This window comes from Streptomyces afghaniensis, from assembly GCF_044327915.1.
Classification (GTDB): domain Bacteria; phylum Actinomycetota; class Actinomycetes; order Streptomycetales; family Streptomycetaceae; genus Streptomyces; species Streptomyces afghaniensis.
Genome location: NZ_JBIRGJ010000005.1, coordinates 478,100 through 535,770, shown reverse-complemented (window position 1 = coordinate 535,770; position 57,671 = coordinate 478,100). Strand labels below are relative to the sequence as shown.

47 protein-coding genes (1 of these 47 cut by a window edge) are annotated in these 57,671 nt (G+C 71.7%); 22 read left to right on the top strand and 25 right to left on the bottom strand.

The window, feature by feature from the left end:
- On the top strand, positions 1-2,824 hold the 3' portion of the coding sequence (locus tag ACH4G3_RS21080) for an aKG-HExxH-type peptide beta-hydroxylase (protein WP_397625928.1). It extends 1,163 nt beyond the left edge of the window; the window shows 2,824 of its 3,987 coding nt (coding positions 1,164-3,987); the start codon falls outside the window, past its left edge; the stop codon is at positions 2,822-2,824.
- A gap of 87 nt (positions 2,825-2,911) precedes the next feature.
- Here the strand turns inward: ACH4G3_RS21080 and ACH4G3_RS21075 are convergent, their stop codons facing one another.
- Complete coding sequence (locus tag ACH4G3_RS21075; protein WP_397625927.1) at positions 2,912-3,871, bottom strand: hypothetical protein; 960 nt, start codon at positions 3,869-3,871, stop codon at positions 2,912-2,914.
- Between the two features lie 194 nt (positions 3,872-4,065).
- On the opposite strand from ACH4G3_RS21075, the gene ACH4G3_RS21070 reads away from it, so the two are divergent.
- Both ACH4G3_RS21070 and ACH4G3_RS21065 read left to right on the top strand, forming a co-directional pair.
- Positions 4,066-4,278, top strand: a complete 213-nt coding sequence (locus ACH4G3_RS21070; protein WP_020276662.1) for a heavy-metal-associated domain-containing protein — start codon at positions 4,066-4,068, stop codon at positions 4,276-4,278.
- A 3-nt stretch (positions 4,279-4,281) separates the two neighbouring features.
- On the top strand, positions 4,282-6,540 hold the full coding sequence (locus ACH4G3_RS21065) for a heavy metal translocating P-type ATPase (RefSeq protein ID WP_397625926.1): 2,259 nt from the start codon (positions 4,282-4,284) through the stop codon (positions 6,538-6,540).
- Positions 6,541-6,552: 12 nt separating this feature from the next.
- On the opposite strand, the gene ACH4G3_RS21060 is transcribed toward ACH4G3_RS21065, so the two are convergent.
- Positions 6,553-7,209 (bottom strand): class I SAM-dependent methyltransferase, encoded by a 657-nt coding sequence (locus tag ACH4G3_RS21060; protein ID WP_397625925.1) that lies wholly within the window; start codon positions 7,207-7,209, stop codon positions 6,553-6,555.
- A 131-nt stretch (positions 7,210-7,340) separates the two neighbouring features.
- Between ACH4G3_RS21060 and ACH4G3_RS21055 the strand changes: the two genes are divergently transcribed.
- On the top strand, positions 7,341-8,048 hold the full coding sequence (locus tag ACH4G3_RS21055) for a phosphatase PAP2 family protein (protein ID WP_397625924.1): 708 nt from the start codon (positions 7,341-7,343) through the stop codon (positions 8,046-8,048).
- Positions 8,049-8,259: 211 nt separating this feature from the next.
- Here ACH4G3_RS21055 and ACH4G3_RS21050 read toward each other — a convergent pair whose 3' ends face one another.
- From ACH4G3_RS21050 to ACH4G3_RS21020, 7 genes are read right to left on the bottom strand one after another with little or no spacing between them, the layout of a single operon-like run.
- Positions 8,260-8,874, bottom strand: a complete 615-nt coding sequence (locus tag ACH4G3_RS21050) for a hypothetical protein (RefSeq protein ID WP_397625923.1) — start codon at positions 8,872-8,874, stop codon at positions 8,260-8,262.
- Positions 8,875-8,879: 5 nt separating this feature from the next.
- Entirely contained in the window at positions 8,880-9,740 is an 861-nt protein-coding gene (locus ACH4G3_RS21045; protein ID WP_397625922.1) for a carbohydrate ABC transporter permease, read from the bottom strand.
- Entirely contained in the window at positions 9,737-10,675 is a 939-nt protein-coding gene (locus ACH4G3_RS21040; RefSeq protein ID WP_397625921.1) for a carbohydrate ABC transporter permease, read from the bottom strand. The genes ACH4G3_RS21045 and ACH4G3_RS21040 overlap by 4 nt, the downstream gene beginning before the upstream one ends.
- The gene (locus ACH4G3_RS21035) at positions 10,672-11,955 is read right to left on the bottom strand and encodes an ABC transporter substrate-binding protein (RefSeq protein ID WP_397625920.1); all 1,284 of its coding nucleotides are present in this window, start codon (positions 11,953-11,955) and stop codon (positions 10,672-10,674) included. The genes ACH4G3_RS21040 and ACH4G3_RS21035 overlap by 4 nt, the downstream gene beginning before the upstream one ends.
- A gap of 60 nt (positions 11,956-12,015) precedes the next feature.
- Positions 12,016-12,777: a cupin domain-containing protein gene (locus ACH4G3_RS21030; protein WP_397625919.1), complete on the bottom strand. Its 762-nt coding sequence runs from the start codon at positions 12,775-12,777 to the stop codon at positions 12,016-12,018.
- The gene (locus ACH4G3_RS21025) at positions 12,771-13,697 is read right to left on the bottom strand and encodes a DUF6807 domain-containing protein (protein WP_397625918.1); all 927 of its coding nucleotides are present in this window, start codon (positions 13,695-13,697) and stop codon (positions 12,771-12,773) included. Before ACH4G3_RS21025 ends, ACH4G3_RS21030 begins: the two co-directional genes overlap by 7 nt.
- Entirely contained in the window at positions 13,694-14,809 is a 1,116-nt protein-coding gene (locus ACH4G3_RS21020) for a Gfo/Idh/MocA family protein (protein WP_397625917.1), read from the bottom strand. Before ACH4G3_RS21020 ends, ACH4G3_RS21025 begins: the two co-directional genes overlap by 4 nt.
- Before the next feature lie 353 nt (positions 14,810-15,162).
- On the opposite strand from ACH4G3_RS21020, the gene ACH4G3_RS21015 reads away from it, so the two are divergent.
- The 6 genes from ACH4G3_RS21015 to ACH4G3_RS20990 all read left to right on the top strand — a co-directional run bounded on the left by ACH4G3_RS21015 (position 15,163) and on the right by ACH4G3_RS20990 (position 23,872).
- Complete coding sequence (locus tag ACH4G3_RS21015; RefSeq protein ID WP_397625916.1) at positions 15,163-16,725, top strand: alpha/beta hydrolase; 1,563 nt, start codon at positions 15,163-15,165, stop codon at positions 16,723-16,725.
- A gap of 133 nt (positions 16,726-16,858) precedes the next feature.
- The gene (locus ACH4G3_RS21010) at positions 16,859-17,392 is read left to right on the top strand and encodes a hypothetical protein (protein WP_397625915.1); all 534 of its coding nucleotides are present in this window, start codon (positions 16,859-16,861) and stop codon (positions 17,390-17,392) included.
- Positions 17,389-20,703, top strand: a complete 3,315-nt coding sequence (locus ACH4G3_RS21005) for a M48 family metalloprotease (RefSeq protein WP_397625914.1) — start codon at positions 17,389-17,391, stop codon at positions 20,701-20,703. The genes ACH4G3_RS21010 and ACH4G3_RS21005 overlap by 4 nt, the downstream gene beginning before the upstream one ends.
- A gap of 154 nt (positions 20,704-20,857) precedes the next feature.
- A complete protein-coding gene (locus ACH4G3_RS21000) occupies positions 20,858-21,841 on the top strand; it encodes a Bug family tripartite tricarboxylate transporter substrate binding protein (protein ID WP_397626180.1) in 984 nt (327 codons plus the stop codon).
- Entirely contained in the window at positions 21,838-22,377 is a 540-nt protein-coding gene (locus ACH4G3_RS20995) for a tripartite tricarboxylate transporter TctB family protein (RefSeq protein WP_397625913.1), read from the top strand. Before ACH4G3_RS21000 ends, ACH4G3_RS20995 begins: the two co-directional genes overlap by 4 nt.
- Position 22,378: 1 nt before the next feature.
- Complete coding sequence (locus tag ACH4G3_RS20990; protein WP_397625912.1) at positions 22,379-23,872, top strand: tripartite tricarboxylate transporter permease; 1,494 nt, start codon at positions 22,379-22,381, stop codon at positions 23,870-23,872.
- A 5-nt stretch (positions 23,873-23,877) separates the two neighbouring features.
- Here the strand turns inward: ACH4G3_RS20990 and ACH4G3_RS20985 are convergent, their stop codons facing one another.
- From ACH4G3_RS20985 to ACH4G3_RS20940, 10 genes are all read right to left on the bottom strand, one after another.
- A complete protein-coding gene (locus tag ACH4G3_RS20985) occupies positions 23,878-25,818 on the bottom strand; it encodes a DUF2264 domain-containing protein (RefSeq protein ID WP_397625911.1) in 1,941 nt (646 codons plus the stop codon).
- Between the two features lie 22 nt (positions 25,819-25,840).
- Positions 25,841-26,896: a LacI family DNA-binding transcriptional regulator gene (locus ACH4G3_RS20980; protein ID WP_397626179.1), complete on the bottom strand. Its 1,056-nt coding sequence runs from the start codon at positions 26,894-26,896 to the stop codon at positions 25,841-25,843.
- 43 nt (positions 26,897-26,939) lie between these two features.
- A complete protein-coding gene (locus ACH4G3_RS20975; protein WP_397625910.1) occupies positions 26,940-28,589 on the bottom strand; it encodes an extracellular solute-binding protein in 1,650 nt (549 codons plus the stop codon).
- 27 nt (positions 28,590-28,616) lie between these two features.
- On the bottom strand, positions 28,617-29,504 hold the full coding sequence (locus ACH4G3_RS20970) for a carbohydrate ABC transporter permease (protein WP_354740351.1): 888 nt from the start codon (positions 29,502-29,504) through the stop codon (positions 28,617-28,619).
- A complete protein-coding gene (locus ACH4G3_RS20965) occupies positions 29,501-30,355 on the bottom strand; it encodes an ABC transporter permease (RefSeq protein WP_354740654.1) in 855 nt (284 codons plus the stop codon). Before ACH4G3_RS20965 ends, ACH4G3_RS20970 begins: the two co-directional genes overlap by 4 nt.
- A 221-nt stretch (positions 30,356-30,576) precedes the next feature.
- On the bottom strand, positions 30,577-31,860 hold the full coding sequence (gene efeB, locus ACH4G3_RS20960) for an iron uptake transporter deferrochelatase/peroxidase subunit (protein ID WP_397626178.1): 1,284 nt from the start codon (positions 31,858-31,860) through the stop codon (positions 30,577-30,579).
- A 47-nt stretch (positions 31,861-31,907) separates the two neighbouring features.
- A complete protein-coding gene (gene efeU / locus ACH4G3_RS20955; RefSeq protein WP_397625909.1) occupies positions 31,908-34,148 on the bottom strand; it encodes an iron uptake transporter permease EfeU in 2,241 nt (746 codons plus the stop codon).
- Positions 34,149-34,333: 185 nt separating this feature from the next.
- Entirely contained in the window at positions 34,334-34,882 is a 549-nt protein-coding gene (locus ACH4G3_RS20950; RefSeq protein WP_397625908.1) for a GNAT family N-acetyltransferase, read from the bottom strand.
- A 235-nt stretch (positions 34,883-35,117) separates the two neighbouring features.
- Positions 35,118-35,759 (bottom strand): FMN-dependent NADH-azoreductase, encoded by a 642-nt coding sequence (locus tag ACH4G3_RS20945; RefSeq protein WP_397625907.1) that lies wholly within the window; start codon positions 35,757-35,759, stop codon positions 35,118-35,120.
- A gap of 285 nt (positions 35,760-36,044) precedes the next feature.
- Positions 36,045-36,149 (bottom strand): hypothetical protein, encoded by a 105-nt coding sequence (locus ACH4G3_RS20940; RefSeq protein WP_397626177.1) that lies wholly within the window; start codon positions 36,147-36,149, stop codon positions 36,045-36,047.
- Between the two features lie 227 nt (positions 36,150-36,376).
- Here ACH4G3_RS20940 and ACH4G3_RS20935 point away from each other — a divergent pair, with 227 nt between their 5' ends.
- From ACH4G3_RS20935 to ACH4G3_RS20920, 4 genes are all read left to right on the top strand, one after another.
- Positions 36,377-36,814 carry a MarR family winged helix-turn-helix transcriptional regulator gene (locus ACH4G3_RS20935; protein WP_397625906.1) on the top strand — a complete coding sequence of 146 codons (438 nt, stop codon included), beginning with the start codon at positions 36,377-36,379 and terminating at the stop codon, positions 36,812-36,814.
- Positions 36,815-37,016: 202 nt separating this feature from the next.
- A complete protein-coding gene (locus tag ACH4G3_RS20930; RefSeq protein ID WP_397625905.1) occupies positions 37,017-38,126 on the top strand; it encodes a GDSL-type esterase/lipase family protein in 1,110 nt (369 codons plus the stop codon).
- Positions 38,127-38,262: 136 nt separating this feature from the next.
- Positions 38,263-39,897: a cellulase family glycosylhydrolase gene (locus tag ACH4G3_RS20925; protein WP_397625904.1), complete on the top strand. Its 1,635-nt coding sequence runs from the start codon at positions 38,263-38,265 to the stop codon at positions 39,895-39,897.
- A 196-nt stretch (positions 39,898-40,093) separates the two neighbouring features.
- Positions 40,094-41,221 (top strand): acyltransferase family protein, encoded by a 1,128-nt coding sequence (locus ACH4G3_RS20920; protein ID WP_397626176.1) that lies wholly within the window; start codon positions 40,094-40,096, stop codon positions 41,219-41,221.
- A 72-nt stretch (positions 41,222-41,293) separates the two neighbouring features.
- Here the strand turns inward: ACH4G3_RS20920 and ACH4G3_RS20915 are convergent, their stop codons facing one another.
- Entirely contained in the window at positions 41,294-43,399 is a 2,106-nt protein-coding gene (locus tag ACH4G3_RS20915; protein WP_397626175.1) for an alpha-galactosidase, read from the bottom strand.
- Between the two features lie 133 nt (positions 43,400-43,532).
- Between ACH4G3_RS20915 and ACH4G3_RS20910 the strand changes: the two genes are divergently transcribed.
- From ACH4G3_RS20910 to ACH4G3_RS20885, 6 genes are all read left to right on the top strand, one after another.
- Complete coding sequence (locus tag ACH4G3_RS20910; protein ID WP_397625903.1) at positions 43,533-44,570, top strand: LacI family DNA-binding transcriptional regulator; 1,038 nt, start codon at positions 43,533-43,535, stop codon at positions 44,568-44,570.
- 86 nt (positions 44,571-44,656) lie between these two features.
- A complete protein-coding gene (locus tag ACH4G3_RS20905; RefSeq protein WP_397625902.1) occupies positions 44,657-45,988 on the top strand; it encodes an ABC transporter substrate-binding protein in 1,332 nt (443 codons plus the stop codon).
- A 2-nt stretch (positions 45,989-45,990) separates the two neighbouring features.
- The gene (locus ACH4G3_RS20900; RefSeq protein WP_243381606.1) at positions 45,991-46,914 is read left to right on the top strand and encodes a carbohydrate ABC transporter permease; all 924 of its coding nucleotides are present in this window, start codon (positions 45,991-45,993) and stop codon (positions 46,912-46,914) included.
- Positions 46,911-47,735, top strand: coding sequence for a carbohydrate ABC transporter permease (locus tag ACH4G3_RS20895; protein ID WP_397625901.1), 825 nt, complete (start codon positions 46,911-46,913; stop codon positions 47,733-47,735). Before ACH4G3_RS20900 ends, ACH4G3_RS20895 begins: the two co-directional genes overlap by 4 nt.
- A gap of 100 nt (positions 47,736-47,835) precedes the next feature.
- On the top strand, positions 47,836-50,304 hold the full coding sequence (locus ACH4G3_RS20890; protein ID WP_397625900.1) for a CBM35 domain-containing protein: 2,469 nt from the start codon (positions 47,836-47,838) through the stop codon (positions 50,302-50,304).
- 143 nt (positions 50,305-50,447) lie between these two features.
- Positions 50,448-51,476: a sporulation protein gene (locus tag ACH4G3_RS20885; RefSeq protein WP_397625899.1), complete on the top strand. Its 1,029-nt coding sequence runs from the start codon at positions 50,448-50,450 to the stop codon at positions 51,474-51,476.
- A gap of 12 nt (positions 51,477-51,488) precedes the next feature.
- Here the strand turns inward: ACH4G3_RS20885 and ACH4G3_RS20880 are convergent, their stop codons facing one another.
- Both ACH4G3_RS20880 and ACH4G3_RS20875 read right to left on the bottom strand, forming a co-directional pair.
- Entirely contained in the window at positions 51,489-52,634 is a 1,146-nt protein-coding gene (locus ACH4G3_RS20880) for a M56 family metallopeptidase (RefSeq protein WP_397625898.1), read from the bottom strand.
- Positions 52,635-52,640: 6 nt separating this feature from the next.
- Complete coding sequence (locus ACH4G3_RS20875; protein WP_397618842.1) at positions 52,641-53,027, bottom strand: BlaI/MecI/CopY family transcriptional regulator; 387 nt, start codon at positions 53,025-53,027, stop codon at positions 52,641-52,643.
- 142 nt (positions 53,028-53,169) lie between these two features.
- Here ACH4G3_RS20875 and ACH4G3_RS20870 point away from each other — a divergent pair, with 142 nt between their 5' ends.
- A complete protein-coding gene (locus ACH4G3_RS20870; RefSeq protein ID WP_397625897.1) occupies positions 53,170-53,823 on the top strand; it encodes a hypothetical protein in 654 nt (217 codons plus the stop codon).
- Positions 53,811-54,041: a twin-arginine translocase TatA/TatE family subunit gene (locus tag ACH4G3_RS20865; protein ID WP_397625896.1), complete on the top strand. Its 231-nt coding sequence runs from the start codon at positions 53,811-53,813 to the stop codon at positions 54,039-54,041. The genes ACH4G3_RS20870 and ACH4G3_RS20865 overlap by 13 nt, the downstream gene beginning before the upstream one ends.
- 12 nt (positions 54,042-54,053) lie before the next feature.
- On the opposite strand, the gene htpG is transcribed toward ACH4G3_RS20865, so the two are convergent.
- The 3 genes from htpG to ACH4G3_RS20850 all read right to left on the bottom strand — a co-directional run bounded on the left by htpG (position 54,054) and on the right by ACH4G3_RS20850 (position 57,576).
- Complete coding sequence (gene htpG / locus ACH4G3_RS20860) at positions 54,054-55,952, bottom strand: molecular chaperone HtpG (protein WP_397625895.1); 1,899 nt, start codon at positions 55,950-55,952, stop codon at positions 54,054-54,056.
- An 86-nt stretch (positions 55,953-56,038) separates the two neighbouring features.
- Positions 56,039-56,749: a class F sortase gene (locus ACH4G3_RS20855; protein ID WP_397625894.1), complete on the bottom strand. Its 711-nt coding sequence runs from the start codon at positions 56,747-56,749 to the stop codon at positions 56,039-56,041.
- 131 nt (positions 56,750-56,880) lie between these two features.
- Positions 56,881-57,576, bottom strand: a complete 696-nt coding sequence (locus ACH4G3_RS20850) for a hypothetical protein (RefSeq protein WP_397625893.1) — start codon at positions 57,574-57,576, stop codon at positions 56,881-56,883.
- Positions 57,577-57,671 lie beyond the last annotated feature (95 nt).

Below are 57,671 nucleotides of genomic sequence, written 5' to 3'. Positions count from 1 at the left end.
GGCCGCGCTGAAGGGGCTCTCCGGTCTGCGACTGGTCAGTCTTCAGAGCGTGAGCCCGGAACCCGGCAGAGGCGAGTCGTCCGACGCCGACATCCGCCGGAAGCTCGACATCCACCCGCTGGTCCGCGCCAGCAACCGCGCACACGCCGACTTCACCACGCACACCGGGAAACTCCTCGGCCTCGTCACGGCCCTGCTGGATCGGGCCGTGAGCCCGCTGGAACCGGACAATCCCACGCACTGGCGCCGATGGCGCCATTTCGCCCCGCACTGCACCGCCCCCCTGCACCTGCTGGAACTGGTCGGCTCTGTGCCCGACGACGTGACCGTCGCCGCCACCGAACCTGCCTTGCGCGCCGCACAGAGCCGCAACTTCCTCGGCCTGTACTCCCTGGCCGTCACCGAGCTCAGCACCGTCGTCGCCCTCCGGGAGAACCGCCTGGGTCCCGACCATCCCGCGACGCTCGAAAGCCGTCTGAGCCTTGCCCTGGCCCTGCGCGACGACGGACAGTTCCGTGAGTCCGAGGCCGTGTACACGGCGACAGCCGAGGCTTGCGAACGGACGCTGCCGTCCGACCACCCCTATCTCCAGTCCGCCCGAGGCGGCCGGGCACGGGTGCTGTGTGCGCTCGGACAGCCGGACGTGGCGGAGAAGGACCTGCGCGCCGTCCTCGCGATCCGGCTGCGCGACCCGGGGCCGCACTCCCGCAAAGCCCTTCGCACCAGGTACGACATCGCCACTGTCCTGCGCATGCGTGGGTTGCTCAGCGAGTCCGCCGACGAACTGCGAGAGATCCGGCGAGCGGCGCGAGAACTGTTCGGACACCGCGATCCGCTGACACTTGCCGTCGGCTCCCACCTCACTCGGGTGTTGTGCGATGCCGGGGAGCTCGACGAGGCCGAACGCGTCGGAGCGGAGGTGGTCGCGGACTCGGTGAGCCTGCTGGGTTCCGCCCACCCCGACACGCTGATCGCCCGTCACGAACGGGCGCGCATCATGCGGGACAAGGGCCTGCTCGCCGAGGCCGAGGCCGAGTTCGCCGAGATCTGGAAAATCAACAAGCGGCGTTTCGGCGAGGGCCACCCCGACGCGGTCGCCAGTCGGCACGAGCTCGCCACCACTTTGCATCTGCTGGGCCGCCCGACCGAGGCGGCGGATCACTTCCGTGCGGTGCTGGACGCCAACGTCCGGCTCCTGGGCGAGGAACACCCCGATGCGCGGACCAGCAGCCGGAACCTCGCGCTTGTCCTGAACGGCGCGAACGAGGAGGACGACGCAAGGATGGCCCTGGACGAGGCACTCGCAGCCGACAGCGACGAACTGGCCCCCGATGCCCGTCGAATCCTTAAAAGGTTTGCCCGGCCACGGCAGAGCAAAGCGGGTGAGGGACCAGGCGGCGGCGGGTACTCGGCAGGCGGCTACTCCTACTCGCCGGGTCCGCGTTCGCAACCCGTACTTTCTTACCGTTCACAGTCCCGCTTCAAGGACAAGTCCACCGTACTGACGATCGACACGAGAATCTGGCCGGATACGCTGCGTGCCCTGGCTGCCGGGCGGGAGACCCGCAGCGGCGTCGAAAAGCTGTGCGCCCATCAGCGCAAGATCCGCGTCCTGGCGCTGAGGGAGATCCTTGCCTGGTACACGCGGTCGGACGGGGCCCCGTGGATCCGGCAGGTGCGGGCGCTGCTCGTGGAAGCCGACCAGGTCGACCCGGTCCTCATGGACAAACTCCTCCTGCATCCCGGTACAGGCCGGTGGATGAGCCATACGCTGCGTGCGCTGGAGGACGACTCCGCCAAGGCCGACGCCGGTCATCTGCGGGCACTCGCGGCCACGGCCGGCATCAACGCCGAGTTGTCCTTCACCCTCCGGATTCCGGTACGCGAGGGCCTGGCCGTCCTGCCGACCCTCGGCTTCGCCGACCTCGGAACCGATCGGCACACGACGGAAGCGGACGTCGTGGCGGAGAACGGCCGGAGGTGCGTCCGGGCCGCGGGCAAGGAGGTGCGACTTCCCTCCTCGCTGGAGGCCGAGTCCCCCGGGTGGCACCCGCTGCGCCGCATCGAAGCCCGTATCGCCGGTGAGACCCTCCGGGTCTGCCTCGACGATATCGACCCTTACCGCGTCGTCGACCCCGGCATGGCGCCCCGCCCGCTCACTCCCGAGCAGGCGGACCGCTGGCAGGAACTGCTCGGTGAGGCATGGCAACTGCTGAACCACACGGACGGCGTGGACGCCGGGGCACTCGCAGCCGCTCTCACCACCCTCACGCCGCAGGCTCCGGCGTCCGGCGGCGCGCCGGCTTCCCTCACGTCGAGCGATACGTACGGCGGGATCGTCCTCACCGAACCGGAGGACGCGCTGCAACTGGCCCTGACACTCGTGCACGAGGTCCGGCACATGAAGCTCCACGCCCTCCTCGACATGGTGTCACTGCACAGTGAGCAAGACAGTGAGGAAAAGCTGTTCTACGCGCCCTGGCGGGGTGATCCGCGGCCCTTCGAAGGGCTGTTCCAGGGGGTGTTCGCCTTCTTCGGGGTGGCCGAATTCTGGCGTGGGCGCTGCCTTCGGTCGACCGGCGACGACCTGAGGCGCGCGCAGTTCGAGCTGGCCTACTGGCGCATCCAGGTCTGGGAGGCGTTCACGGTGGTGAGGTCCTCGCCCCGGTTGACGGACACGGGGCGGCAGTTCGTCGCCGCGATGGCGGACAGCGCCGCCGCGTGGCGGGCAGCGCCGGCCGTACCCGCCGTCGTGGCCGAGGCGGCCCGGGCGGCCGCCCTCGCCCACCGGGACCGCTGGGAACAGCTCCACGGCCGGCCCTGACCCGAGGCGGCGGCTTGACCGGTTACCGGGCGGCGCGGTTCGGGGACGGCTCGCTGCCGGCCCGCACGGCCCTCGCCGCCCTGGGACTCAGTGGCCGTGGCCGTCGTCCGCATGCCCCTCGGGGGTACCGGATCCGGTCGCCGCTCCCCCGGCCCTGACGGTGAACGGCACCGTGTGGACCTTTCCGTCGTGCTGGAAGTCGAGGAACAGGCGGTAGGAGCCGGCGCTGGGGGCCGTGGCCGTGAAGGAGATGTCCGGGCCGGGCCTGGTCTTTCCGTCGCCGGGTTCGCCGTTCGGGTGGACGTGGAGGTAGGCGAGGTCGCCGGAGCGCAGGGCGACGAGGTGGCCGTACGCGCCGAGGTAGGGCTGGAGGTCGGTGACGGGCCGGCCGGCGCGGGAAACCTTGAGCTTCAGTTCGCTCGCCTTGCCGGGGCGCAGGGCGCCGGACAGTTCGACTTCGTAGCCGTTGGTCCTGGCCGTGGTGGCCGGTGCGGGCAGTTCCTTCGGCTGGTACGGGCCGGAGGCGGCGAGGTCCGCGCCGAGGGTGAGGTTCCGGGCGTCCTTCTTGGCCGGGGTGAAGTCGGCGAAGACACGGTAGCCGCCCGCGCGGGGCAGGTCGACGGGGGTGCTCCAGGTGCCGTCGGCGGCGCGGGTGGGATGCAGGTGGCGGTAGGTGACGAGGTCGCGTGAGGCCACGATGAGGTGGAGTTCCTTTTCGTGTTCGCGCTGATAGGCGGTAACGGCGCGGCCGCTGCCGTCCCTGACCGCGAAGCGCAGGTCGGCCCGCTGCCCGGCGGTGACGCTCGGGGTCTCCAGGTCGAGGGTGTAGCCGTCCTCGGAGATCTGGAGCCCGCCGGCCGGGGGCGTGTCGTGGCCGGTGTGGCCGCCGGCCTCCTCGGGCGGCGCTGCGGGCCGGGTGTGCTCGGCCTTGTGTTTCGGCGGGCTGTCGGCGACGACCGGGTCGATGCCCTGGCCTACGCCGTAGGCCGTGCCGAAGGTCGCCGCCAGGGCGGCGGCGAAGGTCGTGATCTTCAGTCCGGTGTTCATGGCCGGCATCTCCTTCAGAACCGGGCCTCCCGCTCCTGTGCGGGGCCTCATGCAGCTCACCATACCCCTGGGGGGTATATAGTCAAGCGGTGCTCACGCTTGCATCTTATACCCCTCGGGGGTATACAGGAACTCGGCGGGAAGATACCCCCGCCCCGTATTCGAGAATCGCGACCGTACCCAGGAGGCACGCCATGCCCGCCACCACCTACGCCGTCTCCGGAATGTCCTGCGGCCACTGCAAGGCCACGCTGACCAAGGCCATCGGCGAGCTCGACGGCGTCAGCGGCGTCGAGGTCGATCTGGACACCGGGCACGTCACCGTCACCACTGCCACCGAGCCCGACGACGCCCTGATCGCCGAGACGGTCGACGAGGCCGGCTACGAGCTGACCGGCCGGGCGTGAGCCATGACCACCGACACGACCGACGCCGGCGCCGTCGCCGAAGTGGAACTCGCCATCGGCGGCATGACCTGTGCCTCCTGCGCGGCGCGCATCGAGAAGAAGCTCAACCGCATGGACGGCGTCACCGCCACCGTCAATTACGCGACCGAGAAGGCGAAGGTCAGCTACAACGGTGACGTCTCCGTCGGCGACCTGATCGCCACCGTCGAGGCGACCGGGTACACCGCCCAGGAGCCGGCTCCGCCCGCCGTGCGGGAGGGGCCGGCCGAGGAGCCCGATGAACTGCGGCCGCTGCGGCAGCGGTTGGTCACGGCCGTGGTGCTGGCGGTTCCCGTCGTCGCCATGGCCATGGTCCCGGCCTTGCAGTTCGAGTACTGGCAGTGGCTGTCGCTCACGCTGGCGGCGCCCGTGGTGACGTACGCGGCGTGGCCCTTCCACAAGGCGGCGTTCACCAACGCCCGGCACGGCGCAGCCACCATGGACACGCTGATCTCGGTGGGCACCTCGGCCGCGTTCGTGTGGTCGCTGTGGGCACTGTTCTTCGGCACCGCGGGCACGCCGGGCATGACGCACCCCTTCGAGCTGACCATCGAGCGCACGGACGGCGCCGGGAACATCTATCTGGAGGCCGCCGCGGGGGTGACCGCCTTCATCCTGGCCGGGCGGTACTTCGAGGCCCGCGCGAAGCGCAAGGCGGGCGCGGCGCTGCGGGCGCTGCTGGAGCTGGGCGCGAAGGACGTCACGGTGCTGCGCGACGGCGGCCGGGAACAGACCGTCCCGGTCACGGAGCTGCGGGTCGGTGACCGTTTCCTGGTCCGGCCCGGCGAGAAGATCGCGACCGACGGGACGGTGGTCGAGGGCTCCTCGGCCGTGGACGCCTCGATGCTCACCGGTGAGTCCGTGCCGGTGGAGGTGGGCTCGGGCGATCCGGTCACCGGCGCCACGATCAATGTCGGCGGGCGGCTCGTGGTGCGCGCCACGCGGGTCGGCGCCGACACCCAGCTCGCCCGGATGGCCCGGCTCGTGGAGGACGCGCAGAACGGCAAGGCCGCCGCGCAGCGGCTCGCGGACCGGATCTCCGCCGTGTTCGTGCCGGTGGTGATCGCCCTGGCGCTGGGCACGCTGGGCTTCTGGCTCGGCAACGGCGCAGGGCTGACGGCCGCGTTCACCGCCGCGGTCGCCGTCCTCGTCATCGCCTGCCCGTGCGCCCTGGGTCTGGCCACGCCGACCGCGCTGATGGTCGGCACCGGACGCGGCGCGCAGCTCGGCATCCTCATCAAGGGCCCGGAGGTGCTGGAGTCCACGCGCCGCGTAGACACCGTCGTGCTCGACAAGACCGGCACCGTGACCACCGGCCGTATGACCCTGCTGGCCGTGCACACCGCCGACGGCACCGACGAGGCCGAAGTGCTGCGGCTGGCCGGGGCCCTGGAGCACTCCTCCGAGCACCCGATCGCCCGTGCCGTCGCCGACGGGGCACTGGCGAAGCTGGGATCACTGCCCACGCCGGAGGACTTCGCCAACGTGCCCGGACTCGGCGTCCAGGGCGTCGTCGAGGGGCACGCGGTGCTCGTCGGGCGGGAGAGGCTGCTGGCCGACTGGGCGATGGAGCTGCCGGAGGGGCTGGCCCGGGCCCGGGCGGCGGCCGAGGACGCCGGGCGCACCGCCATCGCGGTCGCCTGGGACGGCGGGGCACGTGCGGTGCTGGAGGTCGCCGACGCGGTGAAGGAGACCAGCCCCGAGGCCATCCGGCGGCTGCGCGATCTCGGGCTGACCCCGATCCTGCTGACCGGGGACAACGAGGCCGTGGCCCGGTCCGTGGCCCGCGAGGTCGGCATCGCGCCGGAGCACGTCGTCGCCGAGGTGCTGCCGCAGGACAAGGTCGAGGTGGTCAAGCGGCTCCAGGCCGAGGGCCGTTCGGTCGCCATGGTCGGTGACGGCGTCAATGACGCGGCGGCTCTCGCCCAGGCCGATCTCGGTCTGGCCATGGGCACCGGCACGGACGCCGCGATCGAGGCCGGTGACCTGACCCTGGTCCGGGGCGATCTGCGGGCCGCTGCGGACGCCATCCGGCTCGCGCGCCGCACCCTCGGCACCATCCGCTCGAACCTGTTCTGGGCGTTCGCCTACAACGTGGCGGCCCTGCCGCTGGCGGCGGCCGGTCTGCTCACTCCGATGATCGCCGGGGCGGCCATGGCCTTCTCCTCGGTCTTCGTGGTGGGCAACTCGCTGCGGCTGCGCACGTTCCGGGCCGCCGGCTGAACCGGTGCCGGATCAGCGGCGGTGCCACACCAGGGCGTACCGCCAGAACAGACGCCGGCGCAGGCGCGCGCCGGGCAGGACGGTCCGGGCCTCGCGGACGATCTCCGGGAAGGTCATGTCCGGCGCACGCGTACGGGCCGTCATGGAGACGGGGCGAGGCACCGGGCGGCCCTGATTCTTGAGCAGGGCCATCACGACGTTGAGCGGGATCGACGCGACGCCGAGCAGGTGGTCGACGGGTGTCCGCTCCCGGGAGACACCGACGATCACCAGGGTGCCGCCGGGGGCCAGACGGTCCCGGAAAGCCTCCAGCGCCTCGGTGAACGGCAGGTGGTGGACCACGGCGACGCAGGTGATGACGTCGTACGGACCGGCGGGCAGCCCGGCCGGCGCGTCGGCCGCCGTGTACGTCACCGGGGCCGCCGTGGGGGTCAGCTCCCCCGCCCGGGCGATGATCGCCGGGTCGGCGTCGACCCCGTGCACCCGCTCTGCCCGGGCGGCCAGCAGCCGGGCGAGATCACCGCTGCCGCACCCCACGTCCAGAGCGCTCCCGACACGCCTGGGGAGCTGCCGCAGGATCCAGCGGTGGAAGTGGGCGTTGTGATCCCAGGGGCGGGCGGCGTGGAACCGTTCGAGTGCGTGCAGGACCCGGCGCGTCAGAGACGTCATGGCCTCAGTTCAGCAGACGGGTTCAGTCGCCCTGCGTGGGCACTCGGGAGGTACCGGCTCGCAGGGGCGCCGAGCGTGCGCCCGGCGTGAGCCGGTACCTTGCTGGGGAAGGCCACTGCGGGGAGAAGCACATGACCGATCCGACGACCACAGACGAGGACGCCCTTCGTCCGCTCCCGGCGGACGGGAAGCCCTCGGGCGGGCCCCGCCGGCTCCTGGGCGCCGTCATGGGCGATCTCAGGGCCGTGGACGGCGCGCTGTACGCGGCGGTCGCCGCCACTCCCACGCCCACGCTCGACCGGACGCTGCGCCATCTGTCGCACGCGGCCGACCACTCCAAGATCTCGTTCGGCATCGCCGCGGCCCTGGCACTGGGCGGGAAGCGGCCGCGCAGGGCCGCGCTGGCCGGTGTCGGGGCGATCGCCGTGGCCTCGGCCTCCGCCAACCTGCTCGGCAAGCGCCTGGTGCGCCGGGCCCGGCCGGACCGGGAGGCGGCCCGGGTGACGGTGGACCGGCACGTTCCGATGCCGACGTCGGCATCGTTCCCGTCCGGGCACACGGCGTCGGCGGTCGCGTTCGCCACCGCGGTCGGCGTGGTCCTGCCGCCCGCCGCGGTGCCGCTCGGGGCGCTGGCGAGCGCCGTGGGCTACTCCCGTATCCACACGGGCGTGCACTATCCGGGCGACGTGGCCGCCGGCGCGGTCCTCGGCATCGCGAGCGCCGCGGCGGCCCTGGCGGCGGCAGCGGCGGCCGCTGCCCCGTCGGAGCGGACACAGGCGCTCCTCGCCACGGCCCGTTCATGGCCGCGGATCAGCATCGGCGCGGCCCTACGGCGCTGAAACCGTAGAGACCGGCGACCGCCACCCCGTCGGAGCGCACGCAGGCGCCCCCGCCACGGCCCCTTCATGGCCGCGGGTCAACATCGACGCCGCCCTACGGCGCTGAAACCGCGGCCCGTTCCAACGGCATCACGAGCACCGCAGCGACCCCGGCACCGCCACCCCGTCGGAGCATCGACGCCGCCCTGCGGCGCTGAAACCGCGGGCCCGTTCATCCGCCCCCGACGCTCCGCTGTTCCAGGAGAACGGCAGCTGACCGGCGTACGTCGACGGCGGTCAGCGCCAGGGCCAGCGGCCCCGGGGCCAGGACGGCCAGGGGCAGCAGCATCCAGGCGCACAGCGCGGCCGTCGCCACGGCGAGGAGGACCAGTCCGCTGCCGCCCGCGTCCGCCACGGCGTCCCGGGCGGCCCCGCGCACCGCCGCACGCCAGTCGGTGAGCGACTCGGGGCGGGCGCAGGCCCGCAGGCCGACGACCGCCGCGCAGGCGCCGATGGCGGCTGCGGCCACCGCGAACAGCGGCGCCCCGGGCAGCCCGGCCCCGGCCAGCGCCAGGTCGGCCGCGAGCAGCAGCAGCCCCGCCAGGGCGACGGCACCCGCCAGCAGGTCACCGGCCCGCAGCCGTTGCCGCAGCAGGGCCAGGTACCGTCCGGCCGTGACGGGACGGTCCTGTCCGGCGCCTCGGAGTACGGCACACGCCGTCGACAGCGCGGCCGGTGCCGTCACCAGCGGCAGGCAGGCCACCGACGTGGCGAGGCCGACGCTCAGCACGTCCGCGAACAGCGTCATGCGCGGCCCGAACACCTCATCGGCCTCACGTGTCCGCATCCCGCTCACCCCTTCAGTCCGGAGCTGGCCATGCCCTCCACCAGGAACCGCTGGAAGGCGAGGAAGAACAGCACGATCGGCAGCAGCGCGATCACCGACATCGCGAACATCGGGCCGAACGCGGAAGTGCTGGAGGCGTCCACGAAGGAGCGCAGCGCCAGGGTCAGCGTGAACTTGTCCGGGTCGAACAGGTAGATGAGCTGGGTGAAGAAGTCGTTCCAGGTCCAGATGAAGGTGAAGATGGCGGTGGTGATCAGGGCCGGCCGGGTGAGCGGCAGCACGACCTGGAAGAAGCTGCGGAAGGGTCCGCAGCCGTCGATCCGGGCCGCCTCCTCCAGCTCACGCGGCAGGCCGCGCATGAACTGCACGATGAGGAAGACGAAGAACGCCTCGGTGGCGAGGAACTTCGGCAGGATCAGCGGCCAGTAGGTGTTCACCAGGCCCAGCTGGTTGAAGATGATGTACTGCGGGATCAGCACGGCGTGGTGCGGCAGCATGATCGTGGCGATCATGAAGGCGAACAGCGGCCCGCGCAGCCGGAACCTGAGACGGGCGAAGGCGTACGCGGCGAGCGAGCAGCTGATGACGTTGCCGAGGACCGCACCGCCCGCGATCAGCAGGGAGTTGGTGAGCAGCCGCCAGATGGAGACGTCGTTGACGCCCTCCATGGCGGTGGAGTAGTTGGACCACTCCAGGTGGCCGGGCAGCAGGTTCAGGCTCGCGATGACCTCGTCGGCGGGCTTGAGCGAGGTGGCCAGCAGCCACGCCAGCGGGTACAGCATGACCAGCAGCGCGGCCAGGCAGCCCAGGTGGACGGCGACCCGCCCCCAGCGGACGGGCTTGTGGGAAACGGCGGTCGAGGTCATCGGTCCCCCTCGGAGGCGTAGAAGACCCAGGAGCGCGAGGTGCGGAACAGCACCGCCGTGACCACACCGATCACGAGGAGCAGCACCCAGGCCATGGCGGAGGCGTAGCCCATGTGGGAGGCGACGAAGCCGCGGTCGTAGAGGTACATGGTGTAGACGAGGGTCGAGTCGGCCGGCCCGCCCTTGCCCGCGCTGACCGCGAAGGCGGGCGTGAACACCTGGAAGGCCTGGATGGTCTGGAGGACCAGGTTGAAGAACAGCACCGGGGACAGCATCGGCACGGTGACGGACAGGAACTGCCGCCATTTCCCGGCCCCGTCGACCGCCGCCGCCTCGTACAGCTCGGCGGGTATCTGCTGGAGACCGGCGAGGAAGATGACCATCGGCGCGCCGAACTGCCACACCGTCAGCAGCGCGACGGCGAGCAGCGCCCAGCCGGGCTTGTTGACCCAGCCGCCGGTGCCGAGCAGGTTGTCCACCGTGCCGCCGTCGTTGAAGATCGCCCGCCAGACCAGGGCGATGGACATGGAGGCGCCGAGCAGCGAGGGCGCGTAGAAGGCGGAACGGTAGAAGGCCTTGCCCCGCTTCATGCCCTTCAGGGCGAGCGCGACGACCAGGGCGAGGGCCAGTTGCAGGGGCACGGCGATGACGACGTACGTCACCGTGGTCACGACGGAGCGCCAGTAGCGCGGGTCCTCGGTGAACATCTGCACGTAGTTGCGCAGGCCCACCCACTTCGGCGGGTTGAACAGGTCGTAGTCGGTGAAGGACAGGTACAGCGACACGGCCATCGGCAGCAGTGTCAGGACGATCGCGCCGAGGACCCAGGGCGACAGGAACACCCAGGCGGCGCCCTCGCGTTCGCGCTTGGGGCGGCGCTTCGGGGCTGCGGCGGGGGCGCGCTTCGCCTCCGCGGGGATCGCGGTGGTGGTCATGACCTCAGCTCCGCCTTCGCCTCGGTGATGTAGTTCTCGGCCGCCTCGCGGGGCGACATGCGCCCGTAGGAGACCTGGTCGTAGTCGCGCTGGAAGGTGCTCTGGAGGGCGTTGTCACCCGCGGGCGGTGCCTGGGGCGGATCCTTGAGCTTGCCCTCCAGGGACGCCTGGAAGTCGGCGATGGTCTTGTCGAAGTCCTTGAGCTGCGGGCCGATCTCGTCGCGGACGGTCTCGTTGACGGGGATGCCGCGGCTCGCGCCGAGGATCTTCGCGGCCTGCCGGTCGTTGACCAGGAAGTCGACGAGCTGCGCCGCCTCCTTCGGATGGGCGGTGTTCGCGGAGACTCCGACGAACATGGACGGCTTGAAGTACTGGCCGGGGGTGCCGTCCTCGCCGGACGGCATGGGGGCGAGCGCGACGCCGCCCTTGACGAGGGCGAGGAAGCCGCTGGCCGGGGCGTCCCAGTTGGCGTCGGTGACGGAGGTGCCGCGCCCCAGCGGGGTGTTCTCGACGGAGCCGTCGAGCTGGGTGGTCTGCTCGGCCGGCGAGACGGCGCCCTCGCGGCGCAGCTTGTCGGTGAAGGTCCACCAGCGGGTGAGGTCGTCGGCGGTGAAGCCGAGCCCGCCGTCCTCGGTGTAGAGGGCCTTGCCCTGCCCGCGCAGCCAGACCTCGAAGGCGTCCTCGCTCTGGCCGGGGTCGGTCGCCCCGGGCTTGCCGGTCTTCTCGGCCAGGGCCCGCATGGTGTCGGCCCACTGGCTCCAGGTCCAGCTCTTGCCGGGGAGGGGCACGCCAGACTTCTTCCAGGTCGCGACGTCGTAGGCGACGGTCTCGGTGCCGCGGCCCTGCGGGATCGCGTACTGGACGTCGTCCACGCGGCCGGTGGCCAGCAGTCCCTGGTCGATCTCGGAGGTGTGCAGAACGGACTTCTGCTTCGCCAGGTCGAGCAGGACGCCGCCGGAGGCGTACTGGTCGATCTGGCGGTAGTCCAGCTGCATGACGTCCGGCGCGTCACCGCCGGCGGCCTGGGTGGCGAGCTTCTGCTTGTAGGCGTCGTAGCCGGAGAACGACGTCGTCACGTCGACGTTCGGATGCTGTTTCTCGAACAGCGCGACGGCCTGCTCGGTGCGTTCCGCGCGGTCGGGGTTGCCCCACCACGTGTAGCGCAGCACGACCTTGCCACCGCCGGCCGATTCCCCGGATCCTCCGCAGCCCGCCAGCACGGCACACAGTGCCAGTGCGGCGGCCGACGCGCAGAACCCCGTTGTCCTGTGTCGCGGCATGCCGAGGTCACCTCTTCCTTTCCTCGGACTCTCTCGGCCCCCCTTCGCCCCCCTGCTTCGTTACTCCCCCTGGTACGGCAGCGTCGTCCCGGGCAGGTTGTACTCGTCGCGCCGGCCGCACATGCCGAAGCCGCCGAGCCGGGTGGGCGCGGCCTCGTAGGCGGTGGCCTCGCCGAGGTAGGCGGGCTCGCCGCCGGCCAGCGCGTCGAGCTGGGCGCCGGTGCGTTCGGCGGTGGCCAGGGCACCCGCCTGCCACAGGGCGCGCCAGGTGGGCACCTTGTCGCGCACGATCCGGGCGGCGGCCCGCTGGAACTCCAGGTACGGGCCGTTGTCGCCGGCGACGAGCGTCTCGCGCAGGGCGAGGTAGCCCTCCACGGCGAGGTCCCGGCGGCGCTGGGCGGCCGCCGCCGTCTCCGGTCCCGTGCCGGGCGGCAGGGTCGCCGCGGCGGCGTACTTCTCCGGGTCGGCGAGCACCTCGGGCGGGAAGGTGAACACGGCGTCCCCGGCCTCGGGCAGGCCGCTGTTCTGCATCAGCACGGTGATGCGCAGGTCGCCGCCCTGCACCATGCGGTGCACGGTGCCCGGTGTGAACCAGGCGATGGAGCCGGGCGCGAGGGGGATGTCCCGGTAGCCGTCGGGGCTGAGCGTCTGGACCGCGCCCCGGCCGCCGGTGACGACGTATGCCTCGGTGCAGACCAGGTGCAGATGCGGGCTGCCGCCGCAGACGCCGTCGGCGGCCTCCCAGTCGTAGGCGCTCAGATGGGACAGGCCGATCGCGCCGGGCAGCGGGTGCGGCAGGGCGGGCTTCGGGTCGTTCACCACGGCAGGCCCTCCAGGTGCGTGCCGACCCGGTCGCGGTCCCAGGCGCCGTCGGCGACGACGAGCCGGTAGCGGAAGGCGAAGGACTCGCCCGGCGGGAGCTCGAACTCCTCGAAGAACGCCCAGGAGAAGGCGACCGTCGGGAAGGGCTCGGAGCGGACGAACCAGTGCGACTCGTGGATCGCGGACGTCTCGTCGAGGTTCTCGGGCGCGTGCGCGAAGACGAGGGTGGAGTGGCCGTCCACGTCGTCGTGCTCGGTGGTGAAGGCGAGCCAGGGGCCCTGGGAGCCCATCAGCTTGCCCGCGTCCGCGTCGGTGTCCGGGGCGAAGACCGTGCCGCCGGTGAAGTCGCGCGGGCCGCGCCACTGGAGTCCGGTGTAGCCGGCCATCTCGCGGCCCGCGGTGGTCGGGGAACCGAAGGCCAGGGGCTCGGAGCGGACGTTGGTGAGACGGATCGACCAGTCCAGGGCCCAGGCGCCGGCCTCCTCGTCCACCGAGTGGACGGTCAGCCCCCGCACCTCGCGCGACCACTCCTCGCCGCCGTTCTCGACCCAGGTGAGTTCCTCGGTGAAGGCGAGGCGGTCGTCCTCGACCGTGAACTCCGTAAAGCCGTCGTGCCGCATGGAGCCGACGCGCTCCGGCAGGCGCAGATAACCCTGGCCGTGGACGTAGCAGTTGCCGCCCCAGAAGTTCTGGCCGGACAGATGGCTCGCGGTCATCTGCAGGCCCTTGTGCCAGCGGTGGTCGTTCGGGCGGTAGCCGGTGACCGTGCGGCCGGACAGGGTGCGCACCGGGTGGGCGTACGGCTTGCGTGACTCGAAGGGATCCGGGTCCGGGCGGTAGACGTAGCGGAGGATCTCCGTGCCGTTCGCCGCCGTGACGGCGATGTCCTCGCCGTGGGTGTGGGTGACTCGGATGCTCATGCGCGCTCCTTGGGGGCCCAGTCGGGGTACTCGCCGTGCATGGCCTCGTAGAAGGGGTCGCCGGGGCCGATCTCTCCCGCGTGCACGGAGCCGCCGGTGAACGCCGCCTTGTACAGGGCGGCGGCGAACTCCAGGGTGGCGCGGGCGTCCTGGCCGCTGCCCGGTGGCCGGGTGCCGTTGTCGTAGGCGTCCAGGAGGGCGCCCAGCTGGGCGGTGTGCGAGCTGGGCACGTCGTTCGAGGGCGTGCGCCAGGCGATGGCGCGGTCGGAGCCGACGTGCGGGGCCGGGGTGTAGACCCAGCTGTCGTTGGTGTGGCCGTACAGGTGGGTGAGTTCGACCGTGGCGTCCGCGCAGTCGATGCGGATACGGCTCACCTCGTCCGGGGAGAGCACGCTGTTGACGACGGTGGCGAGGGCGCCGCTCTTGAACCGCACCAGCGCGGTGGAGACGTCCTCGCTCTCGGTGTCGTGGACGAGCCGGGCGGCCATGGCACGGATCTCCTCCCACTCGCCGAGCAGGTGCAGCAGCAGGTCGTACTGGTGGATGCCGTGACCCATCGTCGGCCCGCCGCCCTCGCTGGCCCACTTGCCGCGCCACGGCACGGCGTAGTAGGCGGCGTCCCGGTGCCAGGTGGTCTGGCAGTGCGCGACCAGCGGGGTGCCCAGCTCGCCGCTCGTGATCAGCTCGCGGGCGTGTACCGCGCCGGATCCGTAGCGGTGCTGGAAGACGACCGCCGCGTACGCCCCGGAGGCCTCCTCGGCGGCGGCGATCTCGTCGTACTCGGCGAGTGAGAGGGTGAGCGGCTTCTCGCACAGCACCCAGGCGCCGGCCTTGAGCGAGGCCACCGTCTGGTCGCGGTGCAGGGCGGGCGGCGTCCCGATGAGGACCAGGTCGGGGCGTACGGCGTCCAGCATCGCGTCCACCGAGGTGTACCCGGCGACCCGGCCGCCGGCCAGCTCGCGGAAGGCGTCGAGGCGCTCCTGGTCGACGTCGACGGCGGCGACCAGTTCCACCCGGTCTGAGTGGGCCCGCAGCGCGGGCAGATGACTGCCGCTGACGATCGCACCGGTGCCGACGACGGCCACGCGGCGGCGGGCGGGGGACAAGGACATGCGGCGCTCCTCGGACGGCCGGCGGACACACGCTGGGACAGCACTTGGAAAGCGCTTGCACCCGGAAGGCGACCCTAGGCGTGAGCGAATGTCTGGACAACCCCCCTGCAGCGACCTGCACAAGGTCTTCCCTGGCATCCTCCCAGCTCGGGGGTCGGATCCCGGTTGTTGTGACCACCATGGAAACGGCATTCCCCCGCCTCCCCGCTGGGGCTGACCCCACCTCGAAGCGGCTGCCAGCCGGAGTGAGGGGACGCCGTCCCGTCCCTAGCGTTCTGTCGCACCACGCCCCCTTTTCGACATGGCCCTGCCGGCCCCGGTGGGGGCATCGGCGACAGAAAGGACCTCCACCCGTGTTATCCCGCTTCCCGGGAACCGCGAGACGAGCCGCCCTCGCCCTGACGGCCGCCGGTCTCGCCCTGACGGCGCTGCCCGCCACCGCCGGGGCGAGTCCCGGCTCCGACCCCCTCGCCCACGACCCACTCGCCCGCTACCACCACCAGCGCCTCACCTGGAAGAGCTGCGTGCTCGGGCCTGACGACACGACCGGCAAGGAACTGGAGCAGGCGGGCGCCCGCTGCGCCGACGTCACCGTCCCGCTCGACTACTCCGACCCCGGCGGCCGCACGATCACCGTCGCGATCTCCCGGATCCCCGCCACCGACACGGCCCACCGCGTCGGTCCGCTGCTGCTCAACGGCGGCGGCCCCGGCGGGCAGACTCTCGGCGACCCGCCATGGGTGCGCAAGGCGATGAAGGACGTCGCCGCCCGGTACGACGTGGTCGGCGTGGACCCCCGTTTCGTGGGTCGCAGCACACCGCTGGACTGCCGCTGGCCGACCGGCTCGGCCTGGCGCGGGGCGGGCGAGGACCGGGCCGGGTTCGACCGCGTGGCCGCGTTCTCGAAGGACCTCGCCGAGCGCTGCCGCACCCACGCGGGCGACGTCCTCCCTCACGCCACCACCCGCAACACCGCCCGCGACATGGACGTCGTCCGGGCCGCGCTCGGCGAGCGGCGGATCTCCTACCTGGGCTACTCGTACGGCAGTTACCTCGGCGAGGTGTACACCACGATGTTCCCCGGCCGCACCGACCGGGTCGTCCTGGACGGTGTGATCGACCCGGACCGGTACGGGCCGCGGCTGCTCAAGGGCGTCGAGCGGGCCAACCGCCGCGCGCTGGAGGGCTGGGCCTCCTGGGCCGCCGCCCGCGAGACGACGTACGGGCTGGGGCGTACCCGGGGCGAGGTGCTGGCGACCGTGGAGCGCGTCCGGAAGGCCGCGGCCCGCTCGCCGTTGCGGCTCGGCGGTCACCGGCTGGACGAGCACGTGATGCCCATGGTCGTCTTCAACGGCCTGTCCCAGCACAACGACGCCGCCTACGGGGACTTCGCGCAGGGCGTCCGGGACATGCTGCGGGCGTCGCAGGGGCAGCGGGTCACGCCGTCCCCGTGGCTCGCCGGGGTGCTCGCCTTCGTGCTCACGGACACCGACTCCCCCTACGGCAGCGTGCAGACGGCGATCCTGTGCGGGGACGGCGCCGCTCCGCGCGACCCGGAGGTGTACTGGCGCGACGTGCAGCGCACCCGGGCGCAGGACCCGCTGTTCGCGCCCGTCACGCAGAACATCGGCCCGTGCGCGTTCTGGGAGCGGCCGCGCGAGCGTCCGACCACGATCCGGGACGACCTTCCGGCCCTGCTGGTCAACGCCACGGGGGACCCGCGCACCGGCTACGACGGCGCCCGGGCGGTCCGCGACAGGTGGCCCTCCTCGCGCCTGATCACCGTGACCGGCGCCGACCAGCACGCGGTGTACGGCGTGTACGGCGTGCCGTGCGTCGACGACACGGTCAACGCGTACCTCGCCACGGGCCGTCTTCCGGCCCGGGACGTGGGCTGCTCCGCGCCCGCCCGGTGAACCCAGGGGGCGCACGACGCGAACGTCGTGCGCCCCCGGGCTCCCCCGCGTCGTGCCCGGGACGGGTGGCGGCGGACGGTGTCACTGTGCTCGCATTGGATCCCAACGGCTTCTGGGGACAAGGGAGTTCACAGTGATCGAACCGGCGGATGCGGCAACCGTACGGGGCGTCGTACGGGCGGTGGTGGCCGAACGCGCACCACATGAGCTGCCGCTCCTCGAGGCGCTGTGGCCGCTGGACGACGAGCGGGCCGTCCGGATCCTGGCCGGGCAGGGCGTGCGCAGGGAGCCCCTCGGGTTCGGTCTGGCGGAGGTCACCGGGCTGGTCACCGCCGTGGTGTGGCTGGTGCTGGATCAGGCGGCCCGGCGGGCGATCGACACGGCGGCCGACAGTGCGATCGAGCGGAGCCGGAGCGGACTGCGCCGGCTGCTTCGCCGCGCTCCCGCCGAACCGCCCCGGCTCGTGCCGGAGTGGGACCGTGCCGAGCTGGCCGCCGTACGGGCACAGATCGTCGAGCGGGCGGCCGAGCGCGGCATCGACGGCTCGGATGCGCAGGCCCTCGCGGATGCCGTCGTGGCACACCTCGCCACGGCGGAGCCGGAGTCCCCCGAGCCTCCCGACCGCGCGGGCGGCACCACCTCCACGGCCGCCGGGGACGGCACGTGAGCACTCCGCCGTCGGTGACGGCCGCCGCGCGTGCGCGCACCGGGCGGTACGGGCTGGCCGACACCGGGCCGCGCTTCGCGCTGCTGATGACGGTCGTCGTCGCGTCCAGCGTCCGCATGCTCGACGGGGTCCTGGCTCCGGATCCCGACGACACCCCCGGGGACCCGCTGGGCTGTCTGCTGGCGGCCGGGATGGATCCCGACGGGCGGAACCTGGACAACCTGCTGGTCACCATGCGCCGTCCGGAAGCGCTCGCGGAGTGCATGGCCGGCGTGCCGACGGTGGAGTACTGGAAGGGCATCGCCGCGACGGCCGCCCTGCTGGCGGTCGCGGCCCTCGTGTACTGGTGGCAGCCGCGCCTGCGTGAACGGTGGCGGCGCACGGTACCGGCCGAGTCTCTGGACACCGACGGTTCCCTGGGCCCGGAACTCCGCGCCCTGCGCGAGCTCGCCGGCGTCACGTCGGGCGTGCGGTTCCGGGTGGATCCGACGCGGACGACCTCCGGGGCCGTGGTGTACGGGCGGTTCGGGGAGTACACCGTGTGTCTGCACGCGGGGCTGCTCGTGCGGCGGGCCACGGATCCCGAGGGCTTCCGCGCGGTCGTGCTGCACGAGCTCGCCCACATCCGCAACCGCGACGTGGAGTACGCCTCGGCCAGTACGGCCCTGTGGCGGGCCTTCGTCGTGCTGGCCCTGCTGCCATACCTCTGGCACGAGGGCACGCTGCTCGTCGACGGCCTCACCGGCCGGACCGCCTCGCCGTTCTGGCCGGGGGTGGCGTCCATGCTCACCCGGTCCGTCCTGGCGGGGCTCCTGCTGGTGGGGCTGGTACACCTCGCCCGTGCCGACCTGTTGCGCCGCCGCGAACTGTACGCCGACGCACGGGCTGTGAGCAGCGGCGCACCGGCCTCCGCGTGGGACCACCGGGACCGTGACAGCGCCGTCGCCACCTCGGTCCGGCGGGTGACCGCGCTGCTGCGGACCCATCCGAGCTGGGCAGAGAGACGGCGCGCCCTGGCGGAGCCCGGACGGCTGTCGGGGGTGGGCCCGCTGGCGATGCTGCTGGTCGGGGCGAGCGGAACGCTGCTGGTCAACACTGCTGGGGACGTGGTGCCCCGGGCATCGACGAGCGAGGGCGGTGCATGGCTGACGACGGCGTTCCTCGCCCCGGTGCTGTACGTCGCGCTGGCCCGTTCGGTGACGGCGGCGCAGGTCTCGGGCCGGAAGGAGTCCGGGCTCCGTTCGGGGCTCTGGCTCGGCTGCGGTCTGGTGCTGGGCGAGCTCGCGAACGGCAAGCACAGCACCGACTGGCTGGGTCCCGAACCGGGGTTCCTGCTCGGTCTGCTCCTCACGGCCGCCGTCGCGGCGGCATGGTCGGCGCAGTGCACGCACTTGGCGCTGGGTCTGGCGCGGACATGGCTGCGCCGCGCGGCCGGGCTGCTGAACCTGCTGGTCACCGCGGTGCTGCTGTGGGGCGGGCTGTACTGGTGGTACGCGGTCGGCTGGTACCAGGCGATGGGCGTCTACAGCCAGGCCGAGGAGTACCGCGACATGGTGCGGCAGCTGAGCCCGGGTTCGTGGGAGGCGTTTTCCCGTGAACTGTCGGCCATCACGCAGGCCATGCCGACGCTCACGACGCTCAACGCCGGTGTGCTGCTCCTGGTCGCAGCCCCGGTTCTGTGGATCTTCCCCCTGGTGCTGCGCGTGTCCACGTCCGCGGCGTCCGGGCTGCGCCGGACGCTGGGCGCGGGCGTGGCGGGCGGGCTGCTGTGCTGGGTGCTGCTGTTCGCGGTGAACCTGTTCCAGCGCCACCGCCGTCCGGCCACCTGGGCGGAACGCACCGGGCCGTACCTCTTCGTTCACCGCTGGCTGCTGATCGCCGCTGTTCTCGCGGCCTGCCTGCTCACCGCCGCGGCCGTGGCCGCCCTGTCCCGGCACCTGTGGCTGCCGCGGGCCCTGGCGGCCGTGGCCGTCACCCAACTCTTCGGATACGCCGCGATATTCGTGATGTTCTCGGCCGACGGCTGCCTCGGACCGTTCAGCGCGTTCGTGGACCGGTGCGCCTGGGTGCCCCCGGCCGGCTGGCCCTTCGCCAGACGGATCGCGCTGAACGCCCTGACGCCGGCGGTGCTGCTCGCCGCGTGCGCGGCGGTGGGCGGTGCGGGGGTGCGTGGGGTGGTCGGGCGGCTGGTGCGGCTGCGCCGCAGGCAGCCGGAACAGGCCGCCGGGCCAGGGGCGGACGGGGTCACGCCGGGTGCTCCGATGACGGCGGACGGGGTCACCCCGAGTACCCCCGCGACGGCGGACGGGTCCGCGCCGCACGCCCCCGTGACGGCGAACCGGGTCGCCCTGGGCTCACCGGTGACAGCGAGCAGGGCCGCCCCACATGCCCCTGAAGCAGCGGACCGGGCCGCCCCAGGCGCACAAGTGACGACCGGCCGGTCCGCCCCGTCCGCCTCCACACCGACGGACGACACCACCCCGCACGCCCCCGTAGCGAACCCGAGCACCCCGGACACCCACGTGCCCGCGGACAAGGCCACCCCGTCCGCCTCCGCAACGGCGGACGGCACCACCCCGCACGCCCCGGCAGCGGCAGACCCGGACACCCCGGACACCCAAGTGACGCCGGACAAGGGGGCACCGCACGGTCCCGTCGTCGCGCCCGTCTCGCGGTGGCGGCGGCTCGCTCCCGCCGGGGCCGTCGTCGCCCTGGTCGTGCCCACTCTGCTGCTCACCGCCGCCGCCCACTCCGCGCCCGCCAAGTCGTCGTCGGCCGAGAAGGTGGGCGCGGCCGGCGTACCGGGTGACACGGTGACCGATCTGGTCGAAGCCGCACCGCGCGCCAGGTCGGCCAGGATCCGCGCGTGGCAGGCACTCGCCTGGCTCGCGCACGGCGGCCTCGATCACTTCGCTGCGATCAACAGGTCGGCAGGAAGGTTCAGCGAAGCGCTCCTCGCAGCCATGGAGAAACCCGGCCCGAACGGAGAGGCCCGGGTGGAGAAGACGGAGTTCCACCGCATCTGCGGCACACTGGTCCGCCGCACGGAGGACGCCATGGCCTACTTTCCCGTGCCCGACCAGCGCATACAGAAGAAGTGGTCCGAGACCCTCACCGCGCTGTCGCACCACGCGAGCACCTGCCGGGACGCGACGGCCCCGGGCGATGAGACGTACCAGACCGACGCCGAGCGTTCGCAGGCGTTCACAAAATCCGTGGAGGGGGTGCAGAACACCACCGAGGCCCTCGGTGAGCTGCTGACCGAGGTCGAGAAGGTGGCTCTGCCCGCGAACAAACGCGGGGACACCTGACACGGCACCCACCCTGCGACCGCAAAGACCAAAACCTCCGTTGGTTCCGCAAGCGAGACACCTCGTCGGCCTCCGGGCACCATGTGGCCCACGTCACCCTCCCCCACAGGGCCTTTACCTACCCGCAACGACGTACCGACAGGTGGTGGCACTCGTGCGCCTGCGCACCCCCCTCGCCCTGCTCGGGGCCGCCGTGCTCGTGCTCGTCGGACCGCCGCTGCTGACCACCGGCAGCGGCTCCGAGACCGGCACACAGATCCCGGGCCTGCGTTTCATGGTCCCCAACACGCCCGGCGGCGGCTACGACATCACGGCCCGTACGGCCGCGAAGAACGCCGAGGACGCCAAACTGACCCACAACATCGAGGTGTTCAACCTGCCCGGGGCCGGCGGCACGGTCGGCCTGAGCCGGCTGGTGAGCGAGCACGGCAACGGCAAGCTCGCCATGTCCATGGGCCTCGGGGTCGTGGGCGCCGTCCGTTCCAACGACGCGCCGAAGACGCTCGGCGACACCACGCCGATCGCCCGGCTCACCGAGGAGCAGGACGTCGTCGTGGTCGCCAAGGACTCCCCGTACAAGACGATCGACGATCTCATCGGCGCCTGGAAGGAGAACCCGGGCAAGCTCCCGGTGGGCGGCGGCTCGTCGCCCGGCGGGCCCGACCACCTCGCGCCGATGCTGATGGCCCGGGCCGCCGGGATCCCGCCGAAGCAGGTCAACTACATCCCGTTCGACGGCGGCGGCGAGCTGCTCGCGTCGATCCTCGGCAACAAGGTCGCCTTCGGTGTGTCCGGCGTCGGCGAGTACCTGGACCAGATCAAGGCGGGCGAGCTGCGTCTCCTCGCGGTCACCGGCCCCGAGCGCGTCGAGGGGCTGGACGCGCCCACGCTGAAGGAGGCCGGGTACGACGTGAACTTCACCAACTGGCGCGGCATCGTCGCCCCGCCCGGACTGACCGACGGAGAGCGCGACAAGCTCGTGCGGCTGCTCGAGGAACTGCACGGCTCGGACGAATGGCGCAAGTCCCTGCAGCAGAACGGCTGGGACGACGCCTTCCTCACCGGTGAGAAGTTCGGCGCGTTCCTCGACGCCGAGGACAAGCGCGTGGTTTCGGTGCTGAAGGAGCTGGGACTGTGACGACGCAGACCACCGACATTCCCCCCGCGGACCAGGGCGACAAGCGCTCGTGGCTGCGGGAGCACTCCGAACTCGGCGTGTGCGCACTGCTGCTGGTGCTGGGCGTGCGCGTCCTGACGGACGCGCTCACCATGGACGTCGACATCGCCCAGCGCGGTCCGGTCGGCCCGAAGACCGTGCCCGTCGTGGTCGGCGCCGGCCTGCTGGTGATCGCCGCCCTGCTCGCCGTGGACGTGCTGCGCGGCGGCCGGGGCCAGGCCGAGACCGGCGAGGACGTCGACCTGTCGGAACCCGCCGACTGGCGCACGGTGCTGCTGCTCTCCGGGGTGTTCCTCGGCTCGGCCGTCCTGATCGAGCCGCTCGGCTTTCCCATCGCCGGCGCGCTGCTGTTCTGGGGTGCGGCGTTCGCGCTCGGCAGCCGCAGGATCGACCGCGATCCGCTCATCGCGGCCGGGCTGTCCCTCGTCACCTACGTCGTCTTCAACAACCTGCTCGGAGTGCCCCTGCCCGGCGGTCCGCTGATGGGAGTGCTGTGACATGGATGCCTTCAACTCCCTTCTGGACGGCTTCGGTACGGCCCTCACCCCGGTCAACCTGCTGTGGGCCGTCATCGGCGTGCTGCTCGGTACGGCCATCGGCGTGCTGCCCGGCATCGGTCCGGCGATGGCGGTCGCGCTGCTGCTGCCGGTGACGTACGGACTCGAACCGACCGGCGCGTTCATCATGTTCGCGGGTATCTACTACGGCGCGATGTTCGGCGGCTCGACCACCTCCATCCTGCTCAACACGCCCGGCGAGAGCGCGGCGGTGGTGGCGGCCATGGAGGGCAACCCCATGGCCAAGTCCGGGCGCGGCGCGCAAGCTCTGGCGGCGGCCGCCGTCGGGCACTTCGCGGGCGGCCTGATCGGCACGCTGCTGCTGGTCGCGCTCGCGCCGACGGTCGCGAAACTGGCCGTGGACATCGGCGCGCCGGACTACTTCGCCATCATGGTGCTGGCCTTCATCGCGGTGACGTCGGTGCTGGGTTCGTCCCGCATCCGCGGTCTCGCCTCCCTGCTGATCGGCCTCACCCTGGGCCTGGTGGGCCTGGACCAGATGACCGGCCAGCAGCGACTGACCTTCGGCTCGCTCCAACTGGCCGACGGCATCGACGTGGTGATCGTCGCGGTCGGTCTGTTCGCGATCGGCGAGGCCCTGTGGGTGGCGGCGCACCTGCGGCGCAGGCCGCCGGAGCCGATCCCGGTGGGGCGTCCGTGGCTGGGGCGCGGGGATGTGAACCGGACCTGGAAGTCGTGGCTGCGCGGCCCGTTCATCGGGTTCCCGTTCGGCGCGATCCCCGCCGGTGGCGCGGAGATCCCGACCTTCCTGTCGTACGTGACGGAGAAGCGCCTGTCCAAGCACAAGGACGAGTGGGGCAAGGGCGCCATCGAGGGCGTGGCCGGGCCGGAGTCGGCGGCGTCGGCCTCGGCGGCGGGCACGCTGGTGTCGATGCTGACCCTGGGCCTGCCGACCACCGCGGTCGCGGCCGTGATGCTGGCCGCCTTCCAGCAGTACGGCATCCAGCCCGGCCCGCTGCTCTTCGAGCGCGAACCCGACCTGGTGTGGGGCCTGATCGCCTCCCTCTTCGTCGGCATGGTGCTGCTGCTCGCGCTCAACCTGCCGCTGGCGCCGCTGTGGGCGAAGCTGCTGCGCATTCCGCGCCCGTACCTCTACGCCGGGATCATGTTCTTCGCGGCGGTCGGCGCGTACGCGGTCGGCGGTGAGGTGATCGACCTGGTGATCCTGCTGATCATCGGCCTGATCGGCTTCGGCATGCGCCGCTACGGCCTGCCGGTGCTGCCCGCCGTCATCGGCGTGATCCTCGGCCCGAACGCCGAACAGCAGCTGCGGCGCGCGCTCCAGATCAGCGACGGCAGTGTGACGGGGCTGTTCAACACGCCGTTCGCGGTGACGGTGTACGCGGTGATCGTGCTGCTGCTGGCCTGGCCGCTGGTGAGGAAGGCGGTGACGCGGAGCCGCGCCGCGGCCTGACCCGGTCAACATGGCACCCGCTCCCGGGTGCCGTCCGGGAAGCGGATCTCCACCCCGCCGGCCCCGGTGACCCGCACGCGCGGTCCTTTACCCCGCGCGTGCGGGTCGCCGTCGTTCGCCTCCGGATCGGAGCTCAGCACGACGAGGGTGACCAGGAGGTGGGTGCCGCCCGGGTGAGCGGGCAGCGTGAGATACGGGGTCGCCGAGTGGCGGCCGTAGGCGTTGGTGCCGTCCGCCTGCGCCACGGCCGTCCCCGCGTCCCGCCACCCGTGCAGGCCGACGATCGTGCTGGCCAGTCCGTCCGCGCGCCGGGCCCGCGCCCAGCCCGGGCCGGTCCGGGCGACGGGCGGCCCGGTGTCGTCGGCGACGGCCCAGCCGCCCTCGCGCACGGGCGTGCCGGGCGGCGCGTCGACGCGGTGTACGCGCACCTCCCACGGGCCGCGCACGACGCTGATCGTCTCGATGCGGTGGCCTTCGGGGCTTCCCGGGAGCACGGCCCGGTGCCAGGAGGCGGCCCGGTCGCCCTCGACGCCGAGGGGGTGGATCCGGCCGCGTGGGCTGGGTGTGCCGTCGGGGGCGAGGAGGGCGATGCGGTTGTCGGGGGCCCGGTCGGCCGGTGTCTCGGGGGCCGTCGCGCTGGAGTAGGCGAGGCGGGCGTAGTGCGGGCTGTCCTGCGCTGTGGCGGGCGGGGGCGGCAGCCGGTCGCTGCCGTGGTTGACGAGCCGTACGATCCCGTCGGCCGCTGTGGAGTGCAGCAGCCAGCCGGGGGCCGGTAACGCGAGGCGTACGTCCGCGGTCTCGACCGGACCGGGTTCCTCGGGCGCGGTCCACACGGGGTGGTCGGCGGGCAGGAGCAGGCCGAGGAAGGCCTTGCTCGCCCAGTACGGGGAGGCCGGGCCCGAGTACCGCTGGACGACCGGGAGGAAGGGCCCGTACCAGCCGAGGGTGAGCAGCCCCTCGGCGTCCGGCACGCCGCGCTCGGCGAAGTGCTTCAGCGCGCCGGAGGCGAGACGCCGGGTGCGGCCGGGCGGCAGCGGCGTGGCGTCGGCGAGGGCGCCCGCCCACAGCGGGGCCGCCGTCGCGAACCGGTAGGTGAGCGAGCGGCCCTGGTGGACAGGGGCGCCGTCGGCGCCGAAGAAGTGCTGGTGGGCGTGGAGGAACGACCGCAGGCGCGTGCGGTGTTCCGCCACCATGCGGGGGTCGGCGCGCGGCCCCGCGATACGGGCCCACAGGACCGGATAGAGGTGCAGCGCCCAGGCGTTGTAGTAGTCGAACTTGCGGCCGTCGCCGTCGGTGTACCAGCCGTCGCCCCGGTACCAGTCCTCCAGGCGTGCGAGGCCGGCGTCGATCTCGCTGCGCCTGTGCGGGGCGCCGACGGAGGCGAGGAACTCCTCGGTGATGACCTGGAACAGCCGCCAGTTGGAGTCGTTGACCACGGCTCCGACGAAGCCGCCGAGCCAGTCGGCGACCCGCTGCCGTACCCGGTCGTCGAGCCGGTCCCAGATCCAGGGACGGGTCTCGTGCAGGGCGATCGCGAGGGACGCGGCCTCCACCATGGGCTGGGACCGGTCGGTGATCGGCGGCCAGCGGTCGGGGCCGCGCGGGTCGGTGCCGGCCGCGAGCCCGGCCGCGTACCGCTCGATCAGGCCGGGCACCCCCTGCCCGCCCGAACCGGCGATGCGGAACGCGGCCAGCAGGAAGGAGCGGGCGAAGCCCTCGAGACCGTCCGACCAGGGCCCGGAGTGACTGGGCGGGCCGGGCAGCCGGTACTGGGCCAGGCCCGGGGAGGCGTAGGGCGTCAGGGCGTCGAGGAGACGGTCGGCGACGGCCTCCCAGTGGGCGCGGGTCCAGCCGGTGAGGGGCGAGGTCAGCGGGTCGGGGAGTGGCAGCTGGGGCAGGTTGGGGAGGTGCGTCGGGTCGGGGAGCGACACGTGCGGCGCGCTCATGCGGGTGCGGTTCCTCCGTTGGTCACAGGGCGCGCCCGGGCGGGGGCGCGCCGACGCTGTCGCGTACGACGATGTGGGTGCCGAGCAGATGGTGGGCCCCGGCGGCGTGCTCGGGGTCGCGCAGCGCGATGCGCACGGCGGCGCGGCCGAGTTCCTCCGCGGGGGTGCGGACGGTGGTGAGGGGCGGGTTGAAGTCCTCCGCCAACGGGATGTCGTTGTAGCCGACGACGGAGATGTCACCGGGCACGCGCAGTCCGGTGTCGGCGATGGCGCGCAGGGCGCCGGCGGCGACCATGTCGTCGCCGGCGAAGACCGCGGTGAACTCCCGTTCCGATTTGAGGAGTTCGGTCATCGCGCGGTGCCCGGCGGCCCGGCCGAGTCCGCAGTCGACGACGTGTGCGGCCCCGGGCGGCAGCCCGTGCTCGGCGAGGGCGGCCCGGTAGCCGGCGACGCGGGCGTCGAGGGCGGTGTTGCCGGGCAGTCCGCCGAGGAACACGATCCCGCGGTGGCCGGCCGAGAGCAGATGGGCGGTGATGGCGCGGGCCCCGGCCTCGTTGTCGAACTCGACGACGAGCGCCGGGATCTCCGGGTCGGGCGCGGGCCGGCCGCAGAGCACGAGCCGGGCTCCGGAGGAGTCGAGGGCGTGGGCGTAGTGGGCGACGCGCTCGCGGTAGGCGTCGTCCTCGACGACCCCGCCGACCAGGATCACCAGCCGGGCGCCCTCCTCCCGCATGAGCCGCACGAACTCCATCTCGCGCTGGGCGTCGCCGCCGGTGGCTCCGACCACGCAGAGCCAGCCCCGGTCGGCGGCCTCCGCCTCCACGCCCTCGGCCACTTGGGCGTAGAAGGGGCTGGTGACCTGGCGGACCACGACGGCGGCCATCTTGCGGCCGCCGCCGACCAGGGCGCGGGCGTGCGCGTTGGCCACGTAGTCGAGGTCGCGGGCCGCGCGCAGGACCCGGGCCCGGGTCGCCGGGGGCACCGGGTGGTTGCCGCTGAGCGCGCGGGAGGCGGTGGCCGTGGACACGCCCGCCCGTTCGGCGACCTCGCGGATCGTGACCCGTCCCTTGGACCCCATGTCGTTCCCCATCCCCCGCGTCTCCTCTTCCGGTCACCGCTGCTCAGGTGTTGGCCGCGTAGTCCTCGGCGTATTCCTCGGCCATTCTGTCGCCGCCCCGGCTCCGCCACTTCTTCACGGCCACGTCCCACTCGGACATGGGCAGGCGCCCGGCGATGATCCCGGTGATGGTGTCGTCCAGGAACGTCTTGAGGGTGGCGCCCTGGGAGTTGTTCGTCGCGGACTGGAGCCCGAAGGAGGCGTCGCGGATGGCGTGCGGTACGACCTTCTGCTGCCAGGCGTGCAGGGCGCGCACGGCGTCGGGCATGCCGGGCACGAACAGCACCTGGGGGCCTTCGGCGAGGTACTTCAGAGGCAGGTTGGTGTTGTTCTCGACCTCGCCGAGCTTGGTGAACTCGGGCGAGCCGTCCTTGGCGCGGGTGAAGTGGACGCCCTCGACGCCGTAGTGGACGAGTTCCCACTCCTGACTGCCGAAGGGCGCGGCGAGGTAGTCGAGGATGCGCAGCAGCAGTTCGACGCGCTCCTTCTTCGCCTGCTTCAGGACGGTGTAGCCGAAGGAGCGGCGGGCGGCGACGGTGCCGCCGGGCTCGCCGCCGACGCTGTACGGCAGGGCCGCGGCGGGGCTCATCTTGCCTTTGGACTCCCGGTACTTGGGCAGGTAGGCGCCGAACCCGTCCTGCATGGAGCCGACGGTGCCGTTGTAGTAGAGGGTCGTCAGGTCGATCTGGGAGATGGACGTGGCGTCGGGGTGGTAGGAGCCGTTCTTGCGTAGCTGGGCCTGGAAGGCGATGGACGCCTTGTAGCGCTCGTCCGCGGCGGCCGGCAGGAAGGTGCCGTCCTTGGTGACGGCCCAGCGCTGGGGCGCGTTGTGGGCGGCGGAGTGGTAGCCGTTGCCGAACAGGGAGCCGTTGGCGGCGCCGAGCATGTACGTCCTGCCGCGGGTGCCCTGCCGGGCCACGGCGGCGAAGTCCTCGGCCGCCCAGCCCTCCTTCATGCCCGCGTCCGCGAACATGTCCTGGTTGATCCAGAGGGTCGAACCGGGCAGCGGGCGTTCCAGCGGGATGCCGTAGATGCGGCCGCCGATGCGGCCCATGTCGCGCCAGGCGTGGGTGGGGATGTTGGCGAGGTTGGGGTAGTCGGCGATCGTGTCGCCGGAGAGGTACGGCGTGAGGTCCTGGGCGCGGCGCTGCACGAACTGCGCCTCACGGGGCAGGGTGAAGCCGGCGAACATGTTGATGATGTCGGGCAGGGCGTCGGCGTCGCCCGCCATCACGGTCGCCATCTTCTTCTGGTAGTCGGCCTGGGAAATGATCGTGTACTCGATCTTCACGCCGAGGGCCTTCTCGACGGCCGCCCAGAAGCGGTTCTGCGAGGCCGGCTTGGGCGGGGTGCCGAAGGAGACGGTCATGACGCGGATGGTGGAGCCGTCGCCCGGCGTGCGGGTGACGGACTTGACCAGGTCGGACGGGTAGGAGGTGTAGCCGGCCTGGACCCCGGAGTCGGTGGGCGCCAGGTCGGGCTCGGGCCCGGCGGCCGGCCGGTAGGCGGGCCAGGGGGCGAGTTTCTTGCCGGCGTTGGAGACGTCGCTGTCGCCGGAGTCCGAGGAGCACGCGGTCAGCAGACCGGGGACGGAGACGGCGGCACCGCCCACTGCCATGGAGCGCAGGAGGGTGCGTCGGGACATGCGGGGCATGAGTGAATCACCTCGTGTCGGCTTGGGTCAGCTCTTGATGGCGCCGGTGAGCACGCCCTTGGTGAAGTACTTCTGCAGGAAGGGGTAGACGAGCAGGATCGGCACGGTGGCGATCACGAGCACCGCCATCTGCACGGTCTGCGGAGCGGTGACGGTGGCCTCGCCGGTGGTGGCATCGGTGAGTCCGGCACCGGCCACCACATAGGTGCGCAGCACCTGCTGGAGCGGCCAGTGGTCACTCTCCAAGTACAGCGAGGCGTAGAACCAGGAGTTCCAGTAGGCGACGGCGTAGAACAGGCCGACGACGGCGAGCGCGGCCTTGGACAGCGGCAGCACCACCGACACCAGCACCCGCCAGTCCCCCGCCCCGTCCAGCCGGGCCGCCTCGTACAGCTCCTCGGGGATCGACTGGAAGAAGCCGCGCAGGACGACCAGGTTGAACACGTTGACCAGGACGGGCAGGACGAGCGAGGCGTACGAGTCGAGCAGGCCGAGTTCCTTGACGAGCAGGAAGCTCGGGATCATGCCGGGCGGGAAGAGGAACGTGAACAGCACCAGCAGCAGGACCGGTTTGCCGCCGAAGACGCCCGGGCGGGACAGCGCATAGGCCAGGGTCACCGTGCAGGCGAGGCTGAGCAGGGTGCCCACGATCGTGACACCGGCGCTGACGCCGAGGGCGTGGGTGACGATGCCGCCGTCGAAGATGTCGCGGTAGGCGTCGAGCGAGGGTTCGGTGGGCCAGAGCACCCAGCCGCCGTTGTCGACGACCTCCCGGGTGGACGCCAGCGAGGTCGACACGATCACCAGGAACGGCACGCACACCAGCAGTACGACCGCGGCGAGGGCGAGGGCCTTCGCGGCCTGGGTGAGCGGCCGGGGTTTCTCCATCCAGCCGGGCCGGGCGGACGCGCTCACTTGTAGACCCCCTGTTCGCCGAGGCGGTGGGCGACCTTGTTGGCCGCGTAGACGAGGAGGGCGCCGACGAGCCCTTTGAACAGGCCCGCGGCAGCGGCGAATCCGTAGTCGCCGCCGACGATGCCCTGGTAGTACACGAACGTGTCGATGACCTCGGCGGTCTCCGGTCCGACCGCGTCGCGTTGCAGCAGCATCTGCTCGAAGCCGACGGAGAGGATGTCACCGAGCCGCATGATGAGCAGCAGCACGACCACCGGGCGGATGGCGGGCAGGGTGACGTGCCAGAAGCGCCGCCAGGGTCCGGCGCCGTCGATGGCGGCGGCCTCGTACTGCTGCTCGTCGACCTGGGCGAGCGCGGCGAGGAAGATGATCGTGCCCCAGCCGGCGTCCTTCCAGATGACCTGGGCGACGACGAGCGGCTGGAACGCGTCGGGGTTGCCGATGATGTCGACGGTGTGCAGACCGGCCCCGCTCAGGCCGCTGTTGAGCAGGCCGGTGTCCCCCAGCACCTGCTGGAACAGCGCGACGACGATCACCCACGAGATGAAGTGCGGCAGATACGCCACCGACTGCACGAACCGGCGCACCGTGCTCCAGGTGAGGGTGTGCAGCAGCAGGGCGAGACCGAGCGGCACCGGGAAGTAGAAGACCAGCTGGAGGACGGCGATCCAGAGGGTGTTGAGGACCGAGTCCCAGAACGCCGCGTCCTCGAACATGCGCTGGAAGTTGCCCAGGCCCACCCAGGGGCTGCCCCACAGGCCGTCGAACGGCACGTACTCCTTGAACGCGATGACGTTGCCGACGAGTGCGCCGTAGTGGAACAGCAGGAAGTAGGCGACGCCGGGCAGCATCAGCAGGAACAACGTCCGGTTCTGAAAACCTTTACGCTGACGCTTCACCTCATCAGGATCGCGTCGCCTTGGGCCAACCCCCTTCGTACCTGCTCGTTCCCGTAAGGCAGTTGCCACGGCTCCCCCTCACCTCGGCGTGTCCGGTGAAGGGAAGTTAAAACGTTTTCACTGTGCGGTCAACAGTTCTGACACGGACGTGAGTTGACCCGGTCGGCGGGCCTTCAAGCCGAGAGCAGTCCCCGGCCGAACCAGTCGGCGGACGAGCGCACGCCGGGCAGGGCGAAGAAGTAGCCGCCGCCGGTCGGGGAGATGTAGTCGACGAGGGGTTCGTCGATCAGCCGGGTCTGCGTGGCCTCGAACTGGCGCCGTACGTCCTGCTGGTAGCAGCAGAAGACCAGGCCCATGTCGAGGTCGCCGACGCTGTCGACGCCCCGGTCGTAGTTGTAACCCCGGCGCAGGATGCGGGAGTCGTCGGTCGCCGTGGTGCGCGGGTTGGCGAGGCGGATGTGGGCGTCGAGCGGGATGGCGGTGCCGTGCGGGTCCCTGACGTAGTTCGGGCTGTCGGTCTCCTTGACACCGTCCAGCGGCGCACCGGTGTCCTTGCGGCGGCCGAACATCTGCTCCTGCTCGGTCAGCGAGACGCGGTCCCAGAACTCCACGAGCATCCGGATGATCCGGACGACCTGGTAACTGCCTCCGGTCGCCCAGCCGGGTTCCCCCTGCCCGTCGCCGACCCACACGAGGTGGTCCATCTCGCGGGCCGACGCGACGTCCGGGTTGGCTATGCCGTCCTTGAAGCCCAGCAGGTTGCGCTGCGCGCCGCTGGGCCGGGGGACGTTCTGGAAGCCGTCGACACGCCAGCGGACCTGCATCGCGCCCCGGGTGTGCTTGGCGATGTCGCGCAGCGCGTGCAGCACGGTGTCCTGCCGGGCCGCGCAGATCTGGAGGGACAGGTCGCCGTGGCACTCGGCCGGGTTCAGGTTGTCGTTGGGGAAGGTGCGCATGGGCGTGAGCCGGCGCGGCTTCGCCTCGGCGAGTCCGTAGCGGTCGTCGAAGAGGGAGGCACCGACGCCTACGGTCACGGTGAGCGCGTCGGCCGGGACGACCGGGCCGAGGATGCCGTTGTCCGAGGGCGGGGCGCCGACACCGAGGTCGGCGGGGGTGCCGCCGGCGGTGAGGAAACGGGCCCGCTGGGTCAGGGTGCGCAGCAGGTCGGCCAGTTCCGCGCGGTCGCGGGCGATGACGTCGAAGGAGACGAAGGCGGCGGCCTTCTGCTGGGGAGTGAGGATTCCGGCCTGGTGGGTGCCGTGGAAGGGCACGGCGGCGGCGTTCGCCTCCTCGGACGCCCCGGCCGCCCGTGCCGTACTGCCGCCCGTCTCGGCGAGGGCCGTGCCTCCCCCGGCGAGGACCGCGCCCGCGGCTCCTGCGCCCAGGGCCGTCTTGACGAAGGCACGGCGGCCGGCGTGGGCGGGGCAGCCCTGCGGAGGGGTGTCGGCGGACGGCATGGGGACGTTCCCTTCGGTGTGTTCGTGGTTCCGGCGGCGTCCGGTGCTCACGCGGACTTCCTGATCTCGAGCAGGTCCGGCACCGGCGACAGGTCTTCCAGGAGCTGCCCCGTGGCCCCGTCGATCCGCTCTTCGGCGGTCCGGCCGAGCCGGTCGACGGGGGTCCAGCGGCCGTCGCGGTGCTGGGCGTCGAGCAGCGTCCGGAGCCGTGCGCTGTCCGCGTCGACGGTCGGCAGCAGATGCGGGGCCCGGGCCGTGAGCAACGGGCGCAGTACGGTGAGCAGTTCGCGGGTCCCGGCGAGGTTGGCCTCGGCCGTGGCCAGTCCGGTGCCGCTGCCCTGGTCGGTGTCGCCGGTCAGCTCGAACTGGAGGGTGTTCTCCAGGATCTCGTGAGCACGCAGGGGCAGGTCGGAAGAGTCGAAGTCCTGATGCGGGAAGGCCTTCCACAACCCGGCGGCGTCGGCTGCGAGTTGCCCCGCCGGGCCTTTGAGCTCACCGGCCGGCTGGCCGTGCCACAGCCCGTACTCGATCCGGTGGAAGCCGGTGAAGTCCTTGTCGTGGACCCCGCCCGGCAGACCGTCGGGCCGGCCGTTGATCTTCTGGTCGAAGTCCTCGAAGGTGCCGTAGGCGGCGCCGAGGGAGGCGTAGGTGCGGTGCGCGGTCAACCAGTCGGCGCGTGCCCTGTCCAGGTGCCCGGTGCGGATGTCGTCGCTGAGTGTCCGGGTCTCGGTGACGAGGGTGGCCAGGCCCCGGTCGACGTACGCCTTGTAAGCCCGCAGGGGTCCCGCGAGATCCTTCGCGGAGACGGGGACCACGGCCCTGGCACCGGCGGCGCCACCGACCCGGACCGCCTTGGAGGTGACGGCCTTGCCGTCGGTGGGGACACAGCGCCAGGCGTACGTACCGCCCGCCACGGTGGCGACGAGGTCCCGGGTGGTGCCGGGGGCCAGGCCCTCGATCTCGCCGTAGACCGCGTTGGTGTCCGGGTCGATGAGGTACACCTCGGACGTCTGGTCGCCGGTGTTGCGCATCTGGAAGGTCTGCCGCCCCGGCTCGGGCGCGGTGAAACCCTGACCGCAGCTCTTGGCGGAGACGGCGACGGTCTCGCCCTCGGCGGGCTTGGGGCGCGCCAGGGCGACGACGAGTCCGGCGAGAATCGCGGGTACGGCGACGACGGCGACGGGGATGAGCCAGGCGGGGCGGTGGCGGGTGGGTGCGGGGGTGGGCTGGGTCGGTGTGGCCTTCGCGGGCTGGGGCGATGTGGCGGACGGGGCCGGTGTCGCGGGGTCGGGCCCGGGCGGAGCTGCGGGCCCGGCAGTACGCGTCACGGGCGCGGCATCAACCGCAGGCACGGCACCAGTTGGGGCCGATGTCGCGGACGCCGGGCCGGACGGGGCCGGTGTCGCGGACGCCGGGCCGGACGGGGCCGGTGTCGAGGGCGCGGGCCGTGTCCGGCTCGGGCTCAGGGCCGGGGCAACTCCCCGTACCCCCCTCACGAACAGCGTCATCACCACGCCGAGATACCCGACGTACCCGGCCACCTGCAGCCACGTCATCGTCGGCGTCAGGTTGAGCACGCCCTGGAGCAGGGTGCTGTACCAGGACCCGGCGTCGACGCTGCCGCTCAGGTCGACGGCGTAGGCCGTCCCGCCGGGCAGGACCCCGCCCTCCTGGAGGTCACGCAGCCCGTAGCCGAGCACGCCCGCGGCGATCACGATGAGGACGGCGCCGGTGGCGGTGAAGAAGCGGGTGAGGTTGATGGAGAGCACCCGGCGGTAGAGCCCCCAGCACTGCACCGCCGCGAGCACGAGCCCGATGCCCGCGCCGGTCAGCGGCCCGGCGGACTCGTGTGCCGCGCGGGCCGTGGTCCACAGGAACAGCGCGGTCTCCAGGCCTTCGCGCCCCACCGCCAGGAAGGAGGTCAGGATCAGCACGCCGGCGCCCATGGTCAGTGCCCCGGTGACCTTCTCCTTGATCTCGCCCGCCAGGCTGCGGGCCGAGCGGCGCATCCAGAACACCATCGCGGTCACGAAGGCGACGGCCACGATGCTCAGCGTTCCGCCGAAGGCCTCCTGTGCGGCGGTGGAGAGAGAGGCGGCGGTGAACGTGAGGACCGCGCCGAAGCTCATCGAGAGCGCGATCGCGGCGAGCACGCCGGTCCACACCTGCGGCAGACGGGACTTGGCGTCCGCCCGCGCGAGCGTGGCGACCAGCACGGAGACGATGAGACCGGCTTCCAGTCCCTCCCTCAGCCCGATCAGGAAGCTGGGAAACGCGTCGTCCCACATGTGCTGCGGCCCTCCCGGCCCTCCGCCCCGGCCACCGCACAAGCGAGTTAGCCAAGGCATGCCTTACCGACGCCGACCATCATGACCTCGGCTCTCTGGGCATCCGGTCATGAATGCCTCATGGCACGGCAAAAGTCCGAGTCCGAACTCCCCGTCAGGGCCCGGCGGAGGGTGCCGGGCCCGGCTCAACCGGACGACGTGGCCGAGGACCACACGCCGAACCACTGCTCGGCGCCGAACTCCTCGAACCGCTCCACCTCGATGAACCCCAGCTTCGCCGCGAGGCGCATCGAGCGGTCGTTCGCGGTCTGGGTGCAGAGCACCACCGGCTCACCGGGAAGCTCGTCGGCGAACCAGTGGAGTGCCGCCGCACACGCCTCGGCGGCGTACCCGCGTCCCCACGCCTCAGGCAGGAACATGTAGCCGAGCTCGGCGTCTGCGCCCTCCGGACGGACGCGACCCGGGCGTTCCGCGTCACGCCGGTCGAGCGTGACCGTACCGATCATCGCTCCGTCGAGATCGATCACGAACAGGCCGGGGCGCCGCCCGGGCACGTCCGGCACCGCGCGTTCGAGCTCAGCACGCGGTCGAGGGCCACCGAGGTAGGTGCCCACCTCCGGCGAGGTGAACAGCTCGATGAACGCCGCACGGTCGCGGGCCTCTGACTCGCGGAGCACAAGCCGTTCGGTCTTTATCGGGGCAGGCGGCCAGGCGACGGGTCCTAATCCGGTCATGGCGGGCAACCTATCGTGCCTCGTAGTCCGGGTGCGGGCATGTCCGCCGTGGGGATCAGGTCCCACACTCGTTCACGACGGACGTCTTCAGGGTCTGTCTCGCAGATCAGTGCGGTGGCGAGCCGCCGTCCGCGTGGATGCATCGCAAAGCGGCGGAGGAACGCTCGCCAGGGGATCCTCTGCGATACGACGCCGGCGCGGCCCGCGGTGATCTACGAGACAGACCCTGGGGCGGTCAGGCCCTGATCAGCTGGGCGACCCGCCGCCCGTGCTCGGCGGCCTGCTCGTGCCCCGTCTTGATCGACTCTTCGGCCAGCCCTCGCAGCGCCTCCATCTTCGGATCCCAGAACGCGTGGGTCAGCTCCGCCTGGGCGATGTGCAGGTCGAGGCCGAAGACGTCGGCCAGGATCCTGCGCAGGTAGGGGGTGCCGTGGTCCCAGCCCTCCTTCGGGGTGCCGGGCCCGTAGCCGCCGCCCCGGCTCAACGTCAGGATCGCCGGCTTGCCCTTGAGTGGCCAGTCACCGTGCACCCCCACCCGGGGGTGCTTCAGGATCAGGTCGATCCAGGTCTTGACCTGTTCCGGGACATTCCAGTTGTACATCGGCACCGCGAACAGGAACGCGTCGGCGTCGAGGAGTTCCGCGCCGAGACGGTCGAGGAGCTCGCGCGCCTCGTCCGGGGCCGGTGCGGCCGGGTTGACGACTTCGTGGGCGAGCGCGGTCCACGCGTCCCCGGGCAGCGGCTGGACCCCGAGGTCGCGCCGGGTCACGACGGCGCCGGGGTGCTCGGCGAGCCACGCCTGCTCGGCGGTGTCGGCGAGGGCGCGGCTCACCGATCCTTCGGTACGGATGCTCGCGTCGAGACGGAACAGGTGCACGGTGCGGTCCTCCAACATAGATTTCTGCTGTGATGCAGATAGTATGCACAGCAGAATATCTGTCGGCAAGAAAGTGTGAGTCGGCCGCAAATCCGGCATGAGCGCGGGTCCCGGAGGTTCTCGACGAACTCCAGTCGGATCTCGACTGAGCGGCGGGGGCGCGCTTCGCGTTCTACGCCCACGGAGGCAGGGCAGGCGCTGCCATCGCCGCCATCGGCAGCGAGGAGGGCACCGGTGACGTAGCGGCTCGAAGGTCCGAGCAGGAAGCAGACGACATCGGCGATTTCATTCGGGTCCCCAGCGCACCCTCGCGCGTTTGTCTCCCGGAGAGACCGCGTTGACCCGCACACCTGACGGACGGAACTCAGACGCCCGATAGCGAGCGAGCATCTCGGCGCCGGCCTTTTGAAGCGCCGTAAGCCGCACCGAACGCAGCCGGACCTCGACCCGCCACCCGCTGCGTCATTGCGGGGCCAGAGCACCCCGCCTTTCAAAAAACTATGCCAGCAAGATGTTCTGAGATGTAGACTATCTGTCGCAATGCCTTAAGATGCTACGGTGCTGGAATGTGCTCTGAACCCAGCGGCCGAGCGAGCAGCAACGCCAAGTGTCCTACCTTGGACAACGACCTGGTTTGGGCCATTCGCATCATTTCGGGGGCGCTTCGGCGTGCTGCGGCCGAGGCCGCGGAGACGCTGCCCGGAGGAGCACGCGCCTACTTGGTGCTCATGGCATTGGCCGCGACCGAGGACAAGCCCCCCACGCAACTCGAACTGGCCGGCCGGGTCGGTCTCGACCGAACGGTGATGACCTACCTTCTCGACGACCTGGAGGGACTGGGCCTGCTGTCGCGGCGCCCGAATCCGCAGGACCGGCGGGCTCGCCACGTGATCCTTACGGACGAAGGCCGATCGCAGTTGCAGCGCGTGCGAACTGAAGTCGCGGCCGCCGAATCACAGTTGCTCATGGAATTGAGCGAAGAAGATCGGGCCCAGTTTCGAGAACTCCTGGCTCGGGTTGCGCTCACCGCTCAGCGGGGCCCCCTCGGAGACTGAGGTGCTGCTGGAGGGCTCCGCGGCGACGCCGGGTGCGAAGCGGGAGCCTGCTCGTGATCCCGGCACGGCCGTCCAGGTCCATCGACACCGGCATGAGCACAAGATGCCCCGGGCCCTCAGACGCCCGCCCCCTTGACGCGTCAATGACAACAATGGCTTGATGCATGGGAGCGCTCCCACCTCACCCAGGGAAGGGATCACCATGCCCAGGACCCGCCGCTCGTCCCCGCACTTACGGATCGTCCCGGTTCTCGGCCTCCTGGCCGCCCTGCTCCTCCCCCTCGGCATCACCTTCGCGCCCCGGGCCACAGCCGCACCGGCGGCGGCCGACCCCGTCCGCGTCATGCCGCTCGGCGACTCGATCACCGGCTCGCCGGGCTGCTGGCGGGCGGTGCTCTGGAACCGGCTGCAGAACAGCGGATACACGGACATCGACTTCGTCGGCACCCTCCCGCCGCAGGGCTGCGGACAGGCGCACGACGGCGACAACGAGGGCCACGGCGGCGAGCTGGTGACCAATGTGGCCGACCAGAACCTGCTGCCGGGCAGGCTCGCGGCCACCCGTCCGGACATCGTTGTCATGCACTTCGGCACGAACGACGTCTGGAGCAGCATCGCCCCCGACCGCATCCTCGCCGCCTACACCAAGCTCGTGACGCAGATGAGGGCCTCGAATCCGGACATGCGGATCCTCGTCGCGCAGCTCATCCCCATGAACCCGGCCAGTTGCGCGGCCTGTGCGCAGCGCGTCGTCGACTTCAACGCACGGATCCCCGACTGGGCCCGGGCGACCGGCACCGAACGCTCCCCGATCACCGTGGTCGACCAGTGGACGGGCTTCAGCACGGCCACGGACACCTACGACGGTGTGCACCCCAACGCCTCCGGTGACGACAAGATCGCCGCCCGCTGGTTCCCGGCCCTGACGGCCGTCCTCGACGCGGGCGTCCCGCAGGATCCCGGCGACCCGGGTGGCCCGGGCGAACCCGCGGCCTGCACCGCGCGCTTCCGAGCCGTCTCCGCGTGGCAGGGCGGCTACCAGGGCGAGGTGACCGTGACGAACACGTCCGCCTCCGCCGCCTCGGGCTGGACCGCGACGGTCGTACCGGCGGGCGGCGCGCGCATCGGCCAGGTCTGGAACGGCACCCTCACCACGGCCGCGGACGGTACGGCCACGGTCACGAACGCGGCGTGGAACGGGGCGTTGGCGCCCGGCGCGAGCGCCACGTTCGGTTTCGTCGCCACCGCCCCGGCAACGTCCGGCGCTCCGGCGGCGACCGTCACGTGCACGGCGAAGAGCTCCGCCGGCTGACACCCGGCACGGATCAGGACCGCCCCGGCACACTCGCCGCGACGGCCCGGCAGCACACCCACCGCTCCCTCCCCGGGACTGAACGAGACCCGGAACAGGCCCCACCCGATCCGCCCCCCCCACCTCTGGAGCCGCCATGAGATCCCGTACCGCCCCCACCCCGCGCGTGGCCACCGTGGCCGTCGCCCTCCTTGGCCTCCTGCTCTCCTTCCTCTCCCTCGGTACACCGGCGCACGCCGCCCCCACCGGCTTCCGCATCGACAACGGCCGGCTGCTGGAGGCGTCCGGCAACGACTTCGTGATGCGCGGCGTCAACCACGCCCACACCTGGTTCCCGGACCGGATCAGCTCCCTCGCGCACATCAAGGCCAAGGGCGCCAACACCGTCCGCGTGGTCCTCTCCAGCGGTGACCGCTGGACCCGCAACGACACCGCCGACGTGGCGAACGTCGTCTCCCAGTGCAAGCAGAACCGGCTGATCTGTGTGCTGGAGGTGCACGACACCACCGGATACGGCGAACAGAGCGGCGCCGCCACGCTCTCCCGTGCCGCCGACTACTGGATCAGCGTGCAGAGCGCGCTGACCGGTCAGGAGGACTACGTCATCGTCAACATCGGCAACGAGCCGTACGGCAACACCAACTACGCGAGCTGGACGGCCGACACCAAGGCGGCCATCCAGAAGCTCCGCACCGCCGGGTTCGACCACACGATCATGGTCGACGCGCCCAACTGGGGCCAGGACTGGGCGTTCACCATGCGGGACAACGCCGCCTCGGTCTTCGCCGCCGACCCGGACGCCAACACGATCTTCTCGATCCACATGTACGGCGTCTTCGACACCGCCGCCGAGATCACCAACTATCTGAACCGCTTCGTCACGGCGAAACTCCCCATAGTGGTAGGCGAGTTCGGCCACGACCACTCGGACGGCAACCCCGACGAGGACACCATCCTGGCCGTCGCCCAGCAACTGCGCCTGGGCTACCTCGGCTGGTCCTGGAGCGGCAACGGCGGCGGCGTCGAGTACCTGGACATGGTCACGAACTTCGACCCGGACCAGCTCACCAGCTGGGGGCAGCGGCTCTTCAACGGCGCGAACGGCATCGCCGCCACCTCCAAGGAGGCCGCGATCTACTCCTCCGGCGGAGGCGACACCACTCCCCCGACGGCCCCCGGCACCCCGGCCGCCTCCGGGGTGACCTCCTCCTCCGCCACCCTGAAGTGGTCCGCCGCCACCGACGCGACGGGCGTCACCGGCTACGACGTCGTCCGGGTCAGCGGCGGCAGCGAGACGGTCGCCACCAGCACGGCCACCACGACCGCCACCCTCACCGGCCTGTCCCCCGCCACGTCCTACACCTTCGCCGTCTACGCCCGTGACGCGGCCGGCAACCGTTCGCCCCGCTCGGCCACGGTGACGTTCACGACCTCCTCCGGCGGCTCATCGTCGTCCTGCGGCGTCGGCTACCAGGTGACGAGCAGCTGGCCCGGCGGCTTCCAGGGCGAGATCACCCTGCGCAACACCGGCACGTCGGCGATCAACGGCTGGACGCTGCGCTGGACCTTCCCGGACAGCCAGCGCATCACCAACCTCTGGGGCGGCACGGCGACGCAGAGCGGCTCCGAGGTCAGTGTCGCGGCCGCCTCGTACACCGCGACGATCCCCGCGGCGGGCTCGGTCACCCTGGGCTTCACGGCCTCCCGGGCGACGGCGAACCCCAGCCCGACGGCGTTCACACTGAACGGCGCGGCCTGCTCGGTGAGCTGACCGGGCGGCATCACCCACCTGGGTGTGATCCGCGCAACATCCACACCAGAAAGCGGTTTACGCCAGGCCGGAGTGGTGAGGCGGCGGGGATGTCGCACCGGCACCCCACCGCCGTCACTCCGGCAGGACGTGTACCCGCCCGCCCATCTCCCCCGCACCGTGCGCGGGAGGTGCGATGAGCGAGGACACCCTGCGCATGCGGGCCGTGACGAGCAGGGGCGGCGAGACCGGGGCGAGTACCTCACGCGCCGCCGCCCCGCCGGAGCAGGCCGGGCAGCGCGACGCGTTCTTCGACAACGCCAAGTACCTGGCGATCGTGCTGGTGGCCATGGGGCACGCCTGGGAGCCGTTGCGGGACGGCAGCCGGGCGGTCAGCGCGCTCTACATGGTCGTCTACGCCTTCCACATGCCGGCGTTCATCGTCATCTCCGGCTACTTCTCGCGCTCCTTCGACGCGAGCCCGGGGCGGATCAGGCGTCTGGTCACCGGGCTCGCGGTGCCGTACGTCGTCTTCGAGACGGCGTACACGCTGTTCACGCGCTGGACGGACCAGGAGCCCGACCGGCCCGTCAGCCTGCTGGATCCGCTGTACCTGACGTGGTTCCTGGCGGCGCTGTTCATCTGGCGGCTGACCACACCGGTGTGGCGGCGCGTGCGGTGGCCGCTGCCCGTCGCCCTCGTCGTCGCGATGCTGGCGACGCTCTCGCCGTCCGTCGGCAACGACCTCGACCTGCAACGCACCCTTCAGTTCCTGCCGTACTTCGTCCTCGGTCTGCTGCTCAAGCCGGAGCACTTCCAACTGGTGCGCCGCCGCTCGGCGCGGGTGCTGGCCGTGCCGGTCTTCGCCGCCGCGGTCGTCGTGGCCTACTGGGCGGTCCCGCGGATGACGGGCGCCTGGTTCTACCACCGCGACAGTGCCGGGGAACTCGGCGCGCCCGCCTGGTACGGGCCCGTGATGACGCTGGCGACCTTCGGCTGTTCGCTGGTCCTGGTGGCCTGCTTCCTGGCATGGGTGCCCGGGCGCCGGGCGTGGTTCACGGTGCTGGGCGCGGGGACGCTGTACGGCTATCTGCTGCACGGCTTCGTCGCCCAGGGGTCCAAGTTCTGGGGCTGGTACGAGCCGGCATGGGTTCACCAGCCCGTGGGTGTGGTCGTGGTGACGGTCTTCGCCGCGGTGCTCGTGACCGCGCTGTGCACCCCGCCGGTGCGGCGGCTGTTCCGCTGGGTGATGGAGCCCGACATGGCGTGGGCGTTCCGCCGGGACGCTCATCAGCAGGCACGGGACCGGAACGCCGTCCGCGAGGGCAGCGCCGCACACGGGTGACGCCCGGCGCGCCCCGCCAACCGCCCGCGCCCAGCCGACCGACCACGCAGCGCCGACCGCCCGGCGTCCCGTCTACCCGTCCTGTGTGAGCCGGATCAGCAGCGCACCGGGCGTGCGCGGCACGGACACCGTCAGCCCGTCCCCGTCCCAGACGGCCCCGCCCGCCTCCGCGGAGGACGGGTGCAGGACGTCCGCGCGGACGGTCCGGCCCGTCAGGTGGCGGACGGGGATGCGGAGCTCGGCCGGTCCTCCGCGCCGCCACACCGACAGGTACGCCGTGCGGTCCCCGGGGACTCCCAGCCCCAGGGCGAGCCACTCGTCCGTCCAGCCGGGCAGACCGAGCGGCCAGAAGGGCAGGGCCCGCGCGAGGTCCCCGCGGATCGACTTGTAGACCGTGACGGCATCCCGCACGAGGGTCAGCTGGTGTTCCGACATGCGGTCGAGGTGGCCCGAGAGGTGGATGCGGCCGAGCAGCGCCCCGCCGAGGGTCGTGGTGATCAGGTCGTCGTCGAAGCCGGGCTGCGGATAGGCCCAGACGGCGCCCTGTTCGGGCGGGACGGCGGTGGGCGCGGCGGCGGCGATGGGCGGGTAGCGCAGGGGGTCCTGCTGGTCGCTGGTGGACTGGAGCTGGCAGACGGCCAGGGTGGCGCCGTCCATGCGCATGCCGCCCGAGGCGCAGTTCTCCACGACGAGTCCGGGGTGGCGGTCCAGCACGCCCGACAGCCAGTCCAGATAGGCGTGGGCATGGCCCAGCAGCCCGGCTCCCGGAGCCAGGTCGCCGGGTGCCTGGGTGCCGGGGTCGACCACGATGTTGTAGTCCAGCTTGAGGTACCCCACGCCCCAGTCGCCGACGATGCGGTCCACGGTCTTGTCGAGGTGGGCGCGGGCGGCCGGGTGCCGCAGGTCGAGCTGATGACGGCCCTGTTCGGCCAGGCGCACACCGTCGCGCTGGAAGAACGCCTCGTCGGGCAGTTCGTCCGCGACGGGGCTGCGCACCCCGACGACCTCCGGCTCCAGCCACAGCCCGGGCACCATCCCGCGCTCCCGGATGCGGTCCAGGACGGCCTGGATGCCGCCGTCGGGGAAGCGGCGCGGCGAGGGCTGCCAGGCGCCGACACTGTCCCACCAGCCCCGGGTGTCGTCGTCGTACCAGCCCGAGTCGATGCAGAAGTACTCGGCGCCGGCGTCCGCGGCGGCGTCGATCAGCGGCAGGAGCTTGGCCGTGGTCGGGTCGCCCATCAGGGTGTTCATGTAGTCGTTGAAGACGACGGGGAGGGCGGTGTGGTCCGGGTGCGGGCGGCGGACCGCCCGGCGGTAGGAGGTCAGGGCGCCGATCGCCGCGTCGAGGCCGGTGCCGAAGGCCAGGGCCCCGTACACGGTGGTGAACTCCTCACCCGGGGCGAGCCGCACCCGCCACTGGTGTTCCGCGTCGGTGGGGCCGTTCAGCGCCAGGTAGGTGCCGTGTGCGTGTTCGCCCAGGTCCCAGCGCCAGCCGGCGGGGGACTCGACCTGCCAGGCCCAGGCCCGGCCGCCGTCCCGCTCCGTCAGCGCCCCCATGGCCAGATGGCCGTCGGTGGGCCAGCTGCCGCGCCCGGTGAGGGCGAGGGCGGCCCGGCTGTCGTGCTGGTGGACGTCGACGTGGATGTCGGCGACGGCGGCGCGCAGCGGCTCGGCGTACCAACGGCACTCGGCGAGCCAGTCGTTGCGGGCCCGGTGGACGTCGAGGGTGTCCGGCGCGGGCAGGCCGCCGAGCAGGAGGCTGCTGACGGACTGGACGACCAGGGGCGCACTGCCCTCGTTGCGGAGGCGGACTCGGGAGCGGAGGACCGGCACGCCGGTGGGTGAGGTGAGTTCGACCGACGCCGTCAACCCGGTGTCCGGGTCGTGGAGTTCGACGGTCAGCCACTCCCAGCCGTCGCGTCTTTCCGTGCGGTGGGTCCGGTAGGCGAGCCGGGCGCCGAAGGCCGTGCCGGTGAAACGGGGGCCGGACCAGCCGCTGCCGTGGCCGAGGGCGGTGAGCTCCACGAGCGGGAGCGCGGAGCGCGGGGCGGCGGGGCGGTCGTCTTCGGGGTGGGCCAGGCGGATCAGCCGCAGGGTCCCGTCGGCGGTGACGGCGAACCCGGCCCGCAGGGCCTGATGTCCCCAAGTGAACTCGTCCTGCCGCTGGTTGGAGGCCATGTGCGCCGCATCCGCCGTGCCGGTCAAGGTGCTCCCCCTCCTGACCCCGCCCCGTCCTCGGGGAGCGGAGGTCCGCGTGAATCCCTCGTTACGGTCTCTTGACGACCCAAGTGTGACCGGTCACAATCCTCGCATGAATGTGACCGGTCACACAAGGCGCCCGGCGAGCATCAGGGACGTCGCGACCGCCGCGGGGGTCTCGTACCAGACGGTCTCGCGGGTGATCAATGGCCATCCCAGCGTCCGGCCGTCCACCCGGGAGCGGGTGCTCGCAGCCATCGACGAGCTGGGCTTCCGCCGCAACGCGACCGCCCTCGCCCTGGCCAGCGGGCGCAGCCGGGCCGTGACCGTGCTCACCGCGAACACCACGCACTACGGCTACGCCTCGATCCTCCAGGGCATCGAGGAGGCCGCCCGCGCGGCGTCGTACGCGGTCGGGATCGGGGTCCTGGAATCCGCCGAGGACGCGGCCGTCGCCGCCGAGGTGCAGCGCGCGGCAGACGCCGGCGGCGGGATCATCGTGATCGCATACGATCCGGCCGGCGTCCGGGCGCTGGGAGCCGTGCCCGCCGGGCTGCCGGTGGTGGGCGTGGTCGAGACCCCGGCGACCCCGCCCGGCGGCGACCGCCCGTGGGTGTGGGCCGACGACCGCGAGGCCGCCTACCAGGCGACCCGCCATCTGCTCTCGCTCGGCCACGAGACCGTGCACTACGTGGCCATCCCGTCCAGCACCCGCCGCACCAGCGCCCGCACCAGCGGCTGGCGGCAGGCCCTGAAGGAGGCCGGTGCACCGGAACCCCGTGCCGTGCAGAGCAGTTGGGGGCCGGCGGGCGGTCACGACGCCGGGCTGAAGCTGGCGCGGGACGAGTCCGTCACGGCGATCCTGTGCGGCAACGACGACCTCGCGCTCGGCGTGCTGCGCGCCCTGCACGAGTCCGGCCGCTCGGTGCCGGGCGACGTCAGCGTGGCCGGTTTCGACGACGCGCCGCACTCCGCCTTCCTCACCCCGTCCCTGACGACCGTACGCCTGGACTTCACCGGCCTCGGGCGGTCCGCGTTCGCCCTGCTGCACGGCGTGCTGGAGGAGTCGGCGCCGGTCGCCCCGCACCCCGTGTCCGTACCGGAACTGGTGGTGCGGGAGAGCTCGGGACCACCGCCCGCCGAGGCCTGAACCGCCGATGCCTGAACAGCCCGCACGAGCCCAGCAGTTGTGAGTCCCGCTTTGTGAACCGAACCGCCTGCTCCGAAAGGCACGAGATGAAGAGAAGAGCTCTCCCCGCCCTGGCGCTGATATGCGCCGCCGGCCTGGCCGCCACCGCGTGCAGCGACCCCACCGCCGGGGACTCCGGTTCGGACGGTTCGGACGCCAAGCGGACGGCGGTGAATCCGACCGCCCGGCTGGACGGCGTGAAGCTGACCATGTGGACCGCGCAGAACACGGTGAACGCGCCCAAGCAGGTCATCGACGCCTTCGAGAAGGCCACCGGAGCGGAGGTCGACACCCAGGCGATCCCGGACCTCTACGAGCAGAACGTGCCGACGAAGCTGGCCTCCGGCGACCGCCCCGACCTGATGTTCTGGCAGCCGTCCATCTCCACGCTGCCGTTCGTCCAGCCGAAGCAGAACCTGCTCACCCTCGACGGTGAGCCGTGGGAGTCCAAGCTCGGCGACACCGAGAAGTCCCTCGGCATGATCGACGGCAAGCGGTACGCGGCGATCGTGACCAGCCCCGCCATGCTCGGCGTCTACTACAACAAGGACGTCTTCAAGCAGGCCGGGCTGAGCGAGAAGGACTTCCCGAAGTCCTACGACCAACTGCTCGCCCTCGGGCACAAGGTCGTCGACAAGACGGACGCGGCCGCCTTCTACGAGGCCGGCGGCGACAAGTGGCCGCTGCAGTGGCAGATGCAGGTCCAGCTCACCGACCTCGACCGGCAGTGGTGGGCCGATCTGAACGCCGGCAAGAAGAAGTGGACCGACCCGGTCGTCGTCGGCGCGATCAAGAAGTACAAGGAGAAGCTGCTCGACGCCGGGCTCGCCCAGAAGAACTACCGGACGGGCACCTTCACCGGGCAAGCCGACGCGCTGTGGAAGGGCGAGGCCGGCATGGTCCTCAACGTCACGTCCTTCCAGAGCCAGTTGCAGGCCAAGTACTCCACCGCCGAGATCGACAAGAAGATCGGCTGGTTCCCGGTCGCCAATTCCTCGGCCACCGGCCTGTACTCCCCCGACCAGACCAACGGTGTCGTCGCCTTCAGGACCGGTGACGAGAAGCGGCAGAACGCGGCCCGGCAGTTCCTCGCCTTCTGGCTCGGACCGGACTACCCGGACTACATCAAGACGATGAAGATCCCGTCCGTGCAGCCGTCCGTACCCACCCCCGACGGCCTGCCCGAGACGTCCAAGGCCCAGGTCGCGGCCCTGCCCAAGGCCATCGGCGTCTTCCAGGCCAAGGCGATCGTCGCTCCCGACACCCACCTCTACCTGGCCGACATGATCTTCGGCAAGAAGAGCCCGCAGCAGGTCGCGCAGGCGATCCAGGACCAGTTCGCGCAGGTGGCCAAGGCCCAGGGCGCTCCCGGGTTCTGACCATGGCGGACACGGTCGTACGTACGCGCAAGCAGCCGGCTGCACAAGGCGCACCGAAGGGCGTGGGACGGCTGCCTCGCGCCGCCGTGCACCACCCCTGGTGGTTCGCGCTCCCCGCGATCGTCGTCTTCGCGGGCTTCTTCCTGGTGCCGAACCTGCTGAACTTCTACTACCCGTTCACCAACTGGTCCTCGTACCACGCGGACATCGCCTTCACGGGCCTGGACAACTTCAGGACCATCGCCGAGGACGGCTCGCTGCTGCGGGCGATCCGCACGACCCTGGTGTACGCGCTGCTGGCGGCGCTGTTCCAGAACGGCTTCGGGCTCGTGCTGGCGCTGCTGCTGGAGGACGACAGCCGCTTCAACCGCTTCTTCCGTGCCGTCTTCTTCCTGCCGGTGCTGATCTCGGCGCTGGCGACCGGTTACGTCTTCCAGGCGCTGCTCGACCAGGACGGGGCCGTCAACTCCGTCCTGGGCACGGACATCCCGTGGCTGGGCTCGACGACCTGGACGCTGGTGATCGTCACGCTCATCCACGGGTGGAAGTGGATGGGCCTGTCGATGCTGATCTATCTGGCCGGACTCAAGGGCATCCCCGGCGAGATGCTCGAGGCCGCGAAGTGCGACGGCGCGGGGCCCTGGCGGACCTTCTGGTCGGTGCGCTGGCCGATGCTCGCGCCGGCCGTCACCTTCAACGTCACCACCGCGCTGATCGGTTCGATGAACACCTTCGACATCGTGCAGGCCACGACGGGCGGCGGCCCCGCGGCCTCCACGGAGGTCTTCAACATCTACATGTTCCGGATCTTCGGGCAGGGCCTGTACGCGCAGGCCTCCGCGATGAGCCTCGTCCTGTTCCTGGTGGTGGTCGCCGTGGCGATCCCGCTGGTCGTGGGGCTCCGGCGAAGGGAGCAGCTGCTGTGACCGCGGTGTGGCGGTACGGCCGCCCGTCCCTCGTCGTCCTGCTCGCCGCGCTGGCCGTGGGCGTGCCGCTGTGGCTGGTCGCCGTCACCTCGGCCAAACCGCAGGCCGAGGCGATCAAGCCGAACCTGGACCTGCCCCGGCACTGGCAGCCCGCGAGCAACTACGCGGACGCCGTCAGCCAGGGCGAGATGCTGCGCGGCTTCCTCAACTCGCTGCTGGTCGTGCTGCCTTCCGTGGTCCTCGTGCTGATCCTGGGCGCGGGCGCCGCCTGGGTCTTCGCCCGACGCAAGTCGAAGCTGGTCTCGGCGGCGTACGCGCTGTGCATCAGCGGACTGCTGCTGCCGCCCGCCGTCATCACCATCGTGATGGAGCTGCGGCAACTGGGGCTGGCGGGCACCCGCCCCGGCATGATCGCCGTCTACACCGGGATGTACCTGTCGACGTCGATCTTCTTCATGACCGGCTTCATCCGTGCCATCCCCATGGAGCTGGAGGAGGCGGCCCGGATGGACGGGGCGAGCCCGTCCCGCATCTTCTGGCGGATCGTCCTGCCGCTGCTCCGGCCGGTGATCGCCACCGCGACGATCATGGTGATGCTCTACGCCTGGAGCGACATCTTCTACGCGTTCTTCGTCCTCGGCGGCGGAGACCGGGCGACCCTGCCGCTCAACCTCTACCAGGTCGCCAGCGCCCAGCTCTACCTCAACAACTGGCATCTCGTCTTCGCGTACGTCGTGGTGATGAGCCTGCCCATGGTCGCCGTCTTCCTCGTCGGCCAGCGAAAGATCGTGTCCGGAATCACCAGTGGAGCCGTGAAGTGACTGGAGGTCCAGCAGCGTGATCACCCCCGCCCGCACGAGAGCCGGTACGAGGTCTCGTACCAGAACCGCCTTGATGACAGCACTACTTGGAGCAGCCGCCATGGCAGCCACTCTCCCCGCAGCCGGCAACGCGGCGGCGGCAGCCGACCCGCAGCGCCTCACCGTCGACCTCAAGGCCTCCGAGGGCCCGGTGATGCTCGGTGCCAACGGCTCGCTGTACGGCCTCAGCGACAACGGTGTGCCCAGCGACGCCGCGATGGAGCCGCTGAAGATCACCAGCATCTCGCAGAAGCCGGAGGGCGGCGCGCAGCACCCCAACGGCGACGCGCTCACCGTCTCCAAGTCGTTCTTCCGCAACGGCGGCGGCGAGATCAACGTGATGATGCAGGACATCTACGCCAAGTGGCCGTACGAGGACCTCGGCATCGACGACTACCTCCCCAAGGTCGACAAGATCGCCAAGGAGGTCTCGGCCGACCCGAACAGCGATCGCTTCGTCTACATCCCGTTCAACGAGCCCGACCAGATCTGGTACAAGCTCGACGTCGCCGACCAGGCGCAGTACGAGAAGAACCGCGACCGGTTCTTCAAGGACTGGAAGACGGTGTACCAGCGGATCCGCGCGATCGACCCGGACGCGAGGATCGCCGGACCCAACGAAGCCGCCTACCACACCCGCCTGTTGAAGGACTTCCTGGCGTTCGCCAAGCGGGAGAACGTGCTGCCCCAGGTGATGACCTGGCACGAGCTGGGCTCCGGCTCGCTGCGCGACTTCCAGGCGCACTACGACGACTACCGCAAGCTGGAGCGCGAGGCGGGCATCGCCCCGCTGAAGATCAACATCGACGAGTACGCCAACCGCCGCGACCTGTCCGTGCCCGGGCAGCTCGTGCAGTGGGTCTCGATGTTCGAGCGCAACAAGGTGTACGCGAACATGGCCTACTGGGACGCGGCCGGCAACCTCAGCGGCCACGTCGTGCGCTCGAACATCCCCAACGGCGGCTGGTGGCTGTTCCGCTGGTACGCGGGCATGACCGGGAACACCGTGAAGGTGACGCCGCCGCAGCCCAACACCATCGACACCCTCCAGGGGCTGGCCTCCCTCGACACCTCCCGCCGCCAGGCGCAGGTCCTGCTCGGCGGCTCCGCGGGTGACTCGGACGTGGTGGTGCGCAATGTCCCCCGGTCGGTGTTCGGCCGCACGGTCACCGCGACCGTCGCCGAGGCCGCCTGGTCCGGGTACGAGGGGCAGCACGCGGCGCCGCGGGTCCTCGCGCGCACCAAGGTGAAGGTCGCGGACGACGGTTCGGTGACCGTCCCGCTGCGCGGCCTGCACAAGATGTCGGCCTACCGGGTCGTCCTCATCCCCGGCGGCTCGGGCACCCCGTCCGCCGCCTCCGTCCCGTGGTCCGCGTCGTACGAGGCCGAGGACGCCGCCATCACCGACGGCAAGGTCTACACGCAGGGCACGGTCCAGAACGCCAACGGCTACGCGGCCTCCGGCACCAAGGACGTCGGCTCGCTCAACCAGCCCGGCAGCAAGGTCGCCTTCTCGGTGACGGTGCCGAAGGACGGCACGTACGACCTGGCGATCCTGTACGGCAACCAGTCCGGCGGCCCCGCCACGCAGAAACTGTCGGTCGACGGCGGCGACCCCGTGACGGTCACCTACCCCTCCACGGAGAACTGGACGTACCGCGCGAAGAAGGACGTCCGCGTCCAACTGAAGGCGGGCACGCACCAGCTGACCCTGGCCAAGGGCGACGCCGAGGTCACCCTGGACCGGATCGACCTGGCCACCCGGACGGGCGCGCCCTCAGCCTCCTACGAGGCCACGCTGGCGGACATCAGCGGCAAGCCGTCGTACGACTACACCTCGTCGGCCGGCGTGGGCACGGGCTCCCTGGTCCTGCGCTCCGGTGACAAGGCGGTGTTCGACGTCTACGCCCCGCGCGACGGCTACTACACGGTGGTGCCGCGGACCTCGGCGGCCGTGAAGCTCTCGCTGCACGGGGAGACGGTCACTGCGGCGCCCGGCCGCCCGCTGCGGCTCTACCTGGTCGCGGGCAACAACCGGATCGCGATGACGTCGGGCCACTCCGCCGTCCGCTCGCTCGACGTCTCCGGCGACGGCTCGGCCGCCGGCACCCTCACCTACGAGGGTGCCTCGGCGACGCTCGCCGGCGGGGCCAAGCTCGTCGACTCCCCGCACGCGTCGGCAGGCTCGTACATCGGCTGGCTGGGCAACAGCCCCTCCAGCACTGCCGAGTTCACGGTGGACGCGCCCCGGTCCGGCCGCTATCTGCTGGTCGTGCACTACGCGCACAACGACCGCCGGGACAACGGCCACGCCTACAACACGGACATCATGTCCCGTACGGCCGACATCACGGTCGGGTCCGCGGACCCGGTGAGGGTCACCTTCAAAAACACCTGGAGCTGGGACGACTACTGGACCGTCGGCGTCCCGGTCGATCTGGCGAAGGGCACGAACAAGGTGACGTTCGGCAACGTGAGCGCCTGGGCGCCGAACATCGACCGGATCGAGCTGGGCCGGGTCGTGGGCTGAATCGCACGATGACGGGCGCGGTTGCGGAGGAGTGAGCGGTTCTCCTCCGCGACCGACGTGCAAGATCACGTTCGTCACGCGTCCCCTATACTTCTACATGCTTGTAGAACGTACGTACACGCATGTGCGGAGTGAACGCCACCATGGTGTTCAAACGACTGCTCGGCGCGCTCGGCGTGGGCGGCCCCACGGTCGACACGGTCCTCGACCCGGCTCCCGTCCGGCCCGGCGGCACGCTGACCGGTGAGGTCCGACTGGTGGGCGGCAAAGCCGACTTCGACATCGAGCACATCACCCTGGAGCTGGTGGCCCGGGTCGAGGCCGAGCACCAGGGCGGCGAGAGCGAGGGCTTCATCGCCTTCGGCCGCTTCACCGTCGGCGGCGGCTTCCGGCTCGCCGAGGGCGAGCAGCGCGGTGTGCCGTTCAGCGTGGCCCTGCCGTGGGAGACGCCGGTCACCGAGCTGCACGGCCGGCGCCTGGGCGTCGTCCTGGGCGTGCGCACCGAGTTGTCGGTGGCCGGCGCGAAGGACAAGGGCGACCTGGACCAGCTGAACGTCACACCGCTGCCCGTGCAGGAGGCCGTGCTCGAAGCGCTCGGCAGGCTCGGGTTCGGCTTCAAGTCGGCCGACCTCGAATACGGCCGCATCGGCGGCACCGGCCAGCAACTGCCCTTCTACCAGGAGATCGAACTCGTCCCGCCCCCGCGGTACGCACAGCAGGTCAACGAGATCGAGCTGACGTTTCTGGCTAGCCCGGGCGGTATGGAGGTCGTGCTGGAGGCGGACAAGCGCGGCGGCTTCCTGTCGCCGGGCCACGACGCGCTGACCCGTTTCACGGTCTCCCCCGAGGGGAGCGAGCAGCAGGACTGGGCCGCGACCGTCGAGGGCTGGATCCGGCAACTGGTCGAGCACCGGGCCTCGTACGGCTCCCCCGCGGGCTACGGCTCGCCCATGGGCCACGGCTCGCCCGTCGCGTTCGGCCCGGGCGGCCACGGGCACGGTGGGCATGGCGGGCACCACCATGACGGCCACCGCTCGGGCCCCGGCGTGGGGACCGCCGTCGCGGCGGGCGCGGCCGGACTCGCGGCCGGGGTCGTCGGCGGCATGGTCGCGGACGAAGTGATCGACGAGGTCGGGGACTTCTTCGAGGGCGAGGAAGAAGACGAGGGCTGAGTCCCTGCGCCCTCAAAGAGGTGTCGCGGCGTGCAGGATGAGCACCATCGTGACGGCGGAGTTCGCGGAGGACATCGCCGACACGGCCGTTCCCGCGGCCGCGCCCCAGGCCGCCAGTCCGACCGAGGTGGACACCGGGGGCCAGGTGCGTACGGCGGGTGGCGGGCCGAGCAGGGCCGCCACCCGGCGCGGCACCGGGCCCGGAGCGGCGAGTCCGGCGAGCGTGGGCGCGGGAGTGCCACGGGAGACGAGGGCGGCCGTGCCGATGGCACGGGCCACCGTGCGGCGGCTGCCGATCGCCCGGGCCGCTTCCTCGTCCGCCCACCGCTCGGCCGTGTACGCCACAGCCGTGCGCAGCGGCCGCAGGAACGGATTGGCCCGGGCCGCGAGCTGCACGGCGAGCAGGAAGCGGTCGTGCCGGGCGGCGAGGTGCGCCCGCTCGTGGGCGAACAGGGCCCGCCGCTCGGCCGGCCGGAGCCGCTCCAGCAGGGCGGTGGTCACCACGACCCGCCCGCCACGCCGACGACGGACACGGCGGCGCCCGGCACCGCCGCGCGGACCACCACCACCCCGGCGGCCATCACCCAGGCCTTCACCGTCCTGGCGCCCGCCGCCCCGGCGACCGGCACCCAGCACACCACCGTCCTCGCGACGGCCCGGCAGCACACCACTGCCATGGCGCCCGTCCCGCGGCACACGACCGCCCCCGGCCGGCGCACCTCCGCCCCGGCGGCCACCGGGCAGCGCATACGCGTACGGGATGCCGTCCGGCAGGACGGCCACCTCCGTGTCCGGCAGCCCGGACAGTGCGCGGTGGGCCCGGCGGCGCACGCGGGCGTGCCGCCACAGCGTGCGGGCGCAGGCGACGACCACCGCGCACAGCGCGGGAATCGCCGCCTTTCCGACGACCTCGTCGTACGGCACCGCCGCCCGCACCTCGGGGTCCGACCAGCCATCGGGCAGCGGGTTGCCGGGCAGTTGGGCGGTGCCGACCACCATGACCAGTCCCAGGCACACCGTGCTGCACAGCGCCAGCACCGCCGCCATCGCGGTCAGTAACCGGGTCGCGGTGCGCGGGTGCAGATGCTGTTCGGCCAGGCGCGCGACCGGCCAGGCCGTGAGCGGGAGAACCAGTGGCAGAAAGACGAAGACCCCCATGAGGCTTCAGCCTTCCCCCTCGCCGTGGGCCTGATCCAGCAAGTCGCGCAGCAGCCGTTCGTCGTCCGGGCCGAGGCCGGTGAGGAAGCTGGCCAGCACGGCCTCGCGGTCGCTCTCGGCGTCCAGCACCTTGCGCATCTTCCGGGCCGCCAGGCCCGCTTGGTCCGAGGCGGGCGTCCAGGCGAAGGACCGGCCCACCCGCTCCCGGGTGACCGCGCCCTTGCCCAGCAGCCGGGTCAGGATGGTGATCACCGTCGTGTACGCGAGGTCGCCGCCGAGGCGCTCCTGCACCCAGCCGGCCGTCGCCGGACCGTCCGCCTCCCGCAGTGCCGACAGCACCAGCGCCTCCAGCTCGCCCTGCCCCCGCCGGGGCCGCTGCCGGGGATCCGTCACCGCCCTGCCTCCCTTCGCCGCCTGCCGTGCCCGTGCGGACATCGTATAGATCCGCAACGACCGACCCGTCTACTTCTACAGTGCTGTAGATTTAAATGCGTTCGGTACCGACGTCCGACACAGCAACCGACAAGGAGACCTTGTGGCCGATGCGCCCCGCCTCCACCCCGAGGACCGCGCGGACTTCGAAGCGGTACTGGATCAGGCGCTGAGCACCGCGGACATCCATGGCGCCGTGCGCGCCGACCCGACCGGCCGGACCGCCGCGCAGCTGCGCGCCCACGCGCTCGCGCACGCCGACGACATCACGGCGGCGGCCGGCGAGCCGTACCGCGCCTACCTCGCCGTACGGACGGCCGCCCGGCGGGACGCGCGGCGCCCGCTCGCCGCCGGCAGTCTGCTGCCCGCCCTCGCGGTCCTCACGCCGCTCGTGGCGGGGGCGTCCGCCGGGGCCCTGCTGCTGCTCGGCTGCTTGTTGCAGGTCGCGGACGCGCCGGGCCCGTTGCCCGGCTCGCTCGTCGCGGCCGGCTGGACGATGGCGCTCGTCGCGGCCGTGACCGGCCTCATCGCCCTGAGTGCGCTGCTCTGCTCGGCACTGGGCCGGCGTGCCGAGCGCGTGGAGCACGCCCGGCTCGCCTGGCGGCAGGCCCTGCTCGACCGCGGCATGCTGCCACATCTGCTCCGGCATCCGGCGGTCGCAGCTACCGAGGCGGGGATCACACCGGGTTCCCCGCCCGATACGCTCGCGCCGTGCCCGGCCCGGGCGAGAAAGGACAGGACACCATGTTCGGACTGAGCGAGCTCGCGATCATCCTCATCGTCGTCATAGCCGTGATCGGGGCCAGGAAGCTGCCCGAACTGGCCCGGTCGGCCGGCAAGTCGGCCCGCATCCTCAAGGCCGAGGCCCGTGCCGCGAAGGACGAGGCGGCCGGGACGGCCCCCGCGCCGCGGGTGGTCCAGGGCGAGATCGTCCCGCCCGGCGCGCGGGCGGCGGACGCCCCGGACCCCCGCTGATCCTCCCCCTGCCTACAGGGTGCGCTCCAGGCGGTCGGCCACGAGCTTGACGAAGCGTGCGGGGTCCTTGGGCTGGCCGCCCTCGGCGAGCACCGCCAGCGTGTGGAGCAGCTCGGCGGACTCGACGAGACCCGAGCGGTCCTCGCGCTCCTTGTACGCCTGGTTCAGGTTCTTCACGAGCAGGTGGTCGGGGTTGAGTTCGAGGATCCGCTTGGTGCGCGGCACCTCCTGGCCCATCGCCCGGTACATGTTCTCCAGGGCCGGGGTCAGGTCGTGCGCGTCCGAGACGACACAGGCCGGGGAGACGGTGAGCCGCGCCGACAGGCGCACCTCCTTGATGTCCTCGTCCAGCTGCTCCCGCATCCAGCCGAGCAGCCCGGCGTACTCCTCGGCCTGCTTCTCCCGCTCCCCGTCGGCCTTCTCGTCCTTCTCGCCATCGAGGTCGATCTCGCCCTTGGCGACGGAGCGCAGCTTCTTGCCCTCGTACTCGCCGACGGCGTCGACCCACACCTCGTCGACCGCGTCGGTGAGCAGCAGGACCTCGATGCCCTTGTCCCGGAACGCCTCCATGTGCGGGGAGTTCTCGATGCTCTGCCGGGACTCGCCGGTGATGTAGTAGATGTCCTCCTGGCCGTCCTTCATCCGCTCCACGTACTGCGCGAGGGTGGTCGGCTCGTCCTCGGCGTGCGTGGTGGCGAACGACGCGACGGCGAGGATGGCGTCCCGGTTCTCGGAGTCGGTGACCAGGCCCTCCTTCAAGACGGTGCCGAACTCCCGCCAGAAGGTGGCGTAGCGGTCGGCGTCCTTGGTCTTGATCTCCTTGACCGTGGAGAGGACCTTCTTCGTCAGCCGGCGCTGCATCATCCGGATGTGCCGGTCCTGCTGGAGGATCTCGCGGGAGACGTTGAGCGAGAGGTCCTGCGCGTCGACGACGCCCTTGACGAAGCGGAGGTAGGGCGGCAGCAGCGCCTCGCAGTCGTCCATGATGAAGACGCGCTTCACGTACAGCTGTACGCCGCGCTTGAAGTCACGCGTGAACAGGTCGTGCGGGGCGTGCGAGGGCACGAAGAGCAGGGCCTGGTACTCGAAGGTGCCCTCGGCCTGGAGCCGGATCGTCTCCAGCGGCTCGCGCCAGTCGTGGCTGATGTGCTTGTACAGCTCGTGGTACTCGTCGTCGGACACCTCGTCACGCGACCGCGCCCACAGGGCCTTCATCGAGTTCAGCGTCTCGGGCTCGGGCGCGTCCTTGCCGTCGCCCCGCTCCGGGACCATCCGGATGGGCCAGGTGATGAAGTCCGAGTACCGCTTGACGATCTCCCTGATCGTCCACGGCGAGGTGTAGTCGTGGAGCTGGTTCTCCGGGTCGGCGGGCTTGAGGTGGAGCGTCACGGAGGTGCCCTGCGGGGCGTCGTCGACCTTCTCCAGCGTGTACGTGGACTCGCCGCGCGACGTCCAGCGGGTCCCCTGGCTCTCGCCGGCGCGCCGGGTCACCAGCGTCACCTCGTCCGCCACCATGAAGCCGGAGTAGAAGCCGACGCCGAACTGGCCGATGAGCCCCTCGGCGCCGGCCGCGTCCTGGGCCTCCCGCAGCTCCTTCAGGAAGCCGGCCGTGCCCGAGTTGGCGATGGTGCCGATGAGCTGTCCGACCTCGTCGTACGACATCCCGATGCCGTTGTCCCGTACCGTCAGGGTCCGGGCCTCCTTGTCGACGTCGATCTCGATGTGCAGGTCGGACACGTCGGCGTCGAGGGAGTCGTCCCGCAGCTTCTCCAGACGCAGCTTGTCGAGCGCGTCGGAGGCGTTGGAGACGAGCTCCCGCAGGAAGACATCCTTGTTCGAGTAGACCGAGTGGATCATCAGCTGGAGCAGCTGACGTGCCTCTACCTGGAACTCAAACGTTTCGGTCGTCATGGTTCGCGAATCCCTCACAGGTCCCACAGTCGCCTGAACTGGTGGCAGTCACTTTAAAACACCACGTCAGGCCGGGGGGCCGGAAGTCACACGAGGTGGGCGAACACGACCAGGTTCTCGGTGTAGTCCCGGGCCTGCCGGTCGTAGGCACCCGCGCACGTGATGAGCCGGACCTGGGCCTCGGCGGTGTCGCCGTACACGCGCTTGCTGGGGAAGTGGTCCTTGTCGAAGGACTCCGCGGCGTCGACCACGAAGGTCGCCCTGCTGCCGTCGGCTCGCGCGACGTGGAACCGGTCGCCCTTCTTCAGCTCGCCGAGCCCCGCGAACACGGCCGGGGAGGTCGCGGTGTCCACGTGCCCGGCGATGATCGCGGTTCCGGCCTCGCCGGGCGAGACGCCCTTGGCGTACCAGCCGACGAGGTTGGTGTCATGGGCCGGAGGCGGTTGGAGCTGACCGTTGCGGCCGATGACGAGGTCGGTGAAGGGCGCGTTCACCGAGATCTTCGGGATGTGCAGGCGGACCGGCCGGGACCGCGGCAGATGAGGGCCGGCCCCGGACGCGGCGGTCCGGTGCGGCGCCGCGGCCGAGGGCGCCGCGTCGGGCGCGGCGGAGGTGGCGCGCGCGGCCGGCGGGGCGTGCGGCGGGCCGCCGGCGTCGGACGACTCACCATGGCCGGCGACCATGATCACGATCAGGGCCAGGGCGGCGAGGCTCCAGAGGATCGTCACTACGGTACGGAATCGCCGCCTCGACGGCGCGGGGCCGGGCTCGGCGGGGGGAAGGGGGCTGGCTGCCATCGGAGACCACCTCATTCGGGCAGGGCAGCGGAACGGACACGGCAGCGGACAGGGGGGCGGGAGAACGAGCCGGGCCGCCGCGACGCGAGGAGCACGTGCGGCGGCCACGGCGGCATGAGGTCAGGCCTCCGTCATGCCGCGCCCTGGGAGGCCTTCTGGCGCCGCAGGGCGTACAGGCCGGTGCCGGCCACCGCCAGCACCGCGAGACCGCCGGCCGTGACGCCCGGCGCGGCGGCCAGCGCGCCGCCACCGGTGTGCATCCCGCCGTGCGGCTTGTCGTGCTTGTCGCCGTGCCAGGAGCCCTCGTCGTGCTTGCCGTGGTCGTCGCCCTTGTCGCCCCAGGGGTCCTCGTCCTGCTTGTCGCCCCAGGGGTCGTCGCCGTGCTCGTCGTCCTTGAAGGTGTCCTGGTCGTGCTTGGAGCCGTCCCAGTCGTCGTCGTTGTTCACCGCGGCCAGCGCTCCGCCACCCGTGTGCACCGCGCCGTGCGGCTTGCCGTGCTCGTCGCCCTTGCCGTGGTCGTCGTGCTTGCCGTGGTCGTCGTGCTTGCCGTGGTCGTCGTGCTTGCCGTGGTCGTCGTCCTTGCGGTTGTCCTGGTCGTGCTTGGAGCCGTCCCAGTCGTCGTCGGCGCTCACAGCGGCCAGCGCTCCGCCACCCGTGTGTACCCCGCCGCGCGGCGCGTGGTGTTTGCCGTCCTTGTCGTGCTCCTTGCTGTTAGAAGTGTTGTCGTGGTCCCAGTCACCCATCGCCTGGGCGTAGGCGGTGGGCGCGGCGATCGCGAGGGCGGCCGTGGCCGTGGCCGTCGCGAGCAGCATGCGGGCAGAGCGCATCGGTTGAGTCCTTCCGTCGCGGGCCGGGCGCTGACGCCTCGCCAGCTCACGAGACCGGCCTTGACGTGAACCACCGTCAGTCATGTCGGGCCGTC

Excerpts from the sequence above, each read along its gene's own strand:
- ACH4G3_RS21075 (WP_397625927.1), bottom strand. The coding sequence starts at position 3,871 with ATGAACACCGGACTGAAGATCACGACCTTCGCCGCCGCCCTGGCGGCG.
- ACH4G3_RS21070 (WP_020276662.1), top strand. The coding sequence starts at position 4,066 with ATGCCCGCCACCACCTACGCCGTCTCCGGAATGTCCTGCGGCCACTGC.
- ACH4G3_RS21065 (WP_397625926.1), top strand. The coding sequence starts at position 4,282 with ATGACCACCGACACGACCGACGCCGGCGCCGTCGCCGAAGTGGAACTC.
- ACH4G3_RS21060 (WP_397625925.1), bottom strand. The coding sequence starts at position 7,209 with ATGACGTCTCTGACGCGCCGGGTCCTGCACGCACTCGAACGGTTCCAC.
- ACH4G3_RS21055 (WP_397625924.1), top strand. The coding sequence starts at position 7,341 with ATGACCGATCCGACGACCACAGACGAGGACGCCCTTCGTCCGCTCCCG.
- ACH4G3_RS21050 (WP_397625923.1), bottom strand. The coding sequence starts at position 8,874 with ATGCGGACACGTGAGGCCGATGAGGTGTTCGGGCCGCGCATGACGCTG.
- ACH4G3_RS21045 (WP_397625922.1), bottom strand. The coding sequence starts at position 9,740 with ATGACCTCGACCGCCGTTTCCCACAAGCCCGTCCGCTGGGGGCGGGTC.
- ACH4G3_RS21040 (WP_397625921.1), bottom strand. The coding sequence starts at position 10,675 with ATGACCACCACCGCGATCCCCGCGGAGGCGAAGCGCGCCCCCGCCGCA.
- ACH4G3_RS21035 (WP_397625920.1), bottom strand. The coding sequence starts at position 11,955 with ATGCCGCGACACAGGACAACGGGGTTCTGCGCGTCGGCCGCCGCACTG.
- ACH4G3_RS21025 (WP_397625918.1), bottom strand. The coding sequence starts at position 13,697 with ATGAGCATCCGAGTCACCCACACCCACGGCGAGGACATCGCCGTCACG.
- ACH4G3_RS21020 (WP_397625917.1), bottom strand. The coding sequence starts at position 14,809 with ATGTCCTTGTCCCCCGCCCGCCGCCGCGTGGCCGTCGTCGGCACCGGT.
- ACH4G3_RS20990 (WP_397625912.1), top strand. The coding sequence starts at position 22,379 with ATGGATGCCTTCAACTCCCTTCTGGACGGCTTCGGTACGGCCCTCACC.
- ACH4G3_RS20985 (WP_397625911.1), bottom strand. The coding sequence starts at position 25,818 with ATGAGCGCGCCGCACGTGTCGCTCCCCGACCCGACGCACCTCCCCAAC.
- ACH4G3_RS20980 (WP_397626179.1), bottom strand. The coding sequence starts at position 26,896 with ATGGGGTCCAAGGGACGGGTCACGATCCGCGAGGTCGCCGAACGGGCG.
- ACH4G3_RS20975 (WP_397625910.1), bottom strand. The coding sequence starts at position 28,589 with ATGCCCCGCATGTCCCGACGCACCCTCCTGCGCTCCATGGCAGTGGGC.
- ACH4G3_RS20965 (WP_354740654.1), bottom strand. The coding sequence starts at position 30,355 with ATGCTGCCCGGCGTCGCCTACTTCCTGCTGTTCCACTACGGCGCACTC.
- efeB (WP_397626178.1), bottom strand. The coding sequence starts at position 31,860 with ATGCCGTCCGCCGACACCCCTCCGCAGGGCTGCCCCGCCCACGCCGGC.
- efeU (WP_397625909.1), bottom strand. The coding sequence starts at position 34,148 with ATGTGGGACGACGCGTTTCCCAGCTTCCTGATCGGGCTGAGGGAGGGA.
- ACH4G3_RS20950 (WP_397625908.1), bottom strand. The coding sequence starts at position 34,882 with ATGACCGGATTAGGACCCGTCGCCTGGCCGCCTGCCCCGATAAAGACC.
- ACH4G3_RS20940 (WP_397626177.1), bottom strand. The coding sequence starts at position 36,149 with ATGCTCGCTCGCTATCGGGCGTCTGAGTTCCGTCCGTCAGGTGTGCGG.
- ACH4G3_RS20930 (WP_397625905.1), top strand. The coding sequence starts at position 37,017 with ATGCCCAGGACCCGCCGCTCGTCCCCGCACTTACGGATCGTCCCGGTT.
- ACH4G3_RS20925 (WP_397625904.1), top strand. The coding sequence starts at position 38,263 with ATGAGATCCCGTACCGCCCCCACCCCGCGCGTGGCCACCGTGGCCGTC.
- ACH4G3_RS20920 (WP_397626176.1), top strand. The coding sequence starts at position 40,094 with ATGCGGGCCGTGACGAGCAGGGGCGGCGAGACCGGGGCGAGTACCTCA.
- ACH4G3_RS20915 (WP_397626175.1), bottom strand. The coding sequence starts at position 43,399 with ATGGCCTCCAACCAGCGGCAGGACGAGTTCACTTGGGGACATCAGGCC.
- ACH4G3_RS20910 (WP_397625903.1), top strand. The coding sequence starts at position 43,533 with ATGAATGTGACCGGTCACACAAGGCGCCCGGCGAGCATCAGGGACGTC.
- ACH4G3_RS20905 (WP_397625902.1), top strand. The coding sequence starts at position 44,657 with ATGAAGAGAAGAGCTCTCCCCGCCCTGGCGCTGATATGCGCCGCCGGC.
- ACH4G3_RS20900 (WP_243381606.1), top strand. The coding sequence starts at position 45,991 with ATGGCGGACACGGTCGTACGTACGCGCAAGCAGCCGGCTGCACAAGGC.
- ACH4G3_RS20890 (WP_397625900.1), top strand. The coding sequence starts at position 47,836 with ATGGCAGCCACTCTCCCCGCAGCCGGCAACGCGGCGGCGGCAGCCGAC.
- ACH4G3_RS20885 (WP_397625899.1), top strand. The coding sequence starts at position 50,448 with ATGGTGTTCAAACGACTGCTCGGCGCGCTCGGCGTGGGCGGCCCCACG.
- ACH4G3_RS20880 (WP_397625898.1), bottom strand. The coding sequence starts at position 52,634 with ATGGGGGTCTTCGTCTTTCTGCCACTGGTTCTCCCGCTCACGGCCTGG.
- ACH4G3_RS20865 (WP_397625896.1), top strand. The coding sequence starts at position 53,811 with ATGTTCGGACTGAGCGAGCTCGCGATCATCCTCATCGTCGTCATAGCC.
- htpG (WP_397625895.1), bottom strand. The coding sequence starts at position 55,952 with ATGACGACCGAAACGTTTGAGTTCCAGGTAGAGGCACGTCAGCTGCTC.
- ACH4G3_RS20855 (WP_397625894.1), bottom strand. The coding sequence starts at position 56,749 with ATGGCAGCCAGCCCCCTTCCCCCCGCCGAGCCCGGCCCCGCGCCGTCG.
- ACH4G3_RS20850 (WP_397625893.1), bottom strand. The coding sequence starts at position 57,576 with ATGCGCTCTGCCCGCATGCTGCTCGCGACGGCCACGGCCACGGCCGCC.